This window comes from Mesorhizobium sp. M0491, from assembly GCF_040321265.1.
In the GTDB taxonomy this organism is placed as follows: Bacteria; Pseudomonadota; Alphaproteobacteria; order Rhizobiales; family Rhizobiaceae; genus Mesorhizobium.
Map to the genome: position 1 here is coordinate 111,555 of NZ_JAMYRE010000007.1, position 56,902 is coordinate 168,456.

Annotated in this window: 51 protein-coding genes (1 of these 51 running past the window's edge); 20 read left to right on the top strand and 31 right to left on the bottom strand. The window is 63.1% G+C overall.

Annotated elements, in window-relative coordinates; all coding sequences use genetic code 11:
* The first annotated feature begins 135 nt into the window (after positions 1 to 135).
* Entirely contained in the window at positions 136 to 1,140 is a 1,005-nt protein-coding gene (locus NKI69_RS10975) for a L,D-transpeptidase family protein (protein ID WP_352721267.1), read from the top strand.
* 69 nt (positions 1,141 to 1,209) lie between these two features.
* Here the strand turns inward: NKI69_RS10975 and NKI69_RS10980 are convergent, their stop codons facing one another.
* Positions 1,210 to 1,896: a D-lyxose/D-mannose family sugar isomerase gene (locus NKI69_RS10980; protein ID WP_013532294.1), complete on the bottom strand. Its 687-nt coding sequence runs from the start codon at positions 1,894 to 1,896 to the stop codon at positions 1,210 to 1,212.
* Positions 1,897 to 2,086: 190 nt separating this feature from the next.
* On the opposite strand from NKI69_RS10980, the gene NKI69_RS10985 reads away from it, so the two are divergent.
* Entirely contained in the window at positions 2,087 to 3,145 is a 1,059-nt protein-coding gene (locus tag NKI69_RS10985) for a D-TA family PLP-dependent enzyme (RefSeq protein ID WP_023810181.1), read from the top strand.
* A 174-nt stretch (positions 3,146 to 3,319) separates the two neighbouring features.
* Here the strand turns inward: NKI69_RS10985 and NKI69_RS10990 are convergent, their stop codons facing one another.
* From NKI69_RS10990 to hutI, 8 genes are all read right to left on the bottom strand, one after another.
* Positions 3,320 to 4,084 (bottom strand): heme ABC transporter permease, encoded by a 765-nt coding sequence (locus NKI69_RS10990; RefSeq protein WP_023810180.1) that lies wholly within the window; start codon positions 4,082 to 4,084, stop codon positions 3,320 to 3,322.
* Positions 4,085 to 4,219: 135 nt separating this feature from the next.
* On the bottom strand, positions 4,220 to 6,001 hold the full coding sequence (locus NKI69_RS10995) for a glucan ABC transporter ATP-binding protein/ permease (RefSeq protein ID WP_023810179.1): 1,782 nt from the start codon (positions 5,999 to 6,001) through the stop codon (positions 4,220 to 4,222).
* Between the two features lie 510 nt (positions 6,002 to 6,511).
* On the bottom strand, positions 6,512 to 15,094 hold the full coding sequence (locus NKI69_RS11000) for a glycoside hydrolase family 94 protein (RefSeq protein WP_352721270.1): 8,583 nt from the start codon (positions 15,092 to 15,094) through the stop codon (positions 6,512 to 6,514).
* Positions 15,095 to 15,362: 268 nt separating this feature from the next.
* Positions 15,363 to 15,950 (bottom strand): HutD/Ves family protein, encoded by a 588-nt coding sequence (locus tag NKI69_RS11005; RefSeq protein WP_352678533.1) that lies wholly within the window; start codon positions 15,948 to 15,950, stop codon positions 15,363 to 15,365.
* A gap of 12 nt (positions 15,951 to 15,962) precedes the next feature.
* Entirely contained in the window at positions 15,963 to 17,633 is a 1,671-nt protein-coding gene (gene hutU / locus NKI69_RS11010) for a urocanate hydratase (protein ID WP_352721272.1), read from the bottom strand.
* A gap of 27 nt (positions 17,634 to 17,660) precedes the next feature.
* The gene (gene hutG / locus NKI69_RS11015) at positions 17,661 to 18,479 is read right to left on the bottom strand and encodes an N-formylglutamate deformylase (protein WP_352721273.1); all 819 of its coding nucleotides are present in this window, start codon (positions 18,477 to 18,479) and stop codon (positions 17,661 to 17,663) included.
* Positions 18,479 to 20,020, bottom strand: coding sequence for a histidine ammonia-lyase (gene hutH, locus NKI69_RS11020; protein ID WP_352721275.1), 1,542 nt, complete (start codon positions 20,018 to 20,020; stop codon positions 18,479 to 18,481). The genes hutG and hutH overlap by 1 nt, the downstream gene beginning before the upstream one ends.
* Positions 20,017 to 21,252, bottom strand: a complete 1,236-nt coding sequence (gene hutI, locus NKI69_RS11025) for an imidazolonepropionase (RefSeq protein ID WP_352721277.1) — start codon at positions 21,250 to 21,252, stop codon at positions 20,017 to 20,019. The genes hutH and hutI overlap by 4 nt, the downstream gene beginning before the upstream one ends.
* 98 nt (positions 21,253 to 21,350) lie before the next feature.
* Between hutI and NKI69_RS11030 the strand changes: the two genes are divergently transcribed.
* Positions 21,351 to 22,703 carry a formimidoylglutamate deiminase gene (locus tag NKI69_RS11030; RefSeq protein WP_352721279.1) on the top strand — a complete coding sequence of 451 codons (1,353 nt, stop codon included), beginning with the start codon at positions 21,351 to 21,353 and terminating at the stop codon, positions 22,701 to 22,703.
* Positions 22,700 to 23,440 carry a histidine utilization transcriptional repressor HutC gene (gene hutC, locus NKI69_RS11035; protein ID WP_352611667.1) on the top strand — a complete coding sequence of 247 codons (741 nt, stop codon included), beginning with the start codon at positions 22,700 to 22,702 and terminating at the stop codon, positions 23,438 to 23,440. Before NKI69_RS11030 ends, hutC begins: the two co-directional genes overlap by 4 nt.
* Before the next feature lie 148 nt (positions 23,441 to 23,588).
* On the opposite strand, the gene NKI69_RS11040 is transcribed toward hutC, so the two are convergent.
* Positions 23,589 to 23,933: a RidA family protein gene (locus tag NKI69_RS11040; protein ID WP_352721281.1), complete on the bottom strand. Its 345-nt coding sequence runs from the start codon at positions 23,931 to 23,933 to the stop codon at positions 23,589 to 23,591.
* A 227-nt stretch (positions 23,934 to 24,160) separates the two neighbouring features.
* Here NKI69_RS11040 and aztA point away from each other — a divergent pair, with 227 nt between their 5' ends.
* From aztA to NKI69_RS11060, 4 genes are all read left to right on the top strand, one after another.
* A complete protein-coding gene (gene aztA, locus NKI69_RS11045; protein ID WP_352721283.1) occupies positions 24,161 to 24,970 on the top strand; it encodes a zinc ABC transporter ATP-binding protein AztA in 810 nt (269 codons plus the stop codon).
* Positions 24,970 to 25,845: a zinc ABC transporter permease AztB gene (aztB, locus tag NKI69_RS11050; protein WP_031212890.1), complete on the top strand. Its 876-nt coding sequence runs from the start codon at positions 24,970 to 24,972 to the stop codon at positions 25,843 to 25,845. Before aztA ends, aztB begins: the two co-directional genes overlap by 1 nt.
* Positions 25,846 to 25,872: 27 nt before the next feature.
* Positions 25,873 to 26,814 carry a zinc ABC transporter substrate-binding protein AztC gene (gene aztC / locus NKI69_RS11055; RefSeq protein WP_128305086.1) on the top strand — a complete coding sequence of 314 codons (942 nt, stop codon included), beginning with the start codon at positions 25,873 to 25,875 and terminating at the stop codon, positions 26,812 to 26,814.
* Between the two features lie 150 nt (positions 26,815 to 26,964).
* The gene (locus NKI69_RS11060; protein ID WP_128305085.1) at positions 26,965 to 27,303 is read left to right on the top strand and encodes a protein tyrosine phosphatase family protein; all 339 of its coding nucleotides are present in this window, start codon (positions 26,965 to 26,967) and stop codon (positions 27,301 to 27,303) included.
* A gap of 13 nt (positions 27,304 to 27,316) precedes the next feature.
* Here the strand turns inward: NKI69_RS11060 and NKI69_RS11065 are convergent, their stop codons facing one another.
* Positions 27,317 to 27,784, bottom strand: coding sequence for an Lrp/AsnC family transcriptional regulator (locus NKI69_RS11065; protein ID WP_128305084.1), 468 nt, complete (start codon positions 27,782 to 27,784; stop codon positions 27,317 to 27,319).
* Positions 27,785 to 27,921: 137 nt separating this feature from the next.
* Here NKI69_RS11065 and hppD point away from each other — a divergent pair, with 137 nt between their 5' ends.
* From hppD to NKI69_RS11080, 3 genes are all read left to right on the top strand, one after another.
* The gene (gene hppD / locus NKI69_RS11070) at positions 27,922 to 29,034 is read left to right on the top strand and encodes a 4-hydroxyphenylpyruvate dioxygenase (RefSeq protein ID WP_128305110.1); all 1,113 of its coding nucleotides are present in this window, start codon (positions 27,922 to 27,924) and stop codon (positions 29,032 to 29,034) included.
* Positions 29,035 to 29,102: 68 nt separating this feature from the next.
* The gene (locus tag NKI69_RS11075; protein ID WP_023813589.1) at positions 29,103 to 29,327 is read left to right on the top strand and encodes a type II toxin-antitoxin system Phd/YefM family antitoxin; all 225 of its coding nucleotides are present in this window, start codon (positions 29,103 to 29,105) and stop codon (positions 29,325 to 29,327) included.
* On the top strand, positions 29,324 to 29,701 hold the full coding sequence (locus NKI69_RS11080) for a type II toxin-antitoxin system VapC family toxin (RefSeq protein ID WP_023813588.1): 378 nt from the start codon (positions 29,324 to 29,326) through the stop codon (positions 29,699 to 29,701). Before NKI69_RS11075 ends, NKI69_RS11080 begins: the two co-directional genes overlap by 4 nt.
* An 18-nt stretch (positions 29,702 to 29,719) precedes the next feature.
* On the opposite strand, the gene NKI69_RS11085 is transcribed toward NKI69_RS11080, so the two are convergent.
* Genes NKI69_RS11085 through hmgA form a run of 5 tightly spaced genes read right to left on the bottom strand, consistent with a single transcriptional unit; the run spans position 29,720 to position 33,775 of the window.
* The gene (locus NKI69_RS11085) at positions 29,720 to 30,256 is read right to left on the bottom strand and encodes a DinB family protein (protein WP_023813587.1); all 537 of its coding nucleotides are present in this window, start codon (positions 30,254 to 30,256) and stop codon (positions 29,720 to 29,722) included.
* A 4-nt stretch (positions 30,257 to 30,260) separates the two neighbouring features.
* Positions 30,261 to 30,548 (bottom strand): hypothetical protein, encoded by a 288-nt coding sequence (locus NKI69_RS11090; protein WP_128305083.1) that lies wholly within the window; start codon positions 30,546 to 30,548, stop codon positions 30,261 to 30,263.
* A 4-nt stretch (positions 30,549 to 30,552) separates the two neighbouring features.
* Positions 30,553 to 31,566, bottom strand: coding sequence for a fumarylacetoacetate hydrolase family protein (locus NKI69_RS11095; protein WP_128305082.1), 1,014 nt, complete (start codon positions 31,564 to 31,566; stop codon positions 30,553 to 30,555).
* Entirely contained in the window at positions 31,563 to 32,450 is an 888-nt protein-coding gene (locus NKI69_RS11100) for an MBL fold metallo-hydrolase (RefSeq protein ID WP_023813584.1), read from the bottom strand. The genes NKI69_RS11095 and NKI69_RS11100 overlap by 4 nt, the downstream gene beginning before the upstream one ends.
* Before the next feature lie 11 nt (positions 32,451 to 32,461).
* On the bottom strand, positions 32,462 to 33,775 hold the full coding sequence (gene hmgA / locus NKI69_RS11105) for a homogentisate 1,2-dioxygenase (RefSeq protein WP_352721288.1): 1,314 nt from the start codon (positions 33,773 to 33,775) through the stop codon (positions 32,462 to 32,464).
* 87 nt (positions 33,776 to 33,862) lie between these two features.
* Here hmgA and NKI69_RS11110 point away from each other — a divergent pair, with 87 nt between their 5' ends.
* A complete protein-coding gene (locus NKI69_RS11110) occupies positions 33,863 to 34,411 on the top strand; it encodes a MarR family winged helix-turn-helix transcriptional regulator (RefSeq protein ID WP_023813582.1) in 549 nt (182 codons plus the stop codon).
* 75 nt (positions 34,412 to 34,486) lie between these two features.
* Entirely contained in the window at positions 34,487 to 34,993 is a 507-nt protein-coding gene (locus tag NKI69_RS11115) for a DUF2380 domain-containing protein (RefSeq protein ID WP_023813581.1), read from the top strand.
* 8 nt (positions 34,994 to 35,001) lie between these two features.
* Here the strand turns inward: NKI69_RS11115 and tdh are convergent, their stop codons facing one another.
* Entirely contained in the window at positions 35,002 to 36,036 is a 1,035-nt protein-coding gene (tdh, locus tag NKI69_RS11120; RefSeq protein ID WP_013533376.1) for an L-threonine 3-dehydrogenase, read from the bottom strand.
* A gap of 52 nt (positions 36,037 to 36,088) precedes the next feature.
* Entirely contained in the window at positions 36,089 to 37,276 is a 1,188-nt protein-coding gene (locus tag NKI69_RS11125; protein WP_023813580.1) for a glycine C-acetyltransferase, read from the bottom strand.
* Positions 37,277 to 37,606: 330 nt separating this feature from the next.
* Here NKI69_RS11125 and NKI69_RS11130 point away from each other — a divergent pair, with 330 nt between their 5' ends.
* Together NKI69_RS11130 and NKI69_RS11135 are read left to right on the top strand one after the other, a co-directional pair.
* A complete protein-coding gene (locus NKI69_RS11130; protein ID WP_023813579.1) occupies positions 37,607 to 39,673 on the top strand; it encodes a putative bifunctional diguanylate cyclase/phosphodiesterase in 2,067 nt (688 codons plus the stop codon).
* Between the two features lie 74 nt (positions 39,674 to 39,747).
* A complete protein-coding gene (locus NKI69_RS11135) occupies positions 39,748 to 40,488 on the top strand; it encodes a polysaccharide deacetylase family protein (protein WP_023813578.1) in 741 nt (246 codons plus the stop codon).
* On the opposite strand, the gene NKI69_RS11140 is transcribed toward NKI69_RS11135, so the two are convergent.
* The 3 genes from NKI69_RS11140 to NKI69_RS11150 all read right to left on the bottom strand — a co-directional run bounded on the left by NKI69_RS11140 (position 40,476) and on the right by NKI69_RS11150 (position 41,679).
* Positions 40,476 to 40,925, bottom strand: a complete 450-nt coding sequence (locus NKI69_RS11140; RefSeq protein WP_023813577.1) for a type II toxin-antitoxin system VapC family toxin — start codon at positions 40,923 to 40,925, stop codon at positions 40,476 to 40,478. The genes NKI69_RS11135 and NKI69_RS11140 overlap by 13 nt on opposite strands.
* Positions 40,926 to 40,933: 8 nt before the next feature.
* Positions 40,934 to 41,176: a type II toxin-antitoxin system Phd/YefM family antitoxin gene (locus NKI69_RS11145; RefSeq protein WP_023813576.1), complete on the bottom strand. Its 243-nt coding sequence runs from the start codon at positions 41,174 to 41,176 to the stop codon at positions 40,934 to 40,936.
* A 77-nt stretch (positions 41,177 to 41,253) separates the two neighbouring features.
* Positions 41,254 to 41,679, bottom strand: coding sequence for a MarR family winged helix-turn-helix transcriptional regulator (locus NKI69_RS11150; RefSeq protein WP_023813575.1), 426 nt, complete (start codon positions 41,677 to 41,679; stop codon positions 41,254 to 41,256).
* A 115-nt stretch (positions 41,680 to 41,794) separates the two neighbouring features.
* On the opposite strand from NKI69_RS11150, the gene NKI69_RS11155 reads away from it, so the two are divergent.
* Positions 41,795 to 42,202 (top strand): hypothetical protein, encoded by a 408-nt coding sequence (locus NKI69_RS11155; RefSeq protein ID WP_023813574.1) that lies wholly within the window; start codon positions 41,795 to 41,797, stop codon positions 42,200 to 42,202.
* Positions 42,203 to 42,346: 144 nt separating this feature from the next.
* On the opposite strand, the gene NKI69_RS11160 is transcribed toward NKI69_RS11155, so the two are convergent.
* Positions 42,347 to 44,392 carry an NADH:flavin oxidoreductase gene (locus NKI69_RS11160; RefSeq protein ID WP_023813573.1) on the bottom strand — a complete coding sequence of 682 codons (2,046 nt, stop codon included), beginning with the start codon at positions 44,390 to 44,392 and terminating at the stop codon, positions 42,347 to 42,349.
* A gap of 101 nt (positions 44,393 to 44,493) precedes the next feature.
* Here NKI69_RS11160 and queF point away from each other — a divergent pair, with 101 nt between their 5' ends.
* Positions 44,494 to 44,955: a preQ(1) synthase gene (gene queF / locus NKI69_RS11165; protein WP_010915503.1), complete on the top strand. Its 462-nt coding sequence runs from the start codon at positions 44,494 to 44,496 to the stop codon at positions 44,953 to 44,955.
* Between the two features lie 9 nt (positions 44,956 to 44,964).
* Here the strand turns inward: queF and NKI69_RS11170 are convergent, their stop codons facing one another.
* From NKI69_RS11170 to NKI69_RS11185, 4 genes are all read right to left on the bottom strand, one after another.
* Positions 44,965 to 45,564, bottom strand: a complete 600-nt coding sequence (locus NKI69_RS11170) for a hypothetical protein (RefSeq protein ID WP_023813572.1) — start codon at positions 45,562 to 45,564, stop codon at positions 44,965 to 44,967.
* Between the two features lie 4 nt (positions 45,565 to 45,568).
* Positions 45,569 to 46,048 carry a DUF3828 domain-containing protein gene (locus NKI69_RS11175; RefSeq protein WP_023813571.1) on the bottom strand — a complete coding sequence of 160 codons (480 nt, stop codon included), beginning with the start codon at positions 46,046 to 46,048 and terminating at the stop codon, positions 45,569 to 45,571.
* A 96-nt stretch (positions 46,049 to 46,144) separates the two neighbouring features.
* Positions 46,145 to 47,794 carry an ABC transporter substrate-binding protein gene (locus NKI69_RS11180; RefSeq protein ID WP_023813570.1) on the bottom strand — a complete coding sequence of 550 codons (1,650 nt, stop codon included), beginning with the start codon at positions 47,792 to 47,794 and terminating at the stop codon, positions 46,145 to 46,147.
* 41 nt (positions 47,795 to 47,835) lie between these two features.
* Positions 47,836 to 49,386, bottom strand: a complete 1,551-nt coding sequence (locus tag NKI69_RS11185) for a trimethylamine methyltransferase family protein (protein ID WP_013532332.1) — start codon at positions 49,384 to 49,386, stop codon at positions 47,836 to 47,838.
* 90 nt (positions 49,387 to 49,476) lie between these two features.
* Here NKI69_RS11185 and NKI69_RS11190 point away from each other — a divergent pair, with 90 nt between their 5' ends.
* Both NKI69_RS11190 and mutL read left to right on the top strand, forming a co-directional pair.
* A complete protein-coding gene (locus NKI69_RS11190; RefSeq protein ID WP_352721293.1) occupies positions 49,477 to 50,379 on the top strand; it encodes a LysR substrate-binding domain-containing protein in 903 nt (300 codons plus the stop codon).
* 274 nt (positions 50,380 to 50,653) lie between these two features.
* Positions 50,654 to 52,528: a DNA mismatch repair endonuclease MutL gene (gene mutL / locus NKI69_RS11195; RefSeq protein ID WP_352721374.1), complete on the top strand. Its 1,875-nt coding sequence runs from the start codon at positions 50,654 to 50,656 to the stop codon at positions 52,526 to 52,528.
* Positions 52,529 to 52,607: 79 nt separating this feature from the next.
* Here mutL and NKI69_RS11200 read toward each other — a convergent pair whose 3' ends face one another.
* From NKI69_RS11200 to NKI69_RS11215, 4 genes are all read right to left on the bottom strand, one after another.
* Positions 52,608 to 53,498 (bottom strand): DMT family transporter, encoded by an 891-nt coding sequence (locus NKI69_RS11200; protein WP_352678581.1) that lies wholly within the window; start codon positions 53,496 to 53,498, stop codon positions 52,608 to 52,610.
* A 12-nt stretch (positions 53,499 to 53,510) separates the two neighbouring features.
* On the bottom strand, positions 53,511 to 53,837 hold the full coding sequence (locus NKI69_RS11205; protein ID WP_023813566.1) for an antibiotic biosynthesis monooxygenase family protein: 327 nt from the start codon (positions 53,835 to 53,837) through the stop codon (positions 53,511 to 53,513).
* A gap of 58 nt (positions 53,838 to 53,895) precedes the next feature.
* Positions 53,896 to 54,771 (bottom strand): alpha/beta fold hydrolase, encoded by an 876-nt coding sequence (locus tag NKI69_RS11210; RefSeq protein ID WP_352721295.1) that lies wholly within the window; start codon positions 54,769 to 54,771, stop codon positions 53,896 to 53,898.
* 157 nt (positions 54,772 to 54,928) lie between these two features.
* A complete protein-coding gene (locus tag NKI69_RS11215) occupies positions 54,929 to 55,822 on the bottom strand; it encodes a DMT family transporter (RefSeq protein ID WP_352721297.1) in 894 nt (297 codons plus the stop codon).
* Between the two features lie 91 nt (positions 55,823 to 55,913).
* Here NKI69_RS11215 and NKI69_RS11220 point away from each other — a divergent pair, with 91 nt between their 5' ends.
* Positions 55,914 to 56,840: a LysR family transcriptional regulator gene (locus NKI69_RS11220; RefSeq protein ID WP_352721299.1), complete on the top strand. Its 927-nt coding sequence runs from the start codon at positions 55,914 to 55,916 to the stop codon at positions 56,838 to 56,840.
* A gap of 42 nt (positions 56,841 to 56,882) precedes the next feature.
* Here NKI69_RS11220 and NKI69_RS11225 read toward each other — a convergent pair whose 3' ends face one another.
* A protein-coding gene (locus NKI69_RS11225) for a hypothetical protein (protein ID WP_127288988.1) crosses the window boundary here: on the bottom strand, positions 56,883 to 56,902 show its 3' end. The gene runs 568 nt beyond the window's last position; 20 of the gene's 588 nt are visible here — the last part of the coding sequence; the start codon falls outside the window, past its right edge; it ends in the stop codon at positions 56,883 to 56,885.

Below are 56,902 nucleotides of genomic sequence, written 5' to 3' on the forward strand. Positions count from 1 at the left end.
CACCGCCGGGTGCTCCTGGTCCGGGTTCGCTGCGGCGCATCGGCACTCGGCAGCCGGACTCAGATGCAGGGAAATGGAACCAGATCGGCCGTGCGACGTCATAGAAGCAGGTGCTCATACAGGAGTGTGACCTCCATGATCAGGCTCGTTCTTGCCGCGGCCGCCATGCTCGTCATGGCATGCGATGCAACGGCGGCGGCAAAACTGGACGCGGCCACCGTCAACAACGCCCAATTTGACGGCAGCGAAGCGAAAGGCGTCAGTGTGACCGTGCTGAAGGCGCAAATCCTCCTGGATCGTGCACGCTTCTCGCCAGGCCTGATCGACGGCCGCCAAGCAGAGAACTTCACCCGGGCAGTCAGTGCGTTTCAAGCGGCCAACGGATTGCCTGCCGACGGCAAGCTTACCCGCGAGACATGGGACAAGCTGGTCGCGACATCCTCGCGCCCCGCGCTTGAGACCTACGAGTTGACGCGCAAGGATGTGCGTGGACCGTTCACCAGGCGAATTCCGGCGCGCATGGAGAGGATGGCCCGCCTGCCCCGGCTCGCCTATCACAATGCCTTGGAAAAGATGGCGGAGCGCTTCCACATCAGCGAGCAGCTGCTTGAACGGCTCAATCCCGGCATCGGCTTCAGAAAGGCGGGGCAAAAGCTGCTGGTGCCAGCTGTCGCCCGAGGTGATCCGCCGCAAGACATTGGGCACGTCGAGGTCGACAAGAGCGCTCGCCAGGTTCGCGTGCTCGACCCTTCCGGCAAAGTGCTTGCGACGTACCCCGCCTCGATCGGGAGCCAGGAGAAGCCCGCGCCGAGTGGCGAGGCAGAGGTCAAACGCGTGGTGCGCCACCCAACCTATCACTACGATCCAGAGTTTGCCTTCAAGGGGGTGAAGACCAAGCGCCCCTTCACGATCGCTGCCGGACCAAACAATCCGGTGGGATCGGTCTGGATCGATTTGTCCATCGATAGTTATGGCATTCACGGGGCGCCGGACCCAGGCAAGATCGGAAAGACCTTCTCGCATGGTTGCATCAGGCTGACCAACTGGGATGCCGAAGACCTCGCCTCCGAAGTGCAAAAAGGCACAAAGGTCGTCTTCAAGGACGAAGCGGCAGGATCGGTCGAACAAGGATCGCAGTAGGTAGGCGCTACCGGCTAACCCGCTTTCGATCGTGGGGCTGGCGTCACCGAAGGCATGGGGCGGCGCCCCCTACCCCAGCCACTTCTCATAGTCGGACACCAGCAGGTGGATCGGGGCAACGTCTTCGTCGATGTTGGAAAAACGGCCGATCGGTTCGCGAAACACATTGTCGGTGAGATCGTCATTGACGGTCGAGACCTCGCCGATCAGCACGTCCTTGCCCTCGGCCCAGAAGGCATGCCAGACGCCGGGCAGCAGCGTGACGCTCTGGCCCGGGTCGAGCTTCAGGAGCCCACCCGCAGGCAGCCTGTGGATGGTTCCGTCGACCGGCACCGAGACCTCGGCCTTGGGATCGATGCCGCCGTCGCGGTCATGCATGAACAGTTCCAGCACCAGCTTGCCGCCGCCACGGTTGATGATGTCCTCGGCCTTGATGTTGTGGCGGTGCATCGGCGACAGCTGGTCCTTGCGCGAGATCATGATCTTTTCGGCATAGAGCATGCCCATGCCCTTCTTCATGTCCTCGTAGCGGCCGTTGCGAACGGTGAACAGGAACAGGCCGAGTTCCCTGAATTTCTCTTGCCCGTAATCGGTGATGTCCCAGCCAAGCCGCGAGGTGAATACGGCCGACGAGTCGACCTGACGCGCCTTCGCCTCCTGCGGCGACCAATAGGCGAAGGGCGGCATGATGTAGCCGAACGAGCGGATGAAAGCGTCGGCTTCGCGGATGATGTCGTTGATGGCGGAGCGCTTCATGATCATGATCCCTTCGTATCGATTTGTCTGGCAAATCGCATAGCCGAACGTCGATGCGGTGTCGATCCATCTCGCCGCCTGTCCGGCGTTGCGCTTAGGCGCATGGACCACAAATCCGCTTCGCTGGCCGCGTGACATCACGGATTTTCAGGGCCATAAAACCCGCGGATTCCTCATGGGGTGAAAGATGATGCCGACCGTTCACGATCTCGATACGCCATCCATCCTGATCGACACCACGCGCGCGGAAGCCAACATTGCCCGCGCCCAGGCGCATGCCGACAAGAACGGGCTGAAGCTCAGGCCGCATATCAAGACGCACAAATTGCCCTACTGGGCGAAGAAGCAGGTGGCGGCCGGCGCCGTCGGCATCACCTGCCAGAAGATTGGCGAGGCCGAGGTGATGGCGGATGCCGGGCTGACCGATATTTTTCTTCCCTACAACATCCTTGGGCGCGCCAAGCTGGAGCGGCTTCTGGGGCTGCACGGGCGCGTCACCCTGTCGGTGACAGCGGACAGCATGGAGACGCTCGAAGGGCTGGCAACCACCTTCACCGATGCCGGTCATCGCTTGCAGGTGCTGGTCGAATGCGACACCGGCATGGGCCGCTGCGGCGTGCAGTCGGCTGATGAAGCGGTCGCGCTGGCAAGACAGATCGACAGAGCCGGCGGCCTCGCCTTCGGCGGACTGATGACCTACCCGGCCGCCGGGCGGGCAGCGGAGGCCGAAGCCTGGCTCACCGAGGCCAAGCAGGCACTTGCCGCGTCGGGCCTCGCCTGCGAACGCATCTCCAGCGGCGGCACGCCGGATATGTGGCGCTCCAGCGATACATCTGTTGTCACGGAGTATCGTCCAGGCACCTACATCTATCTCGACCGCTATCAGGTCGCCAAAGGCGTCGGCGGCCTCGACGACTGCGCGCTGACGGTGCTGTCGACGGTGGTCAGCCATCCCACAGCGACGCGCGCTATCCTCGATGCCGGGAGCAAGGCGCTGTCCAGCGATACGCTGGGTCTCGCCGATTTTGGCGAGTTGCTCGGCGTGTCGGGAGCGCGGGTGACGGGCCTGAGCGAGGAGCACGGCACCGTCACGCTTTCGGGCGACGGCAAGCTGCGCATCGGCGAGCGCGTGCGTGTCGTGCCCGACCATTGCTGCGTCGTCACAAACCTGTTCAACGAGGTCAATCTGGTCGACGGCGACACGGTGCTGGAAACGTTGCCCGTGGCGGCGCGGGGAAGGATGGGGTGAGGGTCATCGTCAAGGCCAGCGAAACGCCGCAGTATCTTCAGCACGCCGGCGGGACAGCGCCCCCTCTGGCCTGCCGGCCATCTCCCCCTCAAGTGGGGAGATCAGCAGCTTCAGCGCCCCACTCACTGCTCAGAGATAGACGTTGGCGAAAGCGAAAATTACAGTCGACGCGCGTCAGTTGGCGGACCGCTCGGCCTGCCGTGCCGCAACCCTGCGCGTGGCAATCACCCGGCGGCGGCGGATTTCGGTGCGCATCGCCATCAGGTGCAGCGCGAAGAACAGCACGGTGAAGCCGAGCGCCATCACCAGTAGCGGCCATAGCAGGCTGGGATCGATGGTCGAGCCGCCCATGCGGAACACCGAGGCCGGCTGATGCAGCGTGTTCCACCAGTCGACCGAGAATTTGATGATCGGGATGTTGATGAAGCCGACCAGCGTGATGATGGCGGCGGCCCAGGCGGCGCGGCTTGCGTCGTCGAGTGCGCGGGTCAGCGCGATGATGCCGAGATACATCAGGAACAGCACGAAGACCGAGGTCAGACGCGCATCCCAGACCCACCAGGTGCCCCACATCGGCTTACCCCAGATCGAACCGGTGATCAGCGCCAGCGCGGTGAAGACGGCGCCGATGGGGGCTGCGGATTTCAGCGCGACATCTGCCAGCGGGTGCCGCCAGACAAGCGTGCCCAGCGCCGAGACCGCCATCAGCGTGTAGCACATCATGGCCAGCCAGGCGAAAGGCACGTGGATGTACATGATGCGGACGGTTATGCCCTGCTGGAAATCCTCAGGCGCGGCGAAGCTCATATAGAGCCCGACGGCGAGGATGAGTGTGGCGATCGTGGCCAGCCACGGCACGACCTTGTCCGCCAGCCCGACGAAGCGCGTCGGGTTGGCGAGATCCATCCAGCCGGTCAGGCGTGAAGTCGTGTCGCTCATGCGTTTCTACATAAACCGCCGCGGCGTTCGGGGCAATCGAGCGTGGTGTCGCAGACGCAATTGGGGCGGCCGTGCCTGTACTCTCACCTGGACCTATGGTCCGACCTCCCACAAGGGGAGGTCGGAGAAAGAAGCTCAGGCGGCTGCTTCCTGCTGTTGCTGTACGGTGCGGCTGAGGCGGCGGACTTCCTCGTCGTTGAGCAGGCCGCCGGCGCGCAACAGGCTGGCAAAGCGGCCATTGCGCAGCGACAGCTCGGTGAAGCCGCCCATCTCGACCACCCTGCCCTTGTCCATGAACACGACCAGATCGGCGTCGCGAACGGTGGTCAGGCGGTGGGCGATGATGAAGGTGGTGCGGTCGCGGCGCAGTTCGTCGATCGCTTCCTTGACGCGGTCCTCGGTCTCGACGTCGAGCGCGCTGGTCGCCTCGTCGAGCACCAGGATCGGTGCGTCCTTCAACACGGCGCGGGCAATGGCGATGCGCTGACGTTCGCCGCCCGACAGCTGGCCGCCACGTTCGCCAACCACCGTGTCGTAGCCATTGCTCTTGGACAGGATGAAGTCCTGTGCGGCAGCCGCATTGGCGGCGGCATGAATCTCGTCATTGCTTGCATCGGCGCGGCCAACACGGATGTTGTCCTCGATCGAGCGGTTGAGCAGCCCGGCATCCTGGAACACGGTGGCGATCGAATGGCGCACCGACTTGCGGGTCACGGTACGGGTGTCGATGCCGTCGATCAGGATACGGCCATGGGACGGCGAGAAGACACGCTGCAGCAGGTTGATGAGCGTGGTCTTGCCGGCGCCCGTCGGGCCCACAATGGCGACGGTCTGGCCCGCCTGCACCTCGAAGGACACGTCGTCGATGCCTTGGCCGGAATTGGCGAACTCAAAGCCGACATTCTCGAAGCGGACATGGCCGGTGACGTTGGCAAGATCGCGCAAGCCGTCCGGCTCGGCGGCATCAGCCGCGGAGTCCTCGAGGTGGTAGAAATCCTCGAGCTTGGCACGGGCCTCCGAAATCTGGTTGGCGAAAGCCGACATCTGGTCGAGGCGAGCGATCAGCATCGTGGCAAAACCGGTGAAGGCAATGACGTCGCCGACACCCAACTGACCATGAGTGACGAGATAGGAGCCGATCGACAACACGATCAGCATCGAGATTGCCGATGACAGACGGTGCAAGGCATTGGCCAGCGCCCACCAGTCGAGCACGGGGTTCTGCGCGTCGAGCAGGTTCTTGACGTAGCGGCGCAGCGTATCGGCCTCGTGGCCGAGGCGATTGTAGCTCTGCAGAACCGCAACGTTGCTGACCGAGTCGGTCACATGCGCGAACACCTTGTGGTAGTGACGCTCGACCGCAGCCTGGCCCGCCTTGGTGCGGCGCATGACCATCCGGCCGATGCCGACATAAAGCAGCCCGAGGCCAAGCAGCACCAGCGACATGCGCAGGTCCATGCTGATCGCGGTCGGAACCAGCAGCACGAGGGCGACAGCCGTGGACAGATGCTGGCGCATGAATTCGAGCCAAAGGCTGAACAGGGTTTCGACGGCGCGCAGCATCGTGTGCAGCGCATTGGAGGTGCCGTGCTGATGGTGCCAGGCGAGCGGCATGGTGATCACACGCTCGAAGGACTGGCACAGCACTTCGCTGCGCCGAGCATGGGCGAAGCGGTCAGCGCCGCGCGCCACCATGACGAAAGCAACGATGTTGAAGGCGCCGAGACCGGCCCACATGACCAGCGTGGTGAAGACAGAGCCACGCTCGGAGATGGCGCCGATGACGCGACCGAACATAATTGGCTCGAGAAGCGCTACGATGGCGAGAGCCACGTTGGCCGAACAGATCAACGCAACGCGTTTCCTGTCCGCGGCCAGATAACCGAGAGCTCGCCAGTAGATTTGCAGAAGGGTCACCCCAGTTACTCCGCCACGCTGTTTATTGTGCACTGCATCATTTTATTCGTACCGGTTGATACGTCGCAAAACAATGGCCGTGTACCCCTTCAGTTCCCTTAGAGCGAACAAAAGATGGCGACGTTCCGAAATCTGCCGTGATCACCTAACGGTTTGAGAAGACAGGTAAAATGTCAGGCATGCGGCGAAATCATGGCAGTTGGCACGTGCTGCCACAATTTTAATCAGCAACAATGTCGGGCGGATGACTAAGGCCGAAATCGCCTTTTGCGAAGTATAGAGCGAAACAAAGCTGCAGGGCGCCCTTCCAGGTGAAGGGAGGCCAAACTCTCACTGCTCGTGGCGCCCCTGTCGGACGCCTCAAGCCTTTGATTTCATGCACTCCTCGGTGGCATGTCCTTCAATCGGCAGGCGGCAACGCCAGGCGGGACGGCCTCTCATCCCGCCGTGGCGGCAAAAGTCGCGCCCCGGATCCCAGGCCCGAGCGCATAGTTTTTGAGCAACATTGCATTAAGCCGGGATCCGGATGACCACCTCGGCAACTTCGCCGTCCTTCAGTTCGACTGCCGAAACCTTGGTCTTTGTCCCATTCACCTCCAGCGACACGGCCTTGGCCTTATTGTCGCGGATGACGCGAACCCTGAGTTCCGCTCCCAGCATTTTGAGATTTGCCGAGTACCCATTCCAGTGGCTCGGCAGCTTCGGCTTGAACTGGACACGTTTGCCGCGCCGTTCGATGCCCAGAATGCCCTCGACCGCAGCCCTGTAGAGCCAGCCGGCAGAGCCGGTGTACCAGGTCCAGCCCCCACGGCCGCCCTTGCCGTTGCCGGCATTGTCGTCGCCGGCATAGATATCGGCCGCCACGACATAGGGCTCGACACGATAGTGCTCGGCCGTGGCCTCGTCGGTCGCATGGTTGACGGGGTTCAGCATCGAGAAACAGCGATAGGCCTCGTCGACCTGTCCCATCTCGGCAAGCGCGATGACGAACCATGTGGCGGCATGGGTGTACTGGCCGCCATTCTCGCGCACACCGGGCGGATAGCTCTTGATGTAACCCGGGTCCTTCTCCGTCTTCGAGAAGGGCGGCGTGAACAGCTTGACGATCTTCAGCTTGTCGTCGACGAGCAGCTTCGTTGCTTGCTCCATCGCGGTCGTCGACCGTGCCGGATCGCCCTCTCCCGAAAGCACGCTCCAGGACTGGGCGATCGAGTCGATCTTGCACTCCTGCGAGTTGCGAGACCCCAAAGGGGTGCCGTCGTCGAAACTGCCGCGCCGGTACCATTCGCCGTCCCATGCGGTGCTCTCAAGCGCCCGCTTCAGAACATCGGCATGCTTTGCCCAGGCCTGTGCTCGCTTGGCGTCGCCCTCGGCCTTGGCGACGGGGGCGAAGTCGCCCAGCGTCTTCAGCAGGAACCAGCCGAGCCAGACGCTCTCGCCCTTGCCCTGCTCGCCAACGCGATTCATGCCGTCGTTCCAGTCGCCGCCGAGGATCAGCGGCAGGCCCGCGGGGCTGCTGCGCTTGATGGCGAGATCGAGCGCACGCGCGCAATGGTCGTAGAGCGACGCTGTCTTCTTCGAGATTTCCGGGGTGAAGAAGGCATCGTGCTCGCCCTCGCCCAGCGGCTGTCCATCGATGAAGGCCAATTGCTCCTTCAGGATGGTGGCATCGCCGGTGACCAGCAAATAGCGCGCCGTGGCGTGGGCAAGCCAGACCACGTCGTCGGAGATCAACGTACGCACGCCAGCACCCGTGCGCGGCAGCCACCAGTGCTGCACGTCGCCTTCGGGGAACTGCCGCCGCGCCGCGTTGAGGATTTGGTCGCGCGCCAGTTGCGGGTCATGCGCCAGCAGCGCCAGCGTATCCTGCAACTGGTCGCGGAAGCCGAAGGCGCCGCTGGCCTGATAGAAGGCGGAGCGGGCACGGATGCGGCAGGCCAGGCTCTGATAGGGCAGCCAGTGATTGACCATGGCGTCGAGCGCCTTGTCAGGCGTTTCGACCTGGATGGTGTCGAGAAAGCCGCGCCATTCGCGCTCATTGTCGGCCAGCCGCTGGTCGAAATCCTTGACCCGGTGCTCTTGCACCAGCGCGCTAGCCTCCTCGGCGGACTCGGCGTCGCCGAGCAGCCAGAGCAGCGTCACGTCGCCGCCAGCCGGAATCTCGACATCGCGGGCAATCGCCGCGCACGGATCGTCACCAGCCTCGACACGGCCAGACAGCGCCGCACCACTCAGCACCGCCTGGGGTAGCTCGCTGGAACCATGCCGGCCCAGGAACTCCGATCGGTCTGTTGTCACCGAATGGACGCCACCGTCGGCCGCGAGGAAAGCAACGCGCTCGCCGAAATCCAGCCCGTAGGGGTTTTGTGCCAGCAGCGCGCCGCTGGCGGCATCCCGCGACGGGACGATGGTTGCCGCCGTGCGCGACCGGTGCCCGCCGAGCACCCATTCGGCATAGGCATAGACACGCAGCCGCGCCGGCACCGAGCCGGAATTCTGGATGCGCAGCCGTGAGATCTTCAGCGGATCGACCGGATCGACGACATGGGTGAGATCCATCGACAATGGTCCGCGCTTCGAGCGGAAGGTCGAGAAACCCTGGCCATGCCAGGCCTCGTAGGTCATCGAGGGATCGCGCACCATGGCGGCGAGCGGCGAGAATGCCTTGCCGCTCGCCTGATCGTAGATATAGAAGCCCTCGCCCGGCCGGTTCGAGACCGGATCATTCGACCACGGCGTCAACTGGTAGTCGCGGCTGTTTCGGCTCCAGGTGAAGGCGGCGCCCTCGGCCGAGGTATGGAAGCCGAACGAGGCGTTGGAGACGACGTTGATCCACGGCTGCGGCGTCGTGCGCCGGCCGGCCAGGCGCACGACATAGTGCCGCCCGTCGCCGTCGAAACCGCCAAAGCCGTTCCACTGGCTGAGCCCGCTGCCATCGGCGCTGACATTTGCCACCGCCTGCGAGGCAGGAGCATGCGTCGTGGGTGTCGGCGACGGCAATTCACGCGGAATCGGCAATGCTGCCAGGGCGTCCCGCGCCTGCAGAGCCGCGGCCTCGGCGCGCTCGATCTGGTCGAAGATAGTGCCGTTGCGCGTGTGCAGGACCACCCGGGCGACAGCGAGCAGCGTCTTGTAGGTGGTCTCGTCCATGAGGTCGCGGCGCACCGCGAAAATGTGCTGGCGCGGTCCGAGCTCCTTGCCGCGCAGGCGGCTGTTTTCGCACAGCGTCTCGACCGCCCGTTGCAGGTCCTGGACATAGGAGGACGCCTGCTCGTTGACGACGACGAAGTCGATCATCATGCCGCGGGTGCGCATATATTCCTGGAAACGCAGCGCCTGGGCAACGATTTCGAGATCGGCGACATCGCCGATCCTGACCAGGAAGATCGGGAAATCGCCGGAAATGCTTGTCGGCCACAGGCTCGACTGCTTGCCCAGCCCCGTGGCGATGGATTCAGCGGGAAGACGCAGGAACGGATCCGGATAGATCAGGTATCGCGCCAGCTTCTGCACATTGGCGGCATCGGTCAGGCTGAGGCCCATATGGCGGGTCTGCACCTGGCTGCGCGTCCAGGCAAGCATGGCCTGGCGGGCAAAGCTCTCCGGATGGTCGAGGCGGGCGATGGCTTCGTCCAGCTCGGTGCGGCCAGCGCCGACGACGGTCCAGAAGGTCAGCGATATCTTCTTGTTGGCCGGCACGCGCACCTGGCGGCGCAGCGACGCGACGGGATCGAGCGTAAAGCCTGAATGGCCGCCCAGCCTGGCGCCCGGGTCGAAAGCGGCTGCGTCGACGATGGTACGGCCACGGCCGATGAAGGCGCGCCTGTCGGTCTCGGCCTCGGCATCGCGCGCCGATCCGGACGGATCGGTGACGAAATGCACCATGGCGATATCGGGCTCGCTGGTCTCGCGCTTGCGCCGCGTGGCGAAGATCGCCGCGTTGTTCGCAGAGATTTCGGTTTCCACGAACATCTTCGAGAAGGCCGGATGCGCGTTGTCGGACGCCTCCAGGCCGAGCACCAGTTCGGCAAAGGAGGTCACTTCAATGTGACGGTCGGACGGACCGTCATTGTAGAGCGTGACCCGACGGCCCTCGCCATTGCCTTCCGAGATGACGATGCATTCGACCTCGGAGCGCAACGTGCCCACCGATTTGACGAAGCTCGCCTTGTCGTCGGAGAACAAGGTCTGCGCCTTTTCCTCGGCGGCGCGCTTCGGTTCGGCTGTAGCCGACCACCAGTCACCTGAGCCTGCGTCACGCAGGAAGATGTAGGAGCCGAGCCGGTCCTCGGTCGGATCCGGTTGCCAGCGTGTGACGGAGAGATCGCCCCAGCGGCTGTAGCCCGAGCCGGTCGCGGTGACCATCACCGAATAGCGGCCGTTCGACATGACGTTGGTCGACCGCAGCGACTGCAGCGGATTGAGCACGATGCGGGTGTCGGGGCTGTCGACTTCGGTCTCGTCCTTGGAGCGTTCGTCGGCCTCGGTCCTGACGGTCGCGGTCGGGATGTCGCGCGGCGCCCTCTCCTGCAGCAAGAGTTCGGCCGATTCGATGACCGGGTCGCTGTGAAAGCGGTCGCGCATGCGACCTTCGAAGATGGCGTCGGCAACCGCCGCGATCGACATGCCCGAATGGTGGGCCATGTAGTTCTGGACGACGACGTGATCCGTGCCTTCCGGCACGCGCTGCGGCGTGAAGTCGACGGCATCGTAGTAACCGTGGCGGCCGAGCGCCCCGATCTCCCGCAATCGGGCGAGATTCAGCACGGCTTCACGCGGGTTGAACTGGGCCGCGAGTATGGTGGCGTAAGGCGCGATCACCGTGTTCTGGCCAAGGCCGCGCTTCAGCCCGAGACCTGGAACGCCGAAATTTGTGTATTGGTAGGTCAGTTCGCGGTCGCGCGCATTGTAGGCGGCCTCCGAAATGCCCCACGGCACGTTCTTCTGGCGGCCGTACTGGATCTGGCGCTTGATGATCAGCTTGCTGGTCTGGTTGAGGATCGAGCCCTGCGGCTCCTTCATCACCAGCGGCGGCATCAGGTATTCGAACATCGAGCCGGACCAGGACATCAGGGCGCCCTGGAAACCGATTTCGACGATCGGCCGGCCAAGCCGGAACCAGTGCTCGGTCGGCAGGTCGCCCTTGGCGATGGCGAACAGGCTGGTCAGCCGCGCTTCGGAAGCCAGAAGGTCGTAGCAGCTTTCGTCGAGCTGGTGCTCCTCGACCCGGTAACCGATCGACAACAGCTTGCGCTCCGGCCGCATCAGGAAGGAGAAATCCATCTCGAAGGCGTAGCGGCGCGTGCGCTCGCGCAAGGTGAGCAGCTTGGCACGCAGCGCCTCGACGGCATTGTCGTCGCTGTGCGCGTCATGGACGTGCGCTTCGCAGGTGGCTTCCAGCCTTGCCGCCCAGTCGACGATGACGTCGCTCTGGGGCGACACGGCCTCGGTATGGATGGCGGTGGCCAATTTGCGGATCTCGCCGGCCAGCACAGCCAGGTTGATGGTGCGGATCGACGCCATTTCGGGCTGCGCCTTGATGGTGTCGACAGCGCGCCGCATGCCGTCGAGACGGTCCGCGAGACGCTGGCGCAGCGGGCGCAACTGACGGCGGTCGTCGGGCAAATCATCGAGGCTTTCGCTGAGGATGGTGACCGTGTCGAGAATGCCTTCGAAATCGCCCTGGAGATGGACGGAGGGCGCTTCGGCCCATTCGGCGCAGGCCGCCGCCACCGCCACCAGATGGCCAGCGAGATTGCCGCTGTCGACAGCCGAGATGTAAAGCGGATAGAGCGGCTTCAGTGTCGTCGTGTCGTACCAGTTGAAGAGGTGACCGCGCTCACGCGGCATGCCCTCGATCGTCGCCATGGTGGCGTCGATGCGGGTGATGGCGTCGGACAGGCTGATCCAGCCGAAGTCGCGGGCGGAGACGACGGACAGCAGGTAGACGCCGATATTGGTCGGCGAGGTGCGTGGCGCCACCACCGGCGCCGGGCTTTCCTGGAAATTATCGGGCGGCAGATGGTGGTGTTCTGCCGTCACGAAGCTTTCGAAATAGTGCCACGTGCGCCGCGCCACCGTGCGCAGCGTGTGGATGTCGGCCTGCGATATGCGCAGCCGATCCTCGGTTTCAGCCGAACGGCTGATCCAGCTGGCGATGGCCGGCGAGCCAATCCAGAACAGGGCGAAGAAGAAGGCGACGAAGGCGCCGGTCGAATCGGCCAGCACCGGAATGGCAAGGCCGACGAAGCCGATGATCACGGCGCCATACATCATGCCGTAATAGGAACCGACATCGTTGTCGCCCGCCTTGTGCGCCTGCGAGGCGGTGCGCCATTCCAAAAGGTTCTGGCGGCTGACAAACAGCCGGTAGAGCGTGCGCACGATGGCATCGCCCATCATCCAGGCGTTGTGCGCCATCAGCACGATCTTCAGCGCCACCATGGCGGTGCCGAAGGCGACGTCGCGTGCCAAGGCCGAGAAATGACCGCGCGGCGTCTGGTCGCCGCTCTTGGGCAGGATGGCGTTGACGATGTCGAATGTCGGCGCCATGAACAGGCTGAGGATCAGCAGGGCCTGCCATTGCGCGGCCTGCGTGAAGGGCAGCAGCGTCCAGCCGGCGATCGCCGCCATCACCCAGAAGATCGGCGTCAGCGAGCGGCGCAGATTGTCGATCATCTTCCAGCGCGACAGCGCCGGCACGCCGGAGCGCGGATCGAGCATGAAGCCGAGCAGCTGCCAGTCGCCGCGCGCCCAGCGATGGTGGCGCGAGGCGTCGACCGAGTATCGGGTCGGATAGTCCTCGACCAGTTCGACGTCGGTGACCAGCGCCGCGCGCGCCAGCGCGCCTTCCAGCAGATCGTGGCTGAGGATGGTGTTTTCCTCGATGCGGCCCTGCAGCGCGGCCTCGAAGGCGTCGACATGATAGAGGCCCTTGCCGGTGAAGGACCCGTCGCCGAAGACGTCCTGATAGAGATCGGACACGGCAAAGACATAAGGGTCGAGGCCGCGATTTGCCGAAAACACCCGCTGGAAGAACGACGCATCGTCGCCTGATGTCAGCGACGCGGTGATGCGCGGCTGCAGGATCGCGTAGCCGGCGGTGACGACGCGCTTGCTGGCATCGAAATGCGGCCGGTTGAGCGGGTGGCAGAGCTTGCCCACGAGGGTGGCGACCGCGTCACGGGTGGTGCGCGTGTCGGCATCGAGCGTCATCACATGGACGACGTTCTCCGGCAGCGGCACGTCGAGCGGCAGGAACGTGGTGTCGCTGTCGCCGCGCAGCAGAAGATCGAGCTCGTGCAGCTTGCCGCGCTTGCGCTCCCAGCCCATCCAGGCTCCTTGCGCCGCGTTGAAGAGCCGGCGCCGGTGCAGGATGTAGAAACGCGGCGCGCCTTCGGAGGGATAGCGGGCGTTGAGACGAGCGATCTCGGCACGGGCGAATTCGAGGATTTCGGTGTCCGCCGCATCGATCTCGGTTTTCGAGTCTGGCCAGTCCGACAGCAGCGCGAAATGGATTTCATCGGCCGTATTGGCGAGATGATGCACCTCGATGTTCCGGATGTTTTCCTCGACATCGTCGCGCGAGCCGATCAGCGACGGCACCACCACCAGCGTGCGCGCCTCGGGCGGAACGCCGTGCCGGTAATCGTAGCCGACGAGACGCGTCGGTTTCAGGAACAGCGATACGACCGTGTTGAAGAAGGCGAGCGCGCCCTCGCTGGCCGGCACGGCAAAAAGCGCCAGCATGAGGACGATCGAGGGCACCGACAGGCCAAGATTGGCAAGCGCGTTGCCGGAGAGGACGAGAAGCAGGGCCGTCAGCGCAAAGACGGGTACGACGATGCCGAGCCACCCGGTCTTGCGGAAGGCACGCTTGACCGTCTGGCTGATGGTGGGCCGGTAGCCGATCGCCTTCTCCAGCTCTAGCCGGCGTGGGCCGACGAGAAAGAAGCCGACATCGGTGTGGGCGGACCCGGTTAAAACGACGTCGCCGTCACCATCGCTGGCGGCGTGGCCGGCCAGCTCGATGGCCTTCTCGGCAACGCGATATTCCGAAAGGTTCGAGCGGCGCGCCAATTCCTCGATCGCGGTCCGGTACTGATCGCGCGAAAAAAAGTCGAGCGCGGCGAAATCGGTGCGCTCGCGCAGCACGGTGTCGATGCGGCTGACGCCTTCGAACCACACCGTCCAGTCGACGTCGTTGATGAGGCGCAGGCCGCGGATGATGTTGCCCGTTGTCACATTGCCGCTGGACAGCGTGTGATGTTCGGAAATGATGATTTCCTCGGCATCGGAGCCGGTCTTTTCAAGCTCGCCTTCCAGCCATTCCAGAGCCTTGCCGGCATTCTGCGATCCATCGCGCAACCGATAGAGCAGCTGGGTGGCGAAGGTGGTGTCCTGCGCGTGGGCGCTGAAGTTGGACAGGATCGCCTGCCGGTCGGCGCTGTCGTCGGTGGCCAGGACCTTGTCGGCCACATCGTTGGCGATCTGGCGCATCTGGCGGGTGCGATTGACCCTGACGGCCAGCCGGCGGAGATTTTCGATCAGGACGAAGCGCAACAGCGAAGGCAGCGCCCAGAGTTCGCCGATCTTCAGCGGCTCGACCGACTGGAAACCCTGGACGATGGACTTGAACATCGTCGCCGAAACGGAACTGTCCGAATGCGCCACATAGGTCCAGGCCAGCGCCAGCGCGCGCGGCACAGTGCCGTTGTCAGGCAGTTTCAGCGTCGGCAACTGACGATAGAACCGGCGCGGCAGGTCGCGCTTGACCTGGAAAATGGTCTCTTCGACCAGGTAATTGTTGTCGAGCAGCCATTGTGCCGCCGGCGTGATCGTCTCGCCCCTCGCCTGCGCAGCATTGGTCGACCGGTAGACTTCCAGGATCTTCTTGGCGCTATCCCGGATACGGGCCTGAAAATCAAAGGGCGTCAGGCCGAACAGGTCCGTGAGGTCGCCTTTTGCCAGGCTTTCGCCAAGCAGCCGAAGGCGCTCTTCGGGCAGGTAATTGGAACGGATCGGCTCTTCGGTAATGGCCGGGAAGCTTGCGCTTGTCTTCTCGATTTGGGCAGGATTCGTCTGAATATTCATTGAAAATTCCGTAAGCGGGCACTGAGCGGCGTCACCGCCACGGCAATGGCCCTAAAACCGGTTCAAATGCAATTGGTTGCATAAACCCCACTTGGCGAAAGTTTGTTTCCGCACCGCGACAGGGCGTCATCTCTCAGCAAGACTCAAAGACAAGCACCCTACTTCCCCGCCAAGCCAGATCGGCGGAGAGGATTCAGGCTTTTTCGTGATGCCGCCAGCAGCTTACGCTATATTTCGCCGGTACCGCGATCATGTTTGGAAACAAGCGTTAATCGTTGCCGGCGACGGCGCAGATCCGGATCACGAACAGCGTTGCCTCATGGGCGGGCTGGACAAGCAGGCCGGTGCTGACCGGACCGGACCGCAGCGTGTCGAGCGGCCCGAGGCGAACCGGTTCAGCGGCGGGCACGCTGACGTCGCCGTTCAAGCACAGGATCAGCGTTGTGCCGGCTTCAGTCCGGATTTCCACGGGGGCCGAAATCACCAGGCGTTCGACCGAATGCGTCATCCGGCTTCGGCGGGTCATGACATTGAGATCAGTGATCGGTCCGCCGATCAGCGCGGCCGAGGTCCGCACGTCGGCAGGGAAAGAAAACAGGGCAGTCGTCCTGTTTATGGATGTCGGCGGGTGGCCGGCAATCTCGAGGACGATGCCCTCGCCTTCGAGCACGGCAAGGGTGCGATCGATCCCGGCAAATTGCGAGAAAGGACCGCTCAATTCGACGCGCGCCATCGAGACGCGCCAGTCGAAATCGTCGAGCCCGGCACCAGTGGGCGAGACGGCGATTTCCGTCGTCACGCCGCCGCCGTTCTTCCACGGCATCGACCGGTATTCGGCTGCCCGCAGAACACGCATCGGCTCAACCAATCAGCCGAGAATGCCGGGCAAATTGAGCTGGTGCTCCTTGGCGCATTCGACGGCGATCTCGTAGCCGGCATCGGCGTGGCGCATGACACCGGTCGCCGGGTCGTTCCACAACACCCGCTCCAGGCGCCTGGCGGCTTCGCGCGTGCCGTCGGCGACGATCACCATGCCGGCGTGCTGCGAGAAACCCATGCCGACGCCGCCGCCATGGTGCAGCGACACCCAGGTGGCGCCGGACGCCGTGTTGAGCAATGCGTTGAGCAGCGGCCAGTCGGATACCGCGTCCGAGCCGTCCTTCATCGATTCCGTTTCGCGGTTCGGCGAAGCGACCGAGCCGGAATCGAGGTGATCGCGACCGATGACGACAGGCGCCTTCAACTCGCCCCTGGCCACCATCTCGTTGAAGGCGAGCCCGAGCCGATGCCGGTCGCCGAGGCCAACCCAGCAGATGCGCGCTGGCAGACCCTGGAAGGCAATGCGCTCACGCGCCATGTCGAGCCAGTTGTGCAGATGGGTGTTGCCGGGCGTCAGTTCGCGCACCTTGGCGTCGGTCTTGTAGATATCCTCCGGATCGCCCGACAGGGCCGCCCATCGAAAGGGGCCGATGCCGCGGCAGAACAGCGGACGGATATAGGCCGGCACGAAACCGGGGAAGGCGAAAGCGTTCTCGAACCCCTCCTCCTTGGCCACCTGGCGGATGTTGTTGCCATAGTCGAGCGTCGGCACGCCGGCGTTCCAGAACGCCACCATCGCCTCGACATGTTCGCGCATGGAGGCGCGGGCTGCCTTCTCGACTTCCTTGGGGTCGCTGACGCGCTTCTCGCGCCACTCGGCCATCGTCCAGCCCTTCGGCAGGTAGCCGTTGATGGGATCATGCGCCGAGGTCTGGTCGGTGACCATATCGGGGCGAATGCCACGCCTGAACATCTCCGGCACGATGTCGGCCGTATTGCCAAGCAGGCCGACCGACTTCGCCTCGCCGGCCTTGGTCCAGCGTTCGATCTTTTCCAGCGCCTCGTCGAGCGTGTCGGCGCGCTCGTCGACGTAGCGGGTGCGCAGGCGGAAATCGATCGAGTCCGGATTGCATTCGATCGCCAGGCAGCAGGCGCCGGCCATGACGGCGGCGAGCGGCTGGGCGCCACCCATGCCGCCGAGACCGCCGGTCAGGATCCATTTTCCCCGGAGATTGCCGCCATAGTGCTGGCGGCCGGCCTCGACGAAGGTCTCGTAGGTGCCCTGCACGATGCCTTGCGTGCCGATGTAGATCCACGAGCCGGCCGTCATCTGGCCGTACATCATCAAGCCCTTCTTATCGAGCTCGTTGAACTTTTCCCAATTCGCCCAGTGCGGCACCAAATTGGAGTTGGCGATCAGCACACGCGGCGCGTCCGGGTGGGTGCGGAAGACGCCGACCGGCTTGCCTGACTGCACCAGCAAAGTCTCGTCATCGGCCAGCGTCCTCAAGGAGGCGACGATGCGGTCAAAGTCGTTCCAGGTGCGCGCCGCCCGGCCGATGCCGCCATAGACGACCAGCTCGTTGGGATTTTCTGCAACGTCCGGATCGAGATTGTTCATCAGCATGCGCAGCGGCGCTTCCGTCAGCCAGGAGCGCGCGCTGATTTCGGTGCCGCGCGGGCTGCGGACTTCGCGGATGTTGTGGCGAGGATTGTTCATGGCGTCACTCCATAAAAGGACCTGATGTCAGACACGCGCCCAGGATGTCGCGGTCTCGAGGATTTTCCGCAGCGTGGCGCGGATCGGTGCGGCAAACTCGGCATCGTAAGGCACTGGCCAGTTGTCCGGCGTACCCTTGCCATCGGGCTCGCGCATATAGCCGCGATTGGAAAGTTCCATCTGCAGCGCATGCACGCCTTGTTGCGGCTGGCCGAAATGGCGTGTAATCCAGCCGCCTTTGAAGCGGCCGTTGATGACAGAGGTTTCACCGGTTTCGGCCATGATCTGGCCGACCATCGCCTGCAGCGTCGGATCGGCGCTCCTGCCGTCATTGGTGCCGAGGTTGAAAACCGGCAGCGTGCCTTCAAACAGGCGCGGCAGCACTGAACGGATCGAGTGGCAGTCATAGAGGACGATCTTTTCGTGCAGGCCGCGCAACCGGTCGATTTCGGACTGCAGGGCGGCATGGTAGGGCACGAAGAATTTCTCGCGACGCTCGTCGATCTCCGACGGCCCCGGTTCTTCGCCCTCGCGATAGAGCGGATCGCCATCGAAAGTCTCGGTCGGGCAAAGGCCGGTCGTCGCCTGGCCGGGGTAAAGCGAGGCGCCGGAGGGATCGCGGTTGACGTCGATGACGGTGCGCGAGATCGCGGTGTGCACCACCGTCGCCCCGAGGCCGGCGGCAAAGTCATAGAGATTGTCGATCCACCAATCGCAATCGCGGCGGCCGAGCCAGGGCGAGACCAGCCGATTCTCAAGGCCGGCCAGGTCGATGCCGGTGTGCGGTAGCGACACCAGCAACGGGGCTGTGCCGGGCGTGACCGTCAGCCAGGGCGCGCTTGCCATCACATCGCTCCGGAAATCGACGGCAGAGCCACGCCGCCGGCGGCCTCGATGGCCGCACCGCTGCGCACCATGGCGATGGCTTTTTCCATATCGGGGTGGAAATGGCGGTCATTGTCGAGATGTGGCACTTCGGCCCGGACCAGCTTGCGCACTGCCTCCAGAGCGTCACTCGAGGCCAGCGGCGCATGGAAATCGCAGCCTTGGGCCGCGGCCAGCAGTTCGATGCCGATCACCGCGGTGGCGTTCTCGACCATGCCGATCAGCCGGCGCGCACCGTGCGCGGCCATCGAAACATGGTCTTCCTGGTTGGCCGATGTGGGAATCGAATCGACGCTGGCCGGATAGGCTTTCTGCTTGTTTTCCGAGACAAGCGCCGCCGCCGTCACCTGCGGGATCATGAAGCCGGAGTTCAGACCGGGCTTCGGCGTCAGGAAGGCCGGCATGCCCGAAAGTGCCGGATCGACAAGCATGGCAATGCGGCGTTCCGACAGCGAGCCGATCTCGCAGACCGCGAGCGCGATCATGTCGGCGGCGAAGGCCACCGGTTCGGCGTGAAAATTGCCGCCGGAAAGCGCGGTGTCATCCTCGGCGAAGATCAGCGGATTGTCGGTAACGCCGTTGGCTTCGGTGCCCAGCGTGTCGGCCGCCTGGCGCAGCACGGTCAGTGCGGCGCCCATCACCTGAGGCTGGCAGCGCAGGCAGTACGGATCCTGCACGCGTTCGTCACCAACCCGGTGCGATTCTCGGATGGCGCTGCCGGCCATCAGATTGCGCAGGGCGTCGGCCGCCTCGATCTGGCCGGGATGCTTTCTCAGCACATGGATGCGCGGATCGAAGGGGGCGTCGGACCCTTTTGCCGCGTCGGTCGACAGGGCACCGGCGACCAGCGCCGATTGGTAGAGCACTTCGGCCTCGAACAAGGCGGCCAGCGCATAGGCGGTCGAAAACTGGGTGCCGTTGAGCAGCGCCAGGCCCTCCTTGGCGCCCAGTGTCACCGGCTCCAGCCCATGCGAGACGAAGGCGACCTTGGCCGGAAAACGGCCATGCGGGGTAAAACATTCGCCGACGCCGATCATCACCGCGGTCATGTGCGACAGCGGGGCAAGGTCACCGGAGGCGCCGACGGAACCTTGTGCCGGCACCACCGGGATGACGTCGTTGGCCAGCATCGCTTCCAGCAATTCGATGGTTTGCGGCCTGACGCCGGACGCGCCCTGCGCCAGGCTGGCGAGCTTCAGCGCCATCATCAGCCTGCAGACAGCAACCGGCATCGGCTCGCCGACGCCGGCGGCGTGCGACAGCACGATGTTGCGCTGCAAGGTCTCGAGATCCTCGGCCGGGATGCGGACGCTGGCCAGTTTGCCGAAACCGGTGTTGATGCCATAGACCGGTTCGCCCTTGGCAACAATCCTGGCGACGGCCTCGGCGCTCGCCTTGATCTTTGGCCGGCAGGCGTTGTCCAGCTTGGGCACGGCGCCACGATAGATGGCGCGCCAGTCCGCCAGCGTCGCATTGCCGGGCTTCAGGGTCAGTTCGGTCATTGTCCTCTCCAAATGCGGGCATGCAGCGGGTTGAAGCCCATGCGGTAGACGAGTTCGGCGGGGCGCTCGATGTCCCAGATCGCCAGGTCGGCGGACTTTCCGACCTCAAGCGTGCCGGTTTCTTCCAGCAAACCAAGCGCGCGGGCCGCCTCGCGGGTGACGCCGGCAAGACATTCATCGACGGTCAGGCCGAACAGGGTCGCGGCCATGTTCATGGTCAGAAGCAGCGAGGTCAGCGGCGAGGTGCCGGGGTTGTTGTCGGTGGCGACAGCCATCTTGACGCCGTGCTGGCGAAACAGGCTGATCGGCGGCTTCTTGGTTTCGCGGATGAAATAGTAGGCGCCGGGCAGGATCGTCGCCACGGTTCCGGCCTTGGCCATCGCCGCTGCACCTGCATCATCGGTGTATTCGAGATGGTCGGCCGACAGAGCGCCGTAGCGGGCGGCGAGTTCGGCGCCATGCAGGTTGGACAGCTGGTCGGCATGGAGCTTGACCGGCAGGCCGGCCGCCTTGGCCGCATCGAAGACGCGCGCCATCTGTTCCGGCGAAAAGGCGATGCCCTCGCAAAAACCGTCGACGGCATCGGCCAGTCCCTCGGCGGCAACCGACGGAAGAATCTCATTGGCGACCAGATCGATAAAAGCGTCCTTGTCGCCCTTGGCTTCCGGCGGCAGCGCGTGAGCGCCGAGGAAGGTCGTGCGGATCGTCACCGGCCGTTGCTCGCCCAGTTGGCGGGCGGCACGCAGCGACTTCTTCTCGTTTTCGAGGTCGAGGCCATAACCGGACTTGATCTCGACGGTGGTCACGCCTTCGGCGATCAGCGCATCGAGGCGCGGCAGCGATTGAGTGACCAGTTCGTCTTCGCTGGCGGCGCGCAGCGACTTGACCGAGGAGACAATGCCGCCGCCGGCCCGGGCGACCTCTTCATAGGTGGAGCCGGCCAGCCGCATCTCGAATTCGTTGGCGCGGTTGCCGGCATGGACCAGATGGGTGTGGCAGTCGATCAGGCCGGGTGTGATCCAGCGGCCCTCGCAATCGATCGTCTCGACGCCCTGGGCAAGTGTTGGGGGCAGCTCCGACTCGGGGCCGGCATAGACAATGCGGCCGTCACGCGAAGCGACCGCGCCGTGTTCGACGATGCCAAGTCCGGCAGACCCTTCGGCCATGGTCGCGAGCTGCGCATTGCGCCACAGACGAAGATCCCCTGCCCGGCTTTTGCTCTGTCCAGCCATCATCTTTTCCGTTTCAATCGATGACGATTATGTATATACATATTGAAACGCACTGCAAGTGCCATCATCGCATGAGAGACAGAGGACCGGAGAGAAAAGTGGCAGCGATCTTTGCGGAACAGGCACTCCTTCCCAATGGCTGGCACGACAATGTGCGGCTCACCTTGGCCGAGGGACGCATTACAGCCGTTCAGCCTGGCGCCGCAGCGGTAGCCGGCGACGAACGCCACGCAATCCTGTTGCCCGGCATGCCCAATCTGCACAGCCACGCCTTCCAGCGCGGCATGGCCGGCCTTGCCGAGCTTCGCGGCCCCTCCGCCGACAGTTTCTGGAGCTGGCGAGAGGTGATGTACCGCTTCGCCCTGTCGATGACGCCCAATCAGGTCGAGGCGGTTGCAGCGCAGCTCTATGTCGAGTTGCTGGAGGCCGGTTTTTCCCGCGTCGGCGAATTTCACTATCTGCATCACGACCGCGATGGAAAACCCTATGCCAACCTCGCCGAGATGGCCGAACGCATTGCGGCCGCGGCCGGCGAGACGGGCATCGGCCTGACGCTGTTGCCGGTGTTTTATGCGCACTCGTCTTTCGGCGGTGCAGTGCCAAACGAAGGTCAGCGGCGATTCATCAACGATGTGAATCGGTTCTCGCGGCTTGTTGAGAAATGCCGCGAATCGGTTCGTGCACTGAATCAGGCTGTCGTCGGCGTCGCTCCGCACAGTTTGCGCGCCGCGACACCGGAAGAACTGATTGAGGTGACTGCCATAGCACCGGATGGGCCTATCCACATCCACATTGCCGAGCAGGTGAAAGAGGTCGAGGATTGCCTTGCCTGGTCGGGCGCGCGGCCGGTCGAATTTCTGCTTGGGCATGCCAAGGTCGACAAGCGCTGGTGCCTGATCCACGCCACGCACATGACCGATGCTGAAACCGTTGCCATGGCCAGGAGTGGCGCCATCGCCGGCCTTTGCCCGATCACCGAGGCCAATCTCGGCGACGGCACTTTTGCAGCGCCACTGTTCAGAGACCATGGCGGCCGCTTCGGGGTCGGCTCCGATTCCAACGTGCTCATCGGCCTCCCGGACGAGTTGCGCCAGCTCGAATATTCGCAGCGCCTCGCCCGCCGCGCCCGTAATGTGCTGGCGGTCGCCGGCGGCTCGACTGGCCGCGCGCTGTTCGACGCCGCACTCGACGGTGGCAGCGTCGCGCTTGGCGCCGGTGCTTCCGCGATCGCCGCCGGCGCCTCGGCCGATCTCGTCTCGCTCGATCCCAAAAATCCCTCGCTGGCCGGCAAGACCGGCGACGCAATTCTCGACGCCTGGATCTTCGCCAATGGCAGCAAGGTCGACTGCGTCTGGGTGCATGGGCTCAAACAGGTCAGCGGCGGCAGGCATGTGAAGCGAGAGGCCATCGCCGGGCGGTTTCGCAGCGTGATGACGGCGCTTTCGGCATGAGCATGGCCGACACAGTGGTAGCGGAAGGTGGCGGCTCGCTGCACCAGCGCATCCTGACCGACATTAGCGAGAAGATCACGTCCGGGGCCTGGGCGCCCGGCCATCGCATCCCGTTCGAGCACGAATTGAGCGTGCAATACAATTGCTCGCGCATGACGGTGAACAAGGCGCTGTCACAGCTTGCCAAGGCCGGGCTGATCGAACGCCGCCGCCGCTCAGGCAGCTTTGTGCGCCGGCCGCAGTCGCAAGCGGCGGTGCTGGAAATCCACGATATCCGCATCGAGGTCGAAGCGCTCGGTCTGCCCTATCGCTACGAGCGCGTGATGCGACACAAAAGGCGCAGCAGCGCCGGGGACCGCGCCTCGCTGGAATTGGGCTTGGCCGGACCGGTTCTGGCGCTGGAATGCGGGCATTTCGCCGGCGAGCGGCCGTTCGCGCATGAACAGCGGCTGATCAACCTCACCGCCGTGCCCGAGGCAGCGGACGAGGAATTCGTGGCCATCGCACCAGGGCCATGGCTGATCGGCCGCGTGCCGTGGAGCGAAGCCGAGCACCGGATTCGCGCTGTCGCAGCCGACAGGCATATCGCCGCGGCACTCGACATAGAAACCGGTGCGCCTTGCCTGGTGGTCGAGCGGCGGACATGGAGCGCCGAACATCCGGTCACCCATGTACGCTTTACCTACGCAGCCGAGAGCCACACGCTGGTGGCAAGGTTCAGGCCGTCGCAGGGGTGAGGCGTGTCCAGCCGCAGGCTGGCGAAAAGCCAACGATTTGGCTTTTCGAACACCGAACGCCCGGAGCCATAGCGGAGGGCAGCGGCGCCGACCCCCACCCGGACCTTCGGTCCGACCTCCCCACAAGGGGGAGGTAGAAGGCCGCCGATCAAATCGCCGCGGTAATAATAATCTCGACCAGATAATCCGGGGTGGCGAGCTTTGCTTCGCCGGTGGCGCGGGCTGGCGTGTTGCCTTGCGGCACCCACTTGTCCCACTCCGCGTTCATCTCGGCAAAGGTGCTCATGTCGGCCAGCCAGATGATCGCCTGCAGTATCTTGGTCTTGTCGGAACCGGCCTTGGCCAGCAGTTCGTCGATGGCCGCCAGGATGTCCCTGGTCTGCGAAGCGACGTTGCCGGTTGGCTGGCCGACCTGACCAGCCAGATAGACGGTATTGCCATGGATGACGATCTGGCTCATGCGCGGGCCAATATCGATGCGACGAATGCTCATTGGATGGTTCCTTCCTGTGGCGGTTGCGCTTCTTTAGAGTCGCGACCGGCTTCGGGCAAGATCGTCAGGTCGAATCCCCTTGGGCCAACGGCATATGGATGTGCAAACACGGCAAGTTGACCCTGCGGCCGCAATTCCGCCGGATTGGCTTGTTGACTAATGTAATAACATCACATATCCAGTCGGCCGCTGCCAGCAGCCGGATTTCGTCGCCTACGGATCGCAGAATGACAAATACCTGCCTGACATTCCGCGACCTGACGCTTGGCTACGGCAGCCATCCGGCGATCCATCATCTCGACGGCACCATCCGCAAGGGCTCGCTGACCGCTGTGGTCGGCGCCAATGGCTCCGGCAAATCGACGCTGATGAAAGGCATTGTCGGCGTCCTGAAGCCGATGGCCGGCGAGGTTATCCGCGCGCCCGGTGTACGTGCCGCCTATCTGCCGCAGCAATCGGAGCTCGACCGCTCCTTTCCGGCACGGGTGGTGGATCTGGTTTCGCTCGGCCTGTGGCCACGGCGCGGCCTGCTTGGCCGCTACACCAGGGAAGATCGCGAAGACGTCAGCAAGGCGCTGATGGCGGTTGGCCTCGGCGGTTTCGAGAAGCGGCCGATCGACACGCTGTCGGGCGGCCAGTTGCAGCGCACGCTGTTTGCGCGTGTCCTGCTGCAGGACGCCGACCTCATCCTGCTCGACGAACCCTTCAATGCTGTCGACGCCAAGACGGTCGGCGACCTCATTGCCCTGATCAAGCACTGGCATGGCGAGGAACGCACCATCATGGTTGTCGTGCACGATCTGGACCTGGTGCGGCAGAATTTCCCCGAAACGCTGCTTCTCGCCCGCCAGCCGATCGCCTGGGGCGAAACCAGGGAAACGCTGAAGCCTGATAACCTGTTGCGCGCCCGCCGCTTCCACGAAGCCTGGGAAGAAAATGCACCCTGGTGCGAGCCGGGCGAGGACGCTCATGGTCACGATCACCATGGCCACGATCACCATGACCATCAACACGGCGTCGGACCGAGGGCTGCCTGATGGACATGCTTTACGGTCTTGTCATCGCGCCCTTCGCCGATTTCGGCTTCATGCAGCGGGCTTTGATCGGTTCGCTGATGCTGTCGCTCGGCGCCTGCCCTATCGGCGTCTTCCTGATGCTGCGACGCATGAGCCTGTCGGGCGACGCGATGGCGCACGCCATCCTGCCCGGTGCAGCCGCCGGCTTCCTGTTCTATGGACTGGAGATCCTGCCGATGACCATCGGCGGCCTGATCGCCGGCGTCATCGTCGCGCTCGGCGCCGGCGCCGTCTCGCGCTTCACCATCCAGCGCGAGGACGCCTCGATGGCGGCGTTCTATCTGATTTCGCTCGCCATCGGCGTGCTGATGGTGTCGATCCGCGGTTCCAGCGTCGATCTCATGCACGTGCTGTTCGGCACCGTGCTGGCGCTCAACGATGAGGCCCTGACGCTGATCGGCGGCATCGTCGCGGTGACGCTGGTCAGCCTCGCCATCTTCTGGCGGGCGCTGGTCGCCGAATGCCTCGACCCGCTGTTCCTGCGCTCGGTCAGCCGGCTCGGCAGTCCGGTGCATTTCATCTTCCTCGGCCTTGTCGTGCTCAACCTTGTCGGCGGCTTCCAGGCACTCGGCACGCTTCTGTCGGTTGGGCTGATGATGCTGCCGGCCGCAGCTGCCCGCTTCTGGACAGTTCGCGTCGAGCCGATGTGCGTGCTGGCGGTGCTGATCGGCTTTGCGTCCTGCGTCGCCGGGCTGCTTTTGTCCTATCACGCGTCGCTGCCATCCGGCCCGGCCATCATCCTGTCGGCCGGCGTCGTCTATTTCGCCTCGATCCTGTTTGGCACGCGCGGCATTCTGCGCGCGCGCATCATCCATCACCGTCACAGAACGGCCTGATCCCCGCCCCTAGAAGGAGACCCGTCTATGCTGAAATCGATCCATGCCGCCCTGGCTATGAGCGTTATAACATTAACCGCCTTTGGCGCATCGTCGGCCTTGGCGGCACCGCTAAAAGTGGTCGCCAGCTTCACCGTCATTGCCGATTTCGCCAAAAATGTCGGCGGCGACCGCATCGACGTCACCACCATTGTCGGGCCGGATGGCGACGCCCATGTCTACGAGCCGAGCCCGGCCGATGCTGTGGCCATGGCCAAGGCCGACATCGTGCTGGTCAACGGCCTGCATTTCGAAGGTTTCCTGCAGCGGCTGGTCGATGCCAGCGCCACCAAGGCGTCTATCATTACCTTGACCAAGGGCGTGACGCCGATCGATTTCAAGCCTGAATTCGCCGACGCCGACGCGGCCGAAGGTGCAGGCACCGGCGGCGGCAAGACGGTCACCGATCCGCACGCCTTCCAGTCGATCGCCAATGCCAGGATCTACGTGAAGAACATCGCCGAGGCCTTCTGCGCGGCCGATTCCGAAGGCTGCGTCAGTTACCAGACCAATGCCGCCGCCTACACCAAGAAGCTCGACGCGGTCGAAGGTGAAGTGAAAACGGCGATTGCCTCGATCCCGGAGAGCAAGCGCGTCGTCATCACCTCGCATGACGCCTTCGGCTATTTCGAACACGCATACGGCCTGACCTTCCTCGCTCCGCAAGGCATCTCGACAGACTCCGAGCCATCCGCCGCAGACGTCGCCAAACTGGTCAATCAGGTGAAGCAGGACAAGGCGGCTGCGATCTTCGTCGAGAACATCACCAACCCGCGCCTGATCGAACAGATCGCCAGCGAAACCGGCATCAAGGTCGGCGGCACGCTCTATTCGGACGCGCTGTCGCAGCCTGACGGCCCGGCCGCGACCTATATCGACATGATGCACAACAACATCCGTCAGATCAAAGGCGCCATTCTCGGCAGCTGAGTTTGAAGGATCGTCCAGCCGGGCCGCATCGGCCCGGTTGGATTTTCCGGCACGCAGTGTCTATTTGGCAGAGAATTCCTTCGGTACGGATTGCCGCCCATGTCGGGGAGTGGCAAGACTGCCGCCTGACCAGTTTGCGAGGATGCTGCCATGGAATACCGCGAAATCAGCGAGGACTATTCGGTTTCGGGCCAGATCCAGCCTGAGGACGTCGCCGCCATCAAGGAAGCCGGCTTCAAGAGCGTCATCTGCAACCGGCCCGATGACGAACAGCCCGGCCAGCCTTCTGCCGAAACCGTCAAGGCAGCGGTCGAAGCCGCAGGGCTTGCCTTCCGCTACATTCCGGTGATCAGCGGACAGATCACCGCCGAGAATGTCGGGGATCAGGCCGAAGCGCTCGACGAACTCGACGGCCCGGTCTTCGCCTATTGCCGCTCCGGCGCCCGCTGCACCAATCTCTATGGGCTGATCCAACAGTCGAAGGGTTAGATCCGCTCAAGATTTAGATCGGCAGCGCGGCGGTTTCCTTGAGTGTCTCAAGCACGATCGCCGTCTTCACATGCTGCACGGATTCGTGCGGCAAGAGCACGCCGTTGACGAATTCCGACAGCGACTTCAGGTCGGGCGTCACCACTTTCAGGATGTAATCCATCTCGCCGGTCAGCGCGTGCGCTTCCTGCACCTCAGGCAGCCGTGCCACCAGCTCGCCGAAGCGCCGCGCATTGTCGCGATTGTGCGTGGCGAGCGTGACCGAAATGACGTTGACCAGCGAAAAACCGAGTTTGTCGCGGTCGAGCACCGCCCGATAGCCCTTGATAAAGCCATCCTCCTCGAGCCGCTGGCGGCGGCGCGAGCATTGCGACGCCGACAGGTTCACCCGCTCCGAAAGATCATTGTTGGTCAGCCGCGCATCACCCTGCAATAGCGCCATTATCTTGCGGTCAAACTGATCAATGCGCGCTTCATCCATGGTTTTTCCTCGCATCATGCACGATTCACGCATGACATCATCATTTCAAGCGTTTGAATGCAAGCACCGTGCGCCTCCTCCGCGTTATGATCGTGTCAAAGGGCCTTTTCAGGCCAGGCCAGCTTCGGAGGAATATGATGGGTCCCTTCCCGCACGACGCCCCGCCCGCCAAGATCAGCAAGGACAACCCGGCCGGCACCGACGGTTTCGAGTTTGTCGAATTCGCGCATCCGGAGCCCCAGAAGCTCGCTGAACTGTTCACCCGTATGGGCTATGTCGCGGTGGCTAAGCACCGCACGAAAGACATCACCATCTGGCGGCAGGGTGACATCAACTATGTCGTCAATGCCGAACCCGGCTCGCATGCAATGAAATTCGTCGACAAGCACGGCCCCTGTGCTGCCTCTATGGCCTGGCGGGTGGTCGATGCCAAGCACGCTTTCGATCACGCGGTTGCCAAGGGAGCCACGCCTTACGAAGGCGCCGACAAGGCGCTCGACGTGCCGGCAATCATCGGCATTGGCGGCTCGCTGCTCTATTTCATCGAGACCTACGGCAAGAAGGGTTCGGCCTATAATGCCGAGTTCGAATGGCTGGGCACTCGCGACCCGCGGCCGGAAGGCGTCGGCTTCTATTACCTCGATCACCTGACCCACAATGTCTATCGCGGCCAGATGGACAAGTGGTGGGATTTCTACCGCAATCTGTTCGGCTTCAAACAGATCCATTTCTTCGACATCGACGGCAAGATCACCGGCCTGGTGAGCCGCGCCATCACCTCGCCCTGCGGCAAGATCCGCATTCCGCTGAACGAGTCCAAGGACGAGACTAGCCAGATCGCCGAATACCTGAAGAAGTACAATGGCGAGGGCATTCAGCACATCGCTGTCGGCACCGACGAGATCTACGCCGCCACCGACAGGTTGGCCGAGAACGGCCTGAAGTTCATGCCCGGCCCTCCGGAGACCTACTACGACATGTCGTATGACCGCGTGAATGGCCATGACGAACCGATCGAGCGGATGAAGAAGCACGGTATCCTGATCGACGGCGAAGGCGTGGTCGACGGCGGCACGACCAAGATCCTGCTGCAGATCTTTTCGAAGACCGTGATCGGCCCGATCTTTTTCGAGTTCATCCAGCGCAAGGGCGACGAAGGTTTTGGCGAGGGCAACTTCCGCGCGCTGTTCGAATCGATCGAGCAGGACCAGATCAAGCGCGGGGTGATCAAGGTTCAGGCTGCGGAGTAGTAGATTCGAACCGGGCTTCTTGCGGCGCGACCAATTATGACCTAAATTATGGTCATACGGATCGCGCTATGAATGTTTCCATCGCCGAGGCCAAGGCCAAATTGTCGGAACTCGTCAGCCGCGCGGAAGCCGGCGAGGAGATCGTTCTCACACGCCACGGCAAGGTGGCCGCGCGCATCGTACCGCCGGCAGCGGCCGAACCACTGCCGCGTATTGGCGCCTTGAAGGGCAAGATTTGGATTGCGGACGATTTTGATGAACTCGGTCCCGAATGGGACGAGTACGTGAAATGACGGTCGGCCCGTTTCTCGCCGACACGCATATCATCCTGTGGTCGATTTCAGACGATCCACGTCTCAGCCAGCACCACCGCGCTATCTTGGCTTCGGAAGCGGTGGTGTTCGCGAGCGCGGCAAGCGTCTGGGAAATTGCCATCAAACGCTCAATCGGAAAACTCAACGCGCCGGACGATCTGCCAACGCTGCTTCCCAGAATGCAATTTCAGCCACTTGCCGTCACTTTGCAGCATGCGAACGCCGTCAGCAGCCTACCCCACCATCATGGTGATCCATTCGACAGACTGCTGATCGCGCAGGCGCAAGTAGAGAACCTGACCATCTTGACATCCGACCCGCATTTCGCCCGTTACGGTGTCGCTGTGGCATGATCGGCCAAGCAATTGGTCTCACAAACCCAGCCGCTCAACCTCCACTTGTCTCAGCTTCAAATCATAATCGAGCAAGAACTCGTCCAGTTGCGGCGGCTTGACCGACGTGCCGGACAGCATGGCGTGCACCTGGCCGCGGTGATGGATGTCGTGCAGAAAGACATGGGCGAGGATATCGCCGATGCGCTCGGGGATCATGCCGTCCTCGCGCCGGTCGGTGATGACGCGGCGATCGAGATCGTCGGCCGACAGCCTATCGCAAAAGGCGATCAGCCGCCGGTCGGCTGCGACCTGCGCGGCAAACAACGCCGCCGGCTCGTCGAGGGGCACGAAGTCGTCATGGGCGGCAGCACCGAGACCACCCTCTTCGAGAAAATCGAGATAGAGAAGATCGACCGCAAGGATGTGGTTGAGAGTTGCCTTGATCGACGGAAAGAAGCTGGTGCGTTCGGCCTCGAACTCACCGGGCTGGAGGGACAGCACCGCGCGGTAGAGCCGGTCGTTCGACCACAGATTGTTGCCGGCCATACGGCGCAGATGGTCAAGCAGGTTCACGAGATCAGCCCCCTGCCCGCACCAGATACAAGCCCGCCCACATAGCTGCAAATCCCGCAAGAACGATCAGCAGCAGCCGGTTCATGCGCCGACGCATGGCTTGCGTCTCCTCATCCCGGGCGACTTTCATGTTGGTGATGGTGTGCAACATCATCGCCTTGCGCGGAAAGCCGCTGCGGTTGGTCAGGTCAGGCGAGCGCGCCTCGATGCGGTAACTCAGCCGGATCGCCTGGATGAAGACCGCCAGTATGGCGAGTGCCCAGACACCGGCCAGCAGATAGACCCCCGTCATTCCCTTACCTCTCGTATTTCTCGACCTTCTGCTCGATGGCGCCGAAAATCGAATGCCCGGCCTTGTCCCTCATCTCGATGCGTACCGTGTCGCCGAAGCGCAGGAACGGCGTTTGGGCTTCGCCTGACACGATGGTCTCGATCATGCGCAGTTCGGCGATGCAGGAATAGCCGGCGCCGCCGGCCGAGACAGGTTTGCCCGGCCCGCCGTCGAGCTTGTTGGAAACGGTGCCGGAACCGATGATCGTGCCGGCGGCAAGCGGCCTGGTCTTGGCAGCGTGAACGATCAGCGCCGGAAAATCGAAGGTCATGTCGACACCGGCATTGGCCCGGCCGAACGGCTTACCGTTGAGGTCGGCGAGCAACGGCAGGCTGACCTTGCCGCCGTCCCAGGCGTCACCCAGTTCGTTCGGCGTGACCGCGACCGGCGAAAACGCCGAGGACGGCTTTGACTGGAAAAAACCAAACCCCTTCGCCAGTTCCGGTCCGGTGAGCGCGCGCAGCGTGACGTCATTGACCAGCATGACCAGCCGGATCGCAGCGCGCGCTTCTTCGAGAGTGGCGCCCATCGGCACGTCGTCGACAATGACGGCGACCTCGCCCTCCATGTCGATGCCGAAGCCTTCGTCAGCCATGCGGATCGGGTCACGTGGCGGAATGAAGGCGTCCGAGCCGCCCTGGTAGATCAGCGGGTCGGTCCAGAAGCTCGCCGGCATCTCGGCGCCGCGCGCTTTGCGCACCAGCTCGACATGGTTCACGTAAGCCGAGCCGTCGGCCCATTGATAGGCGCGCGGCAGCGGCGAGTGGGCGTCATGCTCGTGGAAGCGCTCCGCCGGCATCGCATTGTTCTCAAGCGATTCCGCTATTGTCGCGAGATGCGGGGCGATGCGGCGCCAGTCGTCGAGCGCCGCCTGCAGCGTGCGCACCAGGAACGAGGCGTCGGTGAAGCGTGTCAGGTCGCGCGAGACGACGACGAGTTTTCCGTCGCGCGTCCCGTCCTTCAATGTGGCAAGCTTCATGCGATTTCCTCTCCTTGTGCAGCTTTCCCGCTGCTTAAGCCCACAACAAGGCCGTCGCGGGCGATCGTCAAGTCGCCAGCCCATGTTTTCCTGACAGCGGCAGTCCAGTCGGCCTCGCCGATCCCGGGATCGTCGGCTGGAATGAGGTGATTGAGCACCAGTCTCTTCACCCCGGCATCGCTGGCGATGCTGCCGGCCTCTTCGGCAAAGCTGTGGCTGGCAAGCAGATGCTCTTTCAGCCGCGCGCCATTGCCGGTCCTGGCCACCAGCCGCTCGATGCCTTCCTCCAGCATGGCTTCATGGACGAGGATATCCGCACTCCGGGCGAATTCGGTGAGCGGCGGAAAGAAGGCCGTGTCAGCGGAGAACACCACGCTTTTCCCGCCGTGTTCGAAGCGCAGGGCAAAACAGTCGGTCACCGGCGGATGCTCGACGCGCAGCGCCGAAACCGTCAAGCCGCCCTGCTCGAGCACCTGGCCTTCGCCGAATTCGACGATCGAAACCAGGTCTCGAATATCCGGCCGGCCCTCGTCGACGACGCGGATTTCGATGTCGAAGTCCATCGCCTGGCAAAAGCGCTGCCAATAATGATCCGTGCCGGGCGGACCGAACACGTGGACCGGCGCCGCCAGACCCGCCGTCCAGGCGGTGTGGATCAGCGGCCCCAGTTCCAGCACATGGTCGGAGTGCAGATGCGTGATGAAGATCAGGTCGAGCGATTTCAGGCTGATGCCGGCATCGACGAGACCCCGCGTGACGCCAAGGCCGCAATCGACGACGATGCAGCGGCCGCCCATCTGCAGCAGCGACGAGCTCGGCCATGGACCACCCGGCCGCAATGCCGGACCACCCTTCGAGCCCAAAATCACCAACCGATCCGGCATTGGCTCGGTGCTCAAGACCAGTCGCCCTCGGGCGTGCCGTTGAAACGCTTCTTCAGATCCGCCCAGCAGTCGATGTAATTGTCCTGCCGGGTTTCGAGTTCGGCGCCGTAGCGGGTCAGCATCTGCGGAAATCGGGTTTCGAACATGAACGCCATGGTGTTGTCGAGCTTGACCGGTTTCAGGTCCGCGCGCGAGGCCTTTTCGAAGCCAGGCGCATCCGGCCCATGGGCCAGCATCAGATTGTGCAGACTGATGCCGCCGGGCACAAAGCCTTCTTCCTTGGCGTCGTACTGGCCGTGGATCAGGCCCATGAACTCGCTCATGATGTTACGGTGATACCAGGGCGGCCGGAACGTATCCTCGGCCACCAGCCAGCGCGGCGGGAAGATGACGAAGTCGATATTGGCGGTGCCCTCCTCGCCGCTCGGCGCGGTCAGCACCGTGAAGATCGATGGGTCGGGATGGTCGAACAGCAGCGCTCCGACCGGCGAAAAGGTCGCCAGATCATATTTGTATGGCGCGTAATTGCCGTGCCAGGCAACGACGTCCAGCGGCGAATGGCCGATCTCGGTGACATGGAAATTGCCGCACCATTTCACCGTCAGCCGACACGGCGTTTCCTTCTCCTCGAACCAGGCACAAGGCGTCTTGAAATCGCGTGGGTTGGCAAGGCAGTTGGCGCCGATCGGGCCGCGGTCGGGCAGCGTCAACTTGGCGCCGTAGTTCTCGCAGACGTAGCCGCGGACTTCCTTGTCGACCAGCTCGACCTTGAAGACCAGACCGCGTGGCAGCACCGCGATCTCGCCGGGCCGCAGCTCGATGACGCCCATCTCGGTGACGAAGCGCAAGGCGCCGACCTGCGGCACGACCAGCAACTCGCCGTCGGCGTTGAAGAAATGATCGTCGACCATCGAACGGTTGGCGACGTAGACATGCGCTGCCATGCCTGTTTGCCCGAGCACGTCGCCAGCGGTGGTGATGCTGCGCATGCCCTTGATAAAATCGGTCGGCTCCTTCGGCATCGGCACCGGATTCCAGCGATACTGGCCAAGCGCCAGTTCATGATCGCCGACATTGGGAGCGGTCTTCCACAAGGGATAGCTGGCCGCCTTGAAACGCCCAGTGTGCTTGACGCTCGGTCGGATGCGATACAGCCAGGAGCGCTCATTGGTGCCGCGCGGCGCGGTGAAGGGCGAGCCCGAAAGCTGCTCGGCGTAAAGACCGTAGGCCGGCCGCTGCGGCGAATTCCGTCCTTGCGGCAGCGAACCGGGCAGCGTCTCGGTTTCGAAGTCGTTGCCGAAGCCCGGCATATAGGAAAAGGCCATTGCTTCCTCCCGAAATGGATATCCATTGACCAAACTGGTTTCATTTGTAACCATTGAAAATGTAACCATCAATGGCGGCTTTGAAAAATGGTGATCAAGAGCGAAGCGTCCGACGCGCCTGAAATTCTCAATCTGGAAAATTTCCTGCCCTACCGGCTCCACCGGCTTGCCGAGGCCGTCAGCCGGGAATTCTCGAGGATATACAAGGATCGTCACGGCCTCACGCGTCCCGAATGGCGCACGCTGGCCGGGCTCGGACAGCGTGGCACGATGACGGCGACGGCGTTGGGCGAACAGTCGGCCATGCACAAGACAAAGGTTTCGCGCGCTGTCGCCGAACTCGAACGGCGTCGCTGGCTGACGCGAAAACCGGACGAAAAAGACCGCCGTATCGAACATCTGACGCTGACCGGAACGGGGCTTGCCGCCTATCGCGAGATGGTGCCGCTGGCGAAGGCGTTCGAACGGGATTTGCTGGCAAGATTAAGTGCTGAAGAGCGCGCGGCGATCACCAGCGGACTGGCTGCATTGGAGACCAATGCCTGGTCCCTAGCTAGTCCAAGATCAAGCCAATCACTCTGGACGACGGAGTTCGAGCGAGACTGCGTGGGAGCTCCCACCACAGCCAAAGCATAGCATTGCCTTCGATTTGATCGTGATTTGCGTTGTCAGGCCGCGTATAATGCCCATCACACCGACGGGAGGACTACGATGAGCATTCGCACATTAAGTGTCCTGGTGACGCTGCTTGTAGGCACCTGCACATTTGCGCAGGCCCAGCAGACAAAGCCGATGTCGATCGAAGTGTTCCCTTTCGAATTGGAGGATAAGAGCGCCGGGGCGGGAATAATTCCCCCGGATGAATATGACAGGCGCTATCTGTCGGAATCGGCACAAGTTGCGAGGGACATGCTCTCCCAGTCTGGGCGTTTTACAGTAATTGATGTGCCGGCGAGGGATACACAGGCTGCTGCGCCGCACGGATTGCGCAACTGCGCTGGTTGTGAAGGCCCGATTGCCAAGGAGCACGGCGCGTCGCTTGCCTTGCTTGGCGTCGTAACGCGCGTCAACCGAACAGAACATACTATGTTCATTCGCATCCTTGACGCCGAAACCGGGAGACATGTTTCGGAGGGGTTTACCGATCTTCGCATGGGTGCGAACCACGCGTGGCCCCGCTCCGTGAAATGGCTGATGAAAAACAGAATCCTGCGGTAGGGCGGCATCTACCAGTCCATCACCACCTTGCCGGAACTGCCGCTGCGCATCGCATCGAAGCCGGCTTGAAAGTCGTCGATGCCGATGCGGTGCGTGATGAGGCCGGAGACATCCAACGGGCCCTGCACAAGCGCGATCATCTTGTACCAGGTTTCGAACATCTCGCGGCCATAGATGCCCTTGAGATGCAGCATCTTGAAGATGACCTTGTTCCAGTCGATCTCGAAGCCGGTCGGCGCGATGCCCAGAATGGCGATCTTGCCGCCATTGTTCATGGTGTCGATCATATCGCGGAAAGCGGGGGCAGCGCCCGACATTTCGAGGCCGACGTCGAACCCCTCGGTCATGCCGAGCACCGGCATGACGTCGCGCAGCTTTTCCTTCGAGGCGTCGACGACATGCTGGACGCCGAGTTTCTTGGCCAGCGCCAGCCGCACCGGGTTGATGTCGGTGATGACCACTTTGCGCGCGCCGACGCATTGCGCGACGAGCGCGCCCATGATGCCGATCGGCCCGGCGCCGGTGACAAGCACATCCTCGCCGACCAGATCGAAGGACAGTGCCGTGTGGACGGCGTTGCCCAGGGGATCGAAGATGGCGGCGATCTCGTCCGGCACATCGTCGGGGATCGGCACGACATTGTGCTGCGGGATTGCCAGATACTCGCCGAAAGCGCCGGGACGGTTGACGCCGACGCCGAGCGTGTTGCGGCACAGATGCCCCCTGCCCGCGCGACAGTTGCGGCAATGACCGCAGACGATGTGGCCTTCGCCCGACACGCGCTGGCCAACCTTGTATTCGGTGACCGCGGCGCCGAAATCGGCAACGGTGCCGACGAATTCATGGCCGGTCACCATCGGCACCGGCACCGTCTTTTGCGCCCACTGGTCCCAATTGTAGATATGCACGTCGGTGCCGCAGATCGCCGTCTTCTTGATCTTGATCAGCACGTCGTTGGGACCGATCTCCGGTACCGGCACCTCTTCCATCCAGATGCCCGGTTCGGCCTTGGCCTTCACCAGCGCCTTCATCATGTTCGACATGCTTTTGTCCCTTGAATCTCTTGATCCGGAATCGCTTTTCGATTCCGGCCTTTCAGGAAATGACCCCGAGTTCGCGCCCGACGGCGGCAAACGCTTCCACTGCCCGATCGATATCCGCGCTGGAATGGGCCGCCGACATCTGCGTGCGGATGCGGGCTTGCCCTTTCGGCACCACCGGGAAGGAAAAGCCGATGACGTAGATGCCGCGCTTCAGCATGCGCGCCGCCATCTCCTGCGCCAGGCTGGCATCACCCAGCATCACCGGAATGATCGGATGATCGGCTCCGGCCAGCGTGAAGCCGAGTTTGCCCATCTGCGACCGGAAGCGCGCCGCATTGTCGTAGAGTTTGTCGCGCAGCCCATCGCCGTCTTTGATCAACTCGAACACTTTGATCGAAGCGCCGGCGATCGCCGGCATCAGCGTGTTGGAGAAGAGATAGGGCCGTGAGCGCTGGCGCAGCCAGTCGACCACCTGCCTCTTGCCCGAGGTGTAACCGCCGGACGCGCCGCCGAGTGCCTTGCCGAGCGTCCCGGTGATGATATCGACCCTGCCCTCGACGCCGCAATGCTCGGCCGAGCCGCGGCCGTTCTGGCCGACGAAGCCGACGGCATGGCTGTCGTCGACCATCACCATGGCGTCGTATTTCTCGGCGAGGTCGCAGACACCCCTGAGATTGGCGATGATGCCATCCATCGAAAACACGCCGTCGGTGGCGATCAACCGGAAGCGGCAGTCCCGGGCTTCTTTCAGTCGCGCCTCGAGATCGGCCATATCGTTGTTGGCGTAGCGGAAACGTTTGGCCTTCGACAGCCGCACGCCATCGATGATCGAGGCATGATTCAAGGCATCCGAGATAATGGCGTCTTCCTCGCCCAGCAGCGGCTCGAACAGGCCGCCATTGGCATCGAAACAGGAGCCGTAGAGGATGGTGTCTTCCATGCCGAGGAAACAGGAAATCGTGGATTCGAGCTGCTTGTGCTCTTCCTGCGTACCGCAGATAAAGCGCACCGATGCCATGCCGTAGCCATAGCGGTCGAGCGCCTGGCTGGCCGCCGCACGCAAATCGGCGCTGTCGGCGAGGCCGAGATAGTTGTTGGCACAGAAATTCAGCACCTTGTCGCCGCCGACCTCGATCTCGGCCGACTGCGTCGAAGTGATCACCCGCTCCGACTTGTAGAGGCCTGCCGATTTGAGCTCCGCGAGCTCGCTGTCGATGTGGGAGAGGAATGCTGCGGTCATGGTCGGCCTCGTTTGATGTGGGCTGACTGTCGTCTCGTCCGCGCGAAAAATCCATCGCAAAAACGACCGACCGGTGGCAAGCAGCACGATGCGGTCCCGGTGTCGATCATCATGCGGCCCAGGAACGACACCACGACAAAGGGTTCTGGCCGACGACCGCTCAAATGCCGGTATGGCGCTAAACGAGCCGATAACCATTTCGCGATCTTTCGACAGCTGCCCCTTGCCGGGCAGCCGTCGATTTCCGGTCCTGTTAACGTTTGCAGTTCAATGGTGCTCATACAAGAATCTTTTGGCAACAATCCGTAGGCGAGAGGGCCGCCCCCGAAAATGTCGCAGCAGCCGGTGCAAACCGTTTCAGGCAAGCTCATACTGCTGATCAAGGCTGGCTATTGGCTGGCCCTGCTGATCATTGCGGCCATGGTGATAGCCTCCTTCATCCTGCTGCAGCAGATGATGGCCACCCAGCAGCACAACCACACCTTGCTCGACATCGTCAGCACGCAAAAGACGCTGTCGCAGCGCATCGTCTTCCTTGCCAGCGCAACGGGTGCCGGTTCACGCGACAAGCAACCGGCGCTGGTCAGCGCGCTCAAGCAGGCAACGGCGGAGTTCGAGACGAACTATGATCTGCTGCTCGATCAGACGGGAGCCGATCCGCAATCGCCGGCCAAGCTTGACCCGAAGTCGATCGAAAGCGTGCTTTTCGCCAAGCCCTTCCACCTCGACTATTTCTCGGTCGGGCTGATCGCCAATGGCGACCGCCTGATCTCGGCCTATGAATCGCAATTCAGCGGCAATGGCGGTTACAAGGGCGGCGGCGAACGCGTCAATCTCGACGCCTCTGTCGCCAATGCGACCTTGTCGGGCTATGCCGCGCTTGGCCAGCGCATCACTGCCGACGCCGACGACCGCTCCGAGAAGCTGCTCGCTCTCCACCGCACGCTGTTCTACGCCACAATCGGCGTCATCATACTGGTGGCGCTGTTCATCTTCAGGCCGATGTCGAACGCCATCCTGCGCAAGACACATGAATTGATCGACGCGCGCAATTCCATGGCCTTCATCGCGGTGCATGACGGCCTCACTGGCCTGCACAACCGCACGTTCCTGACCGATCATTTCGACACGCTGATCAAGGGCACGCACCGGCGTCGCGAACGCCTTGCCGTCGTCCAGCTCGATCTCGACCGATTCAAGCAGATCAACGATACGCTCGGCCACGCCGCCGGCGACTATGTGCTGGTCGTCACGGCACAGCGCATGCGCGATTCCTGCCGGGCGTCGGATCTGTGCGTGCGCCTGGGCGGCGACGAGTTCGTCATGATCCTCGGCGGCGCCGGCGGCACCGAAGACATCAATATGCTGGCGCGGCGCATCCTGGCACACATCAACGAGCCGATCGTCTTCCAGGGCACGACCATTCTCCCAGGCGCCAGCGCCGGCATCGCGGTCTATCCGATCGACGCCGACAATGCTGGGGATTTGCTGGTCCACGCCGATCTGGCGCTTTACTCCGCCAAGAAGCTTGGCGGCGGCAACTTCTCCTTCTTCTCCGAGGAGCTGCGCCGCGAACTCGACTATCGCAAGCAGCTCGAGCACGACATCAAGGTCGCCATCGCGGAGCGGGCGTTCCAGGTCTATTTCCAGCCGCAGGTCTCGCTGACCAACGGCACGATCAGCGGCATCGAGGCGCTGGTGCGCTGGAACCATGCGGAGCGCGGCATGATCCCGCCCGGCGAGTTCATTCCGGTCGCCGAGAAATGCGGCTTCATGCCCGAGATCGGCCGCATCGTCATCACCAAGGCGATCAACGAGGCGGCCGAATGGAATCGCGCCGGCATTGCCTTCGGACGGCTTGCCGTCAATGTTTCCGGCACCGAGCTGCGCGAGCACGATTTCGATGCGTTCTTGTTCGAGACGCTGGAAAAGGCGGGGCTGCCGCCGCAGAAACTGTCGCTGGAAATCGTCGAATCCGTCATCCTCGACGACGAAAAGACAGGCATCGCGGCCAAGCTGCGGCACATCCGGGCAGCCGGCGTCCATCTTGAACTCGATGATTTCGGCACCGGCTATGCTTCGCTCAGCCATGTCAACCCGAACGAGATCGACCGGCTGAAGATCGATCGCCGCTTCGTCCAGAACATCCATGAGAATGGCGACAACTCGAAGATCGTCCGCGCCATCACCGAGCTGGCGCGTGGCCTTGGCATCTCGATCGTCGCAGAGGGCGCCGAAACCGAGGCCGAGCTCAATTCGCTGATGGCGATCGGCTGCGACCAGGTGCAGGGCTACTCCATCGCCTTCCCGATGCCGCACGACAAGGCGCTGGAATGGCTGACCGCCCGCATGCCCAAGAAGGCCAAGCTGACGGTGCTGCAAGGAAGCCTGGCATAGGTACGGCCGGGCTGCCTTGACAACCGTGTGTGAAGATGGCGGCTTTGTCGGATCGCAACCGGGTATCGGGGCCGATGACACCGTTTCGGTTTGTCCTGGCGGCGCTTTTGATTTTTGCGGTCCCCGCCCAAGGGGCCGATCGCATAATCTATCTTACCTTCGACGATGGGCCGCTGAACGGCACAAGCAACATCCTCGATGTGCTGGAAGCCGAACAGGTTCCGGCGACAATGTTCATGGTCGGCATGCATGCGCAGGCGAGCGCCGCCAACAGAGCGCTCGTCCAGCGCGCCAGGCAGCTTCCCCTGGTGACGCTCGGCAACCACAGCTACAGCCATGCCTACAATCACTACCGGCATTTCTACGGCAACACCGAGGGTGTCGTCGCCGACATGGTAAGGGCGAATGCGGTGCTCGGCTTGAAGCCCGTGGTGCATGCAAGACTGCCGGGGCGCGACGTGTTCAGGCTGCCCTCCATGTCGAAGAACGACACTTCGCTTGGCCTCGCCCAGGAGGGGCGTGAAGAGCCCGATTACGAGTTTGTCGCGGCCTCAGGCTTCTATCTCTACGGCTGGGACCATGAATGGGTCCACAAGGACAATGGCGAGCCGGTGCAGAGCGTCGATCATCTGGTCAGCGAGATCGATCACCTGTTCGGCTATGGCCGCTTCGTCAAACCCGGCAAGCTGATCCTGCTGATGCATGACGAGATGTTCCAGAACGCGTTCGACGGCAAGACGAAGCTGACCAATTTGATCGCCGCGCTGAAGCTGCGCCATTACACTTTTGGGACAATCCAGGGCTACGACGACTGAGCCGGCAAAGACGGCAAGCTCTTCAGCGGATTGAGCATTGGCACACCAAGTGGCGCGAAATGACGCTCGTTGTCCGTCAGTATCGTTAAACCATGGACCTCGGCTGTGGCAGCAATCGCTATGTCTTCAAATCCAGGCCGGTGCGCCCTCGCCCGATCCAGGATTAGTCCCGCAGCATGCGCGGCGCGCAAATCGAAGGGAAGCACTCTTTCTCCATAAAGGTGCTGAACCGCTTGCCACCAGCCGCGCAGCGAGTTCGCCTTTGTTGTCGCACCCTCACGTTCGGCCTTCGCTATTCCAGCGGCAACTTCGGATGCGGTGACAACGGACAGGAACAGATGGTTGCTCGCCTGGTCGAGCCAAGTCGCCAATGCATGCCGATCCGCTTTCTTGGACGGCGCCATTGCCGAGATGATATTGGTATCCAGCAGAAACATCGACCGCGTTACAACGCAACCTTGCGAGCCGGTTTGCGGGAACGAGGCGGAATATCGCCAAGGTCACCAGGGAAGGCCGCCAACAATTGTCCAAAACTTGGCACGCGCGAAAGCCTTTCATAGTCTTCGAAAGACAGAATGACAGCCTGCTTGCGCCCGTGACGGGTGATGACGGCAGGCGTCCCGGCGACGGCTTGATCGACCACCGCTGAAAGTGTTGCCTTGGCATCCTTCAACTGAATCTCGCGCATAGCTTGCTCCAAAATGACTAGAGTGGTCATATAGCAGAGCAACTCGGATCAAACAAGGCCTGTCGATCCCACCAAGATCATCCCACATTCGCCCGCAACACGGCCAGCACCTGCGCGAACTCCGCCAGCCGCTCGTCGGACAGTCCGACCCGCAGCCGCTTGTCAAAGGAAAGCGCGGCCTTACGCAATGTCTCGAACATCGCTTCTCCGGCCGCGGTCAGTTCGACCAGATGAACCCGGCGGTTGATGGGATCACGGCGGCGCGTCAGCAGGCCCTGCGCCTCCATCGCGTTGAGATGGTGGGTCAACGTCGCGCCTTGGATGCCGATCATGCCGGCGAGTTCACGCTGATTGGCAAGCTTGCTCGACTTGACCGACAGCAGCGTGAGCCAGACCGGCAGCGTGCCACCGGCCTCGACCAGGGCAGCGTCGAAGGCCTGGGCAACCAGCTTGGCGGTTCGTCCGAGATTCATGCCGACTGGCGGGCGTTCGAAGGGTGTCATTGCAGGACACTAGACGGTGTCATGCACGGATGGAACTGGCGCGACTTATACATTGACATCTAACCATTTGATATCTAATTACCGAGAGATGGCGGGCTAAAGAGGAAATCCGGTTATGCAATATGTCTACATCGTCGTTATCGGCCTTCATGTCATGGCAGGTGTATTCTGGGCGGGTACGACGATCGCGGTCGGCCGTGACCCGGACATCCGGGCGGAACGGTTCTTCCGGCCGCAAATGGGCGCTGCCAGTCTGGTTTTCCTGACCGGCATACTGCTCTGGTATTTCTTTCACGAGGGCGTTTTCGGCTCGATGGAGAAGGTGCTGGCGCTGGGCATCGTGACGGCCCTGATCGCCGCCGGCGTGCAAGGCGCGCTGGTGGGCTCAGCCAGCAGGCAGCTTGCCGGTGCCGATGCGGCAACGGAAAGCCAGTTGCGCGCGAAGATGACAAGAGGCGAGCGCATCGCAGGGGGGCTGCTGGTGCTGACCGTGCTGTGCATGGCCACGGCCAGAATGTTTTGAGCGCCGCCCACGCAGCACAAGCTCACAGAATCGTACGTTGTCTGGCGACGAGCCAATGACGTGCGGGCGCGCGGCCAGACCGAAGTATACGGGCTCTCGTACGCAGGTCCGACCGCGCGCCACCGATCCTCGCAATAGCTAATTTCAGATACGCAAGCCGAACCTGATGCCGTCATAGATGGCGGCGTGGATGTTGCGCGAGGCGACCGCGTCGCCGATGCGGAACAGCACGAAGCCGCCTTCTGGATTGCGCTTGGGAAAGATGTCGCCACCACTCACCAGCCGTTCGTAGTCGACCGCACCGCCATTCTTCGACAGAGGCTTTAGCGATAGGTAGAGATCATCGAGCGGCAGCGTACCGTGCTCGACCACCACCTGGTCGACCCTGCGCTCGCCGCGCCAGCCATCGGCGAAATCCGAAGCCAGCTCTGCGATCAGTTGATTGCCCTCGCGCCGCACCGAACGCAGCCGCGTGTTGATGGTGATGGTGACGCCCTTTTCCTGAAAGGCCCTGATATAGGGCACATGGTTCATGCCGCCCATTTCCGGGGCAAAGAAACGCTCCGGCGATACAAGCTCGAGTTTCGAGCCGGCATTGGCGATCAGTTCGGCGGCGCCCATGCCCTGATGGCCGCCATTGTCGTCATAGAGCAGCACATTTTCGGCCGGCTTGACGCTGCTGGCCATGATGTCCCAACTCGAGGTGACAAGGTTGTCGCCGGCCGTCAGCGGCGGGTTCTGCGGCAGGCCGCCGGTAGCGACCACCACCACATCGGGCGACAGCGCCAGGACATCGTCTTTTTCCGCCCAAGTGTCGTAGCGGATCTCGACGCCGAGCCGGTCGAGTTCAGCCAGCCGCCAGTCGATGATACCGATCAGTTCCTTGCGGCGCGGGTTCTGCGTCGCCAATCGCACCTGGCCGCCGGCCTGGCTCGATGCTTCAAGCACCATCACCTTGTGGCCGCGCTCGGCCGCGACCCGCGCAACCTCCAGCCCGCCGGCGCCGGCTCCGACGACCACGATTTTCTGCTTCGGTCCTTCGGTCTTGACGATGATATGCGGGATTTCGGCCTCGCGGCCGGTCGCGGCATTGTGGACGCAAAGCGCTTCGCCGCCCTCATAGATGCGGTCGAGACAATAGGTGGCGCCCACGCACGGGCGGATCTCATGCTCGCGCCCCTCCATCACCTTTTTGATGATGTGCGGATCGGCGATATGGGCGCGGGTCATGCCGACCATGTCGAGCTTGCCGGTGGCGATGGCGTGGCGTGCGGTGGCCACGTCGGATATGCGCGCCGCGTGGAAGGTCGGGAATTTCGTCGCCGCCCTCACCTCTCCGGCGAAATCAAGATGCGGCGAAGAGCGCATGCCGGTTACCGGGATGACCTTGGTCAGCGCCGCATCGCTCTCGATCGAGCCACGAATGATGTTGAGGAAATCGACCTTGCCGGAGCCCGCCAGCCGCCTGGCGATTTCGATCCCCTCCGCCTTCGACAGGCCTTTTTCGAAATCTTCGTCGGCGACCATGCGGATGCCGACGACGAATTTGTCGCCGACAGCTGCCCGCACGGCATCGAGCACCATGTTGGTGAAGCGCAGGCGATTGTCCAGCGAGCCGCCGAATTCGTCGTCGCGATGATTGGTGGCCGGCGACCAGAAGCCGTCCATCAGATGGCCGTAGGATTCGAACTCGATGCCGTCGAGGCCGGCGGCCTCGCAGCGCTGGGCGGCTGAAGCATAGTCGGCGACGATGCGCTCGATGTCCCAGTCCTCGATCGTCTTCGGGAATGCGCGATGCGCCGGCTCACGCACCGGCGAGGCCGAGAGCACCGGCAGCCAGTCGGCCTTGTTCCAGCCGGTACGGCGGCCGAGATGGGTGATCTGGATCATCACCTTGCAGTCGTGCTCGTGGCAGGCGTCGGCGAGCTCGGCCAGCCACGGCACGATCCTGTCGTCATAGACATGCAGATTGCCGAAGGCGGCCGGGCTGTCGCGCGAGACGATCGCCGAGCCGGCGGTCATGGTCAGCGCCATGCCGCCCTTGGCCTTCTCTGCATGGTAGAGCCGGTAGCGCTGTTTCGGCATGCCGTCCTCGGAATAGGCCGGCTCATGGCTGGTCGACATGACCCGGTTCTTCAGCGTCAAATGTTTGAGCTGGTAGGGCTGGAGAAGCGGATCGTTGCTGGTCATCGTCTTCCTGCGGTTTCAAATTGTGCTAATGAGCGGCAAAATTCGTTTTCAAGCATGTCGTCCCGCACGCACTCCGGGCGCATGCGACAAGGATTGCGCCCATGATCGACACCAAAACTCTCACCCAGCTCGGCGCGCACGTCGAGACGCCACAAAGCCCCGAAGCAGCGGTCCTGGAGACCGTACCGTTTTCGCGTGGTGACGGACCGCCGGCGATCGTGCGCTTCACCTGTCCGGAATTCACCTCGCTGTGCCCCGTCACCGGCCAGCCGGACTTCGCCCATATCGTCATCGACTACGCACCCGATGCGGCTCTGGTGGAATCGAAGTCGCTCAAGCTGTTCATGACCTCGTTTCGCAACCATGGCGCCTTCCATGAAGACTGCACCGTCATGATCGGCCGCCGCATCGTGGCGGCAACCAAGCCGCTGTGGTTGCGCATAGGCGGCTATTGGTATCCACGCGGCGGCATTCCGATCGATGTGTTCTGGCAAACGGGCGCTCCGCCCGAAGGCGCCTGGCTGCCCGACACCGGGGTGGCGCCCTATCGCGGGCGGGGTTGAGCTCGCCCATCATTCGCACTGATATTGGCTGAGTGCCCATTCGCCGGTCACCGACAGCAGGTCCGATATCTTCCAGTCGCCGTCGACCCTCTTGAATTTCCATTCCAGCCGGTGCGGGTTGCCCGATATGACGAAGGCGACGATGACCTTGGCCTGGTCGCCGTTGATCGCCTCGAGCGTCTTCAGGCTCTTGTCGATCTCGGCCTTGTCGTAATCGGCATTATCGAGCGCCATGTTGGGGTCGAGGCACTCGCCCTGCCCGGATTTGCGCAAGGCGTCGCTCTTGTCGAGCACGGTTTTGGCCGGGTCGATGAAATGGCTTCGCTCGGCTGGATCGATCTCCAGCCCGACCTGATCGTAAAACGGCCGCACCACAGCGGTCGGCGAGCCCGGCTGGATCGGTGCGGCCGGCGCGGCTTCGGCTGGCGACCATCCAACAGGCGGCGTTGCCGGTTCCACTCCGGTTCCGGGTGCATTTGCGGGCGGAGCCCCGCTGTCGCCCGGCGCGGCGTCAGCCGGCGGCGCACCCAACAGGCCTTGCGCGGCGGCGCCGCTCAGAGCCGCCAGCAGACACACACCCGACAGGGCCAGCAACCGGCGATGGGCCATCGCTTCACTCCGGCGTCTGGCCGGCCATGCATTCCAGCGCACTGAGCGTCCAGTCGCTGGTCTTGGAAGCGATGTCCGATATCTTCCACTTGCCGTCGATCTTCTTGAGCGACCAGAGCATTTCACGTTTGGAATCATCGCCCTCGGAGAACAGGCTGAAGGATACCGTGACCTGTGCGTTATCGCCATCCAGCTTCTCAGACAGTTTCAGCGTTTTCGAGACGGTTTTCTGATCGAAATCCTGGGCGTCGAGACCAGGATCGAAATCGATGCAGGCGACCTGGTCCGGGTTCTTCTTCGTTGCCTGGTCGTTCAACTCGAACAGTTTCGTCACCGGTTCGGTGAACCGGTCCCGATATTGTTCGTCGGCCTCGAACTTGACCGCCGGGACATAGAAGAACTTCACCGCATCGGACGCCGGTCCGGCGACGGCGGCGGCCGGCAGGGCTATCGAAAGGGCGGCAACGAGCACTGTCAGTCTCATGCAGAATCTCCGGCTTTTGATGGCTTGAGCCTATCAATACCACGTATCCTGCATATCGGCTTTTTTGCGGCTCATGAAGTCCTGCAGCGCCTTGTTTCAGCCGTCCAGCCAGACGTTCTGAAGGTCCATCTCGAATGTCTGGTGGACACCATAGTTCTTCACCTTCTTGTTCTGGTGGCTGTAGAGCTTCTGCCAGAACGGCTGAATAATGACGCCCGAATCCTGCAGGATCTGCTCGACATCCTTCATGACCTCGCGTCGTTTCTCCACGTCGATGAGCGATAGCGCCTGCTTGAGCTTGGCGTCGAAATCGGGGTTGGAATATGCCGATTCATTCCAGGCCTCGCCGGTGCGATAGCCGAGCGCCAGCACCTGGACGCCAAGCGGGCGCATGTACCAGATCGTCATCGAATAGGGATATTTCGTCCAGTCGTTCCAGAAGGTCGAACCCGGCAGCACCGTGCGCTTCACCTTGATCCCGGCATCGCGCAGCTGGCCGGCAATGGCGTCGCCGGTATTCTTCTGCCAATCGTCCTCGATGGTGATCAGCTCATGCTCGAAGTCAGCCTGTCCGGCTTCCGCCATCAGCTTCTTGGCGCCGGCGGCGTCGCGTGTCTTCTTGGGCAGCGGATAGTATTCCGGATGGATCGGGGCAACGTGGTGGTTTTCACCAGGGGTGCCTCGCCCGGCGTAACCAAGTTGGAGGACCGCATTGTTGTCGACGGCCATTTGCAGGGCGTTGCGCACCCGCTTGTCGTCATAGGGCTTGTGGGTAATGTTGGTGCGCGCAACCAGCGTCGTCGCCGTCGCCACCTCCGATTTCACCAGATCCATCTTGTCGAGAATGTCGATGAAGTCGGCGGGCGACTCGAAATTGAGGTCGATCTCACCCGATTCGAACGCGTTAACGGTGGCGTTGAAATCGGTGCCGTAGTCGATGAACTCGACGCTGTCGAGCGGCGCTTCACCACCCCACCATTTGCCATTCTCACGACGCTTGACGACCGCCTTCTGGCCGACATCGTAGGAGACCAGTTCGAACGGTCCCGTGCCGATCGGCTTCTTGATCGGATCGGCACCATCGGCATCGAAGCTGCGATGGACGACGAGCGCCGGATAGTCGGTGAAATTCGGGATCAGTGAAATGTCTGGTTCGCTTAGCTTCAGCTTGACCGTGTTGTCGTCGACCTTGGTGATCGCACCATCCCTGGCCTTGCCGGTCTTTGTGTCGATCAGCGCGCCGACACGGGCGGCCATGGAATTGCCGGCGACATTCTTCTCGCACCAGCGCGTCAGATTGTGAGCGACGTCATCGGCGTTGAAGGCATCGCCGTTGTTCCATGTGATGCCCTTGCGCACATGCAGCACATATTCGGTGGCGTCGTCATTGATATCCCAGCTTTCGAGCAGAACCGGCTCGAAGGTGAACTGCCTGGTATAGCGGACAAGCGGCTCCAGCCAGCAACGCGAAATGTTCGCCAGTTCCACCCAGTCGTAAGTGCGCGGATCCTTCTGTCCCTTCACCGACATCGAGACGCGCAGCGTTCCGCCTTTCTTCGGCTCTTCGGCCAAGGCCCGATCCGGCACGGCAAGACCGATCATGCCATAGGCAAGCGCCGTCGATGCGCCGAAGGCGCTTGCCAGCGCCAGGAACTCGCGCCGGTCGACACGACCCGCGCGTGCTTCGACCGCCATTGCCTCGATAGCGCTCGGCACGCGATCGCCACTGCTTCTGAAGAATGCCATTTTTTCCTCCCGTCTGGTTCCCTTGATCTTGGTTCTTCGCGTCAACTGACGCTGTCCGGCAGCCTCTCCTCGCGCCGCGCGATGAAATCCATCAGGCCATCGGCGATGCCTTCATCGAGCTTCGGCTCCTCGTAATCCGCCAGCATGTTGCGCGCCTTCTCGCGGCCGCGCGTGTCGTGGTCCTTCGCCCCTTCCGCCTTCCACTGTTCGAACGAATTGAAGTCCATGATCGAGGGCATGAAGAAGGCGGATTCGAAATGTTCGAGCGTATGCTGGGTGCCGAGGAAATGGCCCTGCGGTCCCACCTCGCGGATGGCCGCCATGGCTTCCTTGAAATCGTCGAACGGCAGACCGCCGGCATATTTGTACCAGCCGATGAGCTGTTCGCAGTCGGTGGCGAATTTCGAATAGCCGCAGGTCAGGCCGGCCTCGAGCCATCCCGCGGAGTGCCAGATGTAGTTGGCGCCGGCGAGGATGGCGGCATGCATCAGCATGTTCGCCTCGTAACCCGCCTGGGCGTCGTTGAGCTTCGACCCGACATGAAAGCCGGACGTGCGCCACGGCAGCCGGTATTTCCGCGCCAAGGCTCCCATCAGATACATCATCTGCGCCGCCTCGGGCGTGCCGCCCATCGGAGCGCCGGTCTTCATGTCCACCGTGACCATGAACTGCCCGTAGATCTGCGGCGACCCTGGGCGCAGCAGTTGCGTGAAGGCGACGCCCGCCAGCGCTTCCGCATTGACCTGCGCAACCGCGCCCACGGCGGACGCCGAAGTCGAGGCGCCGCACAGTGCGAAGGGTGCGAGGATCAGCGGCTGGTTGCTTCGCGCATAGACCTTCATCGCGTCCAGCATGGTGGCGTCCCACACCAGCGGCGAATTGCAGTTGGTGATCGACACCAGGACCGGATTGTCGCGGACGTAATCCTCGCCGAACACGATGCCTGCCATCGCCATCGTGTCTTCCGCCCGCTCCTTGGACGTGACGATGCCCATGAACGGCTTGTCGGAATGCTTAAGCGCGGAATGGATGATGTGGAGGTGACGCTTCGGTACCGCGATTTCCATCGGCTCGCAAATGACCGAACTCGATGAATGCAGCGCCGGCGCCATGTAGGCGAGCTTGTGGAAATTGTTGAGGTCGGCCAGCGTGCCGTAGCGCCTGTTGTTGTCGAGATCGCGAACATAAGGCGCGCCATACATCGGCACGAAGATGGTATTGTTGCCGCCCACCCGCACCGTACGCTGCGGATTCCTCGCATTGAGCGTGAACTCCGACGGGACCTTCGATACCAGCTCCATCAGCAGGGCCCGGTCGATCCGCACACGAGTTTCCGAGACATCCGCGCCCGCCGCCTTCCACAGCGCGATAGCCTCGTCGTCGCGGAATTCGCATCCCACCTCTTCGAGGATCAGGAGCGACTCCTCGTGGATCAGCTCGACCGCCTCATCGGGGACCATCTGGTAGACGGGGATCTGGCGGACCAGGGTCGGGAACGACGTTACGGGGGCTCCGCGCAGCGCCTTGCGCCCCAGGCGGCCGCCACTGCGGCGGTTGGCATGTTCGGTCACTTCAGGGGCCGGTGCGTTCATGGCAACTCCATTCCACTCATGAAGGAGCCTAGCGCGACAAAATGGTGATGTGACGCTGGAAAATCCTGATCTCTTGTATAAGCTCAGCTTATGCGAAGCCTGCGCCACCTCCTGCCCTCGGCCGGCAGCCTGATCGTCTTCGAGGCGGCCGGGCGGCTTTCGAGCTTCACCGCCGCCGGCCGCGAGCTCGGCATGACGCAGGCCGCCGTCTCCTATGCCGTGCGCGGGCTGGAAGAGCAGCTTGGCGCCAAGCTGTTCCAGCGCCGCCACCGCCAGGTTCTCCTGACCGAGGCCGGCGAGCGCTTCCATGCCGATGTCTCGCTTGGGCTTTCGCATATCCGCAAATCGGCGGAGGATCTACGCCTGCAGGCGACCGGCGGTCATGTCACGCTGGCCGCCTCGACCGCGTTCGGTTCGTTCTGGATGATGCCGCGGCTGCAGCAGTTCCGCGACGAACTGCCGGGCATCGACCTGCGTATCCAGACCGCCGACCGCGACCTCGACATCATCGCCGAAGGCATTCCGCTCGGCGTGCGCGGCGGCGCGCCGCGGGACTGGCCGGACTATCACTCGTTGCCGCTGGCTGACGAGGAGATATTTCCCGTCGCCGGCACCAGCTATGCGGCAAAGTTCGGCCTGCCCAAATTCGCTGCCGAACTGGCCACGCACCGCCTCATCCATTTGGAGGAGCCGTATCGCGAGGCGGCCAGCTGGGACGAATGGTTCCAGTCGGCGGGCGCCAATCTCAGCGATACCGCGCGCGGCCTGCGCATCAATGACTACGGCCTGGTGATTCAGGGCGTCATGGAAGGCCAAGGCATCGCGCTCGGCTGGCGGCATCTCGCCGAGCGGTTGCTGGCGTCGGGCTTGCTGGTGCCGGTGACGGATCATGTGCTGAAGACCGGCAAGGCGTTCTATGTCGTCTGGCCGAAGAACCGGGAACTCAGCGACAACGCCCGCAAGGTGCGAGACTGGCTGGCGGCTCAGGCGTGAGGGGCAGTGCCTCCCTGTCCCTTGGAAGTCGGCGGGACAGCACCCCCCTCTGTCCTGCCGGACATCTCCCCGCAAGTGGGGAGATTGGCAGTTCCAGCCTCGCCACCCTTCCTGCAGCGCTGCAGATTGGCGAAAGCCGTGGCGACATCCGATCTCCCTCCTTGCGGGGGAGATGGCCGGCAGGCCAGAGGGGGTGCTGTCCCGCCAGCATCATCGCTATTCCGCCGACATCGAATGCTTTCTCATCGGCGTCGAATCCGCCTATAGTGGCGCCATGCCCATCCGCCAGCTTTCCGAAACGATGATCAACCAGATCGCCGCCGGCGAAGTCATCGAGCGTCCGGCGAGCGTGGTCAAGGAACTGGTCGAGAATGCGCTCGATGCCGGTGCTTCGCGCGTCGAGATCGTCACAGCCGGCGGTGGGCTGAACCTGATCCGCGTCACCGATGACGGCTCCGGCATTCTCGAACGGGAGCTGGCGCTGGCGATCGCACGACACTGCACCTCCAAGCTCACCGAGGATATCAACGACATCCGCTCGCTGGGCTTCCGCGGCGAAGCGCTGCCGTCGATCGGCTCGGTGTCGCGACTTTCGATCCGCTCGCGCACGGCAGCAAGTGACAGCGCCGCCGAGATCGGCATCGAGGGTGGCCGCGTCCTGCCTGTCAGGCCGGCGGCGGCCAATCGCGGCACCACGGTCGAGGTGCGCGACCTGTTCTTCGCAACGCCGGCCCGATTAAAGTTCATGAAGGGCGAGCGCGCCGAAAGCTCGGCCACCAGCGATGTGGTCAAGCGCATCGCCATCGCCTTCCCCGCCGTGCGCTTCACGCTGGCCGGCTCGGACCGCTCGACGCTGGAATTGCCGGCGGCGGATGACAGCGCGGAAGGCAGCCTGCGCCGTGTCGCCCAGGTGATGGGCGCCGACTTTCCGGACAATTCTATTGCCCTCGACGCGATGCGCGAAGGCGTGCATCTGACCGGCCACGTGTCGATCCCGTCCTTCACCCGCGCCAACGCGCTGCAGCAATATGCCTATGTGAACGGCCGCCCGGTGCGCGACAAACTGATCGCCGGCGCCATACGCGGTGCCTACGCCGACGTCCTGCCGCGCGACCGCCATGCGGTGACGGTGCTGTTCCTGACGCTCGACCCGGCCATCGTCGACGTCAATGTTCATCCAGCCAAGGCCGATGTGCGCTTCCGCGATCCCGGCCTTGTGCGCGGACTGATCGTCGGGGCAATCCGACAGGCACTGGCCGATGCCGGCGTCCGCGCCGCCACCACGGGGGCCGCCGGCATGATGGCGGCGTTCCGGCCAGGGGCCGCATCCTACGGCCAGGGTGGAGCGGCAAACGGCCACCGCAGCTACGACGCGGCCTACCGCGCCTCGGGTCCGTCCGGCTTCGATCCCGCCCGGTCGTCGCAGCGGCCGCTCGATATGGGTTTCGAGGGTGCGGGCTTCCAGCAGCGCGGCTTGCATGAAAACGAGCAAGCGGCTTTCGATGCCGGTCCGCAGCATAGCGCCGATGCACGCGCAGGGCAGGATGAAGCGGCCGAGACGCTGCTCGGCGCGGTGCTGGGCGCGGCGCGCGCCCAGGTGCATGAGAACTACATCGTCGCCCAGACCAGGGATTCGCTCATCATCGTCGACCAGCATGCGGCGCATGAACGGCTGGTCTACGAGGCGCTGAAGAATGCGCTGCACTCGCGCCCGGTGCCCTCGCAGATGCTGCTTCTGCCCGAGATCATCGACCTGCCGGAGGAGGATGCCGAGCGGCTTGCGCTGCATTCGGAAACGCTGGCCCGCTTCGGTCTCGGCATCGAGCGCTTCGGCCCCGGCGCCGTCGCGGTGCGCGAGACGCCGTCGATGCTGGGCGAGACCAATGTCGGGCAATTGGTGCGCGACCTCGCCGACGAGATCGCCGACAACGACACGGTCGACACGCTGAAGGAGCGGCTGGACAAAATAGCCGCGACCATGGCCTGCCACGGCTCTGTGCGCTCCGGCCGCCTGCTCAAGGCCGAGGAGATGAATGCCCTGCTGCGGCAGATGGAGGCGACGCCCGGCTCGGGCACCTGCAACCACGGCCGGCCAACCTATATCGAACTCAAGCTGGCGGATATCGAGCGGCTTTTCGGGCGGCGATAGCTGCGGACGGATTGCGGGCCATCGCTTCGCCGCTCGATGCCGGCACGTCAAGAAGGTCCCAGGCCGGCCGACAATGCCGTCACCCGCGATTTTCGCCTGGCGGCCTGAGCAGCGCGATCGCAGCCGCCGCCAGCAGGAGGATCGCACCGGCGATTTCAGCCCAGCCGACCGCCTCGCCGAAAAGCCAGGCTCCTGCCGCCAAAGCGACGATCGGCGAAACGAAGGCGTAGAGCCCGGCACGGACGGTGCCCCAATCACGCATCAGCACGAGATAGAGCGTATAGGCGACGATCGTGCCAAACAGCGACAGGAACAGCAGACTGCCGATGGCGGCCGGCGTGTGCAGCGCCTCGAGCGTCTCACCCGAGATCGGCTCCAGCACGAGCGACAGCGCAAGCAGTGCAACACCGCCGATCGCAGCCTGGACCATTGTCAGCGCCAGTGGTTTGACCGCGCCCACCAGCGGGCGCGAAACCACGCTGCCGAAGCAATAACAGGCGGTCGCAACGACGATCGCAGCGAGCCCGATGCCGCTCGAACTGCTTCCCGCGCCAAGCCGCGCCCAGAACAGCCCAACCAGCCCGATGCTGCCGATAGCGAGCGCGGAAGCGTGGCGCCAGGTCGGTCGCTCCTCGCCGGTGAATGCGGCAATCGCGAACAGCAGGATCGGGATCAGCGCCAGGTTGACCAGCCCCGACAATCCCGAGGGCACGTGCTGCATTCCCCAGAAAAGCAGACCGTAGGTGCCGGTATTGACCAGCAATGCCGAGACCACCGTTCGCCCCGTTCGCCCGTGGGCGAATGCCGCGCCGGCTCCACGCACCGCTGTTGCCAGAAGCGCGGCGGTCAGCAAATAGCGCGCCGCCGCCAGCAGTAGCGGAGGCACGTCATTGAGACCGAGCTTGATCGCCGCCCAGGTCAGCCCCCAGATCAGCGACATCACCGCGAAGAAGGCGAGATTGCGAACCACCAGATTCGCCGCTCAGCGCAGTCCCTGACGATCGACAAGTATCCGGTGGATGTCGATCCGCTCCGGCAGCTCGATCAGGAACTCGGCATCGCGGTCCAGATGATGGACTTTGGTCGGTTCGCCTCTGGTAAAGGCCGTCATCGCTTGCATGTCGGCCCAATACGAGATGGTTGTGAACCACGTCTCGGCATCGCGGTCTTCGCGCAGCAATTGGACGCCAAGCGCCGTCTTCTCGAGGGGCGGAATACCCTCGGCACGCAGGTATGGCTCATAGGCGTCGGCGACGTCGCGGCGGGTGCGACCGCGCCAGATGCGCGCGATGGTCGGTTTGGTCGGCATGAGGTTCTCCTTCAGACAGGGGACAGCAACTGAGCGCAGCAAGCGACGCCGGGTGGGATCAGGCGTGAACACGAGCCAGGAACTCGCGGACCAGCGGCATCGCGTCGTCGAAATGTGTCTCGAGCAGCCAGTGACCCGCCCCTTCGATCAGATGCAGTTCCGCATCGGGCAGATCGCGATGATAGGCCCGTGCCGACGCCGCGGGCATATAGCCGTCCTCTGGCCCCCAAAGGATCAGCGTGGGCGGGTGGTGTTCACGCAAATAAGCCTGGTAGCGCGGAAACCAGGTCAGATTGGCTTCCAGCTTCTCCATCAAACCGACGGCGATCTGCTGGCGAACCGGCGTGTTCATCAATGGCCAGTGAAGGCTCCAGAGATCGGGCGGCACGCGCGTGGCAACGTCGTCAGCCACTTCCCCGATGAACTCGGCCCGGAACCCATCCTCGCTCACGGCGGCCTCGAGCGGACGGTGCCTGTCGGGCGTCTTGTCGGTCCACCAAGCCTTGATCGTGGCGTATTTGGGGCCAAGCACGTCCTCGTAGATGTCGCCGTTCTGGATGATCAGGGCACTGATCCGCTCCGGATACGAGATCGCATGCCGGAGTCCTATCTGCGAGCCATAATCGTGCAGCCACAAGGCGTAGCGTTCGAGACCGAATTCATCGGCAAGCTTGGAAAGCACGTCAGAATAGGCGTCGAAATCATAGCCAAAGGCGGCCGGATCGGGTGTGCCACTGTATCCGAAGCCGGGCCAGTCGAATGCAATCGTTCGCCAGCGGTCGGCGAGCGCCGGCATCAGTCGGCGGAATTGGAACGAAGAGCAGGGATAGCCGTGCGGCAAGAGCAAGACAGGTGCTTCTGGCGGCCCTGCCTCGCGATAAAAAATGGATAGATCATCCAGTTGCATGCGTCGGTGCGTCGTTGCACCCGGCATTCGGACCTCCGTCGAATAAACACCGGCTAAACGCCTTTGACCGAGGGATCGTTCCGAATGAGGGAAACGGCAATATGGATCAGGCCGGGTCTCCGGATGACCAGCAAGGCAGGCAAAGGCGCAACTCCCGCCCGGGGAATGGCTCCGACTTACCAAATCATCTCTTCAAATTCACCACGATGACACCGCCCAGCGCCAGCGCGCCGCCGATTATGCCGAGCAACGTCGGGACTTCGCCCAGCCAGAAGAAGCCGATCAGCGCCGACATCGGCGAGACCAGATAGAGGAAGTTGGAAGCACGTGCGGCGGGCAGACGCGACAGCGCGGTCGCCCAGGCGGCATAGGCGATCAGGCTGGGCACGATGCCAAGAAAGATGACGGCGCCGAGGCCTGCCGTGTCGGCAACCGCCGCCTGCGAAAAGGCCGACGGCAGGAAGGGCGCCAAGCATAGTGCGCCGAGCACCATGTTCGAAGCGGAAATGGTCAACGGATGATGGCGGGCAAACAGCGGCTTCTGGACGATGGTGTTGACGGCCGAGCACAAGGCCGAGCCAAGCACCAGAAGAGCACCGGTGTTAAAAGACAGTCCATTACCGTCGGCCATGGCGATGACGCCAATGCCGGCGAAGGAAATCACCGTGCCGGCCCAGGCCATGCCCGAAAAACGTTCGCCGAGCAGCGCCATCGCCATGATGGCGGTGAAGATCGGGCTGACATTGATGATGAAGCCGGCGGCACCGGCCGAGACGGTCAGTTCGCCGAAATTGAGCATGACGGTGTAGAGCGCGACGAAGATGGCGCCGCCAAAGACAAGACGCCAAACTTCGTCGAGCCTTGGCAGTACCGGGCGCTTGACGGCAAGGAAGATCGCCGCCGGCACCGCGGCGATGGCAAAGCGCAATGCACCCAATTCCAGCGGTCCGAAGGCGGCGAGACCGGCTCGGATGGCGGGAAAGGCAGAAGCCCAGCCGACCACCGTCAGCGCGACAGCAATGGCTGCCGTGGTGTCCATCCGCTGTGTCGAATTCAACGTGCCCGTCATCGCGCTCATCTCACTGCCCTCGTATTCTTCGGTCCTGAGAGGCAGAAAACGCCATTTCAGGCCAGTTGACAAACGACCAAATCGAGGATCACCTGTGACTATGGATCACAGCTCGGACACAATGGTGCCGCTCGAGACGCTGCGCGCCTTCGATGCGGCGGCGCGGACAGGCAGCTTTTCGGCGGCCGCCGAAAAGCTCAATATCACCCATGGCGCCGTCAGCCGGCAGATCGCCAAGCTCGAGGACTGGCTGGGATTGAAAGTCTTCGACCGTGGTGCCCGCGGCGTCTCGCTGACGATCGAGGGGAACCGGCTGCATCTGCGCACGTCGGAAGCCTTTGCGCTGATATCGACCCATTCCGACCGCTGGGTCGAGCCGCGTGGCACCGCCGTGGTGCGGCTGACCTCGATCCCCTCGGTCAGCGGACTGTGGCTGATGCCGCGCATGGCGGCTCTGGAAAACAATCCCTCGAAGCTGCGCATCGTGCTCGATGTCGACATCCGCCAGGCCGATCTTGCCGATGAGGGCATCGATCTCTCCATCCGCTGTGGACGCGGCGGCATTCCGGGCCGCGTCTCGGTGCAGCTTTTCGAGGAACATGTCTTCCCCGTCGCGTCACCCGGGCTTGCCCGCGAGATCGGCCGCGGCGATCCTGCCCGGCTGCTCAAATATCCGCTGATCAACGATTCCGACGCGTCGGCCTGGCGCGCCTGGTTTGCCGCGCAAGGCATGGATTATCGCCCGCGCCCGCAGGACCGCCGCTTCGAGGACTACAATCTGGTGCTCGACGCCGCCGCCTATGGGTTGGGTATCGCGCTGGCACGCCCACCCCTGACCGGGCATCAATTGCAATCGGGCCGCATCACTCCCGTCGATGAGCGCACCGCGCTCAATCCGGTGTCCTACTGGCTCGACCGGCCGATCGGGCGGCCGCGTGCCGCAGCCGCCGACCTCGCCCGCCGCATCGCGGCGGAGGCCGGGCTGGCGCCGGAAAAGATCGAGGCGTTCATCGAAGCCGAGCGGTAGGCCTTCCGCCGGGCATATATCGAGAACCAGCCGATTCGAAGCTCAACGAAGCAACAACAGAA

Coding starts and splice junctions, on each gene's coding strand:
- NKI69_RS11180 (WP_023813570.1), bottom strand. CDS start 47,794: ATGGCATTCTTCAGAAGCAGTGGCGATCGCGTGCCGAGCGCTATCGAG.
- NKI69_RS11220 (WP_352721299.1), top strand. CDS start 55,914: ATGGATCACAGCTCGGACACAATGGTGCCGCTCGAGACGCTGCGCGCC.
- aztC (WP_128305086.1), top strand. CDS start 25,873: ATGCTGAAATCGATCCATGCCGCCCTGGCTATGAGCGTTATAACATTA.
- hutI (WP_352721277.1), bottom strand. CDS start 21,252: ATGGCTGGACAGAGCAAAAGCCGGGCAGGGGATCTTCGTCTGTGGCGC.
- hutH (WP_352721275.1), bottom strand. CDS start 20,020: ATGACCGAACTGACCCTGAAGCCCGGCAATGCGACGCTGGCGGACTGG.
- NKI69_RS11095 (WP_128305082.1), bottom strand. CDS start 31,566: ATGAAGCTTGCCACATTGAAGGACGGGACGCGCGACGGAAAACTCGTC.
- NKI69_RS11040 (WP_352721281.1), bottom strand. CDS start 23,933: ATGAGCATTCGTCGCATCGATATTGGCCCGCGCATGAGCCAGATCGTC.
- NKI69_RS11210 (WP_352721295.1), bottom strand. CDS start 54,771: ATGCCGGGTGCAACGACGCACCGACGCATGCAACTGGATGATCTATCC.
- NKI69_RS11130 (WP_023813579.1), top strand. CDS start 37,607: ATGTCGCAGCAGCCGGTGCAAACCGTTTCAGGCAAGCTCATACTGCTG.
- NKI69_RS11205 (WP_023813566.1), bottom strand. CDS start 53,837: ATGCCGACCAAACCGACCATCGCGCGCATCTGGCGCGGTCGCACCCGC.
- NKI69_RS11145 (WP_023813576.1), bottom strand. CDS start 41,176: ATGCGCGAGATTCAGTTGAAGGATGCCAAGGCAACACTTTCAGCGGTG.
- hmgA (WP_352721288.1), bottom strand. CDS start 33,775: ATGGCCTTTTCCTATATGCCGGGCTTCGGCAACGACTTCGAAACCGAG.
- NKI69_RS11115 (WP_023813581.1), top strand. CDS start 34,487: ATGAGCATTCGCACATTAAGTGTCCTGGTGACGCTGCTTGTAGGCACC.
- NKI69_RS11000 (WP_352721270.1), bottom strand. CDS start 15,094: ATGAATATTCAGACGAATCCTGCCCAAATCGAGAAGACAAGCGCAAGC.
- hutG (WP_352721273.1), bottom strand. CDS start 18,479: ATGGCAAGCGCGCCCTGGCTGACGGTCACGCCCGGCACAGCCCCGTTG.
- NKI69_RS11060 (WP_128305085.1), top strand. CDS start 26,965: ATGGAATACCGCGAAATCAGCGAGGACTATTCGGTTTCGGGCCAGATC.
- NKI69_RS11075 (WP_023813589.1), top strand. CDS start 29,103: ATGAATGTTTCCATCGCCGAGGCCAAGGCCAAATTGTCGGAACTCGTC.
- NKI69_RS11100 (WP_023813584.1), bottom strand. CDS start 32,450: ATGCCGGATCGGTTGGTGATTTTGGGCTCGAAGGGTGGTCCGGCATTG.
- hutC (WP_352611667.1), top strand. CDS start 22,700: ATGAGCATGGCCGACACAGTGGTAGCGGAAGGTGGCGGCTCGCTGCAC.
- NKI69_RS11185 (WP_013532332.1), bottom strand. CDS start 49,386: ATGAACGCACCGGCCCCTGAAGTGACCGAACATGCCAACCGCCGCAGT.
- hutU (WP_352721272.1), bottom strand. CDS start 17,633: ATGAACAATCCTCGCCACAACATCCGCGAAGTCCGCAGCCCGCGCGGC.
- NKI69_RS11160 (WP_023813573.1), bottom strand. CDS start 44,392: ATGACCAGCAACGATCCGCTTCTCCAGCCCTACCAGCTCAAACATTTG.
- NKI69_RS11110 (WP_023813582.1), top strand. CDS start 33,863: ATGGTGATCAAGAGCGAAGCGTCCGACGCGCCTGAAATTCTCAATCTG.
- aztB (WP_031212890.1), top strand. CDS start 24,970: ATGGACATGCTTTACGGTCTTGTCATCGCGCCCTTCGCCGATTTCGGC.
- aztA (WP_352721283.1), top strand. CDS start 24,161: ATGACAAATACCTGCCTGACATTCCGCGACCTGACGCTTGGCTACGGC.
- NKI69_RS11080 (WP_023813588.1), top strand. CDS start 29,324: ATGACGGTCGGCCCGTTTCTCGCCGACACGCATATCATCCTGTGGTCG.
- NKI69_RS11150 (WP_023813575.1), bottom strand. CDS start 41,679: ATGACACCCTTCGAACGCCCGCCAGTCGGCATGAATCTCGGACGAACC.
- NKI69_RS10980 (WP_013532294.1), bottom strand. CDS start 1,896: ATGAAGCGCTCCGCCATCAACGACATCATCCGCGAAGCCGACGCTTTC.
- NKI69_RS10975 (WP_352721267.1), top strand. CDS start 136: ATGATCAGGCTCGTTCTTGCCGCGGCCGCCATGCTCGTCATGGCATGC.
- NKI69_RS11215 (WP_352721297.1), bottom strand. CDS start 55,822: ATGAGCGCGATGACGGGCACGTTGAATTCGACACAGCGGATGGACACC.
- tdh (WP_013533376.1), bottom strand. CDS start 36,036: ATGTCGAACATGATGAAGGCGCTGGTGAAGGCCAAGGCCGAACCGGGC.
- hppD (WP_128305110.1), top strand. CDS start 27,922: ATGGGTCCCTTCCCGCACGACGCCCCGCCCGCCAAGATCAGCAAGGAC.
- NKI69_RS11175 (WP_023813571.1), bottom strand. CDS start 46,048: ATGAGACTGACAGTGCTCGTTGCCGCCCTTTCGATAGCCCTGCCGGCC.
- NKI69_RS10990 (WP_023810180.1), bottom strand. CDS start 4,084: ATGAGCGACACGACTTCACGCCTGACCGGCTGGATGGATCTCGCCAAC.
- queF (WP_010915503.1), top strand. CDS start 44,494: ATGATCGACACCAAAACTCTCACCCAGCTCGGCGCGCACGTCGAGACG.
- NKI69_RS11005 (WP_352678533.1), bottom strand. CDS start 15,950: ATGCGTGTTCTGCGGGCAGCCGAATACCGGTCGATGCCGTGGAAGAAC.
- NKI69_RS11125 (WP_023813580.1), bottom strand. CDS start 37,276: ATGACCGCAGCATTCCTCTCCCACATCGACAGCGAGCTCGCGGAGCTC.
- NKI69_RS11140 (WP_023813577.1), bottom strand. CDS start 40,925: ATGTTTCTGCTGGATACCAATATCATCTCGGCAATGGCGCCGTCCAAG.
- NKI69_RS11090 (WP_128305083.1), bottom strand. CDS start 30,548: ATGACGGGGGTCTATCTGCTGGCCGGTGTCTGGGCACTCGCCATACTG.
- NKI69_RS11190 (WP_352721293.1), top strand. CDS start 49,477: ATGCGAAGCCTGCGCCACCTCCTGCCCTCGGCCGGCAGCCTGATCGTC.
- mutL (WP_352721374.1), top strand. CDS start 50,654: ATGCCCATCCGCCAGCTTTCCGAAACGATGATCAACCAGATCGCCGCC.
- NKI69_RS11135 (WP_023813578.1), top strand. CDS start 39,748: ATGACACCGTTTCGGTTTGTCCTGGCGGCGCTTTTGATTTTTGCGGTC.
- NKI69_RS11065 (WP_128305084.1), bottom strand. CDS start 27,784: ATGGATGAAGCGCGCATTGATCAGTTTGACCGCAAGATAATGGCGCTA.
- NKI69_RS11155 (WP_023813574.1), top strand. CDS start 41,795: ATGCAATATGTCTACATCGTCGTTATCGGCCTTCATGTCATGGCAGGT.
- NKI69_RS11170 (WP_023813572.1), bottom strand. CDS start 45,564: ATGGCCCATCGCCGGTTGCTGGCCCTGTCGGGTGTGTGTCTGCTGGCG.
- NKI69_RS10985 (WP_023810181.1), top strand. CDS start 2,087: ATGCCGACCGTTCACGATCTCGATACGCCATCCATCCTGATCGACACC.